Annotated in this window: 53 protein-coding genes, 1 tRNA gene and 3 pseudogenes (1 of these 57 running past the window's edge); 26 read left to right on the top strand and 31 right to left on the bottom strand. The window is 64.5% G+C overall.

The window, feature by feature from the left end:
- Positions 1 to 87 (bottom strand): annotated as a pseudogene (locus BN1233_RS48210) (IS5/IS1182 family transposase); the annotation flags it as partial.
- 138 nt (positions 88 to 225) lie between these two features.
- Positions 226 to 315 (bottom strand) — tRNA-Ser (locus tag BN1233_RS03875).
- Between the two features lie 186 nt (positions 316 to 501).
- Here BN1233_RS03875 and BN1233_RS03880 point away from each other — a divergent pair.
- Positions 502 to 825: a hypothetical protein gene (locus tag BN1233_RS03880; RefSeq protein WP_046862072.1), complete on the top strand. Its 324-nt coding sequence runs from the start codon at positions 502 to 504 to the stop codon at positions 823 to 825.
- Between the two features lie 84 nt (positions 826 to 909).
- On the top strand, positions 910 to 1569 hold the full coding sequence (msrA, locus tag BN1233_RS03885) for a peptide-methionine (S)-S-oxide reductase MsrA (protein WP_046862073.1): 660 nt from the start codon (positions 910 to 912) through the stop codon (positions 1567 to 1569).
- Between the two features lie 44 nt (positions 1570 to 1613).
- Here msrA and mepA read toward each other — a convergent pair whose 3' ends face one another.
- Together mepA and BN1233_RS03895 are read right to left on the bottom strand one after the other, a co-directional pair.
- The gene (gene mepA, locus BN1233_RS03890; protein WP_046862074.1) at positions 1614 to 2522 is read right to left on the bottom strand and encodes a penicillin-insensitive murein endopeptidase; all 909 of its coding nucleotides are present in this window, start codon (positions 2520 to 2522) and stop codon (positions 1614 to 1616) included.
- A gap of 150 nt (positions 2523 to 2672) precedes the next feature.
- Positions 2673 to 3845 (bottom strand): SDR family oxidoreductase, encoded by a 1173-nt coding sequence (locus tag BN1233_RS03895; protein WP_046862075.1) that lies wholly within the window; start codon positions 3843 to 3845, stop codon positions 2673 to 2675.
- Between the two features lie 285 nt (positions 3846 to 4130).
- Between BN1233_RS03895 and BN1233_RS03900 the strand changes: the two genes are divergently transcribed.
- Positions 4131 to 4541, top strand: a complete 411-nt coding sequence (locus BN1233_RS03900) for a PRC-barrel domain-containing protein (protein ID WP_046862076.1) — start codon at positions 4131 to 4133, stop codon at positions 4539 to 4541.
- Positions 4542 to 5019: 478 nt separating this feature from the next.
- Here BN1233_RS03900 and BN1233_RS50940 read toward each other — a convergent pair whose 3' ends face one another.
- Positions 5020 to 5814, bottom strand: coding sequence for a histone H1-like repetitive region-containing protein (locus BN1233_RS50940; protein WP_082145125.1), 795 nt, complete (start codon positions 5812 to 5814; stop codon positions 5020 to 5022).
- A gap of 294 nt (positions 5815 to 6108) precedes the next feature.
- Between BN1233_RS50940 and BN1233_RS03910 the strand changes: the two genes are divergently transcribed.
- The 4 genes from BN1233_RS03910 to BN1233_RS03925 all read left to right on the top strand — a co-directional run bounded on the left by BN1233_RS03910 (position 6109) and on the right by BN1233_RS03925 (position 9282).
- Entirely contained in the window at positions 6109 to 6342 is a 234-nt protein-coding gene (locus BN1233_RS03910; RefSeq protein ID WP_147706947.1) for a hypothetical protein, read from the top strand.
- A 178-nt stretch (positions 6343 to 6520) separates the two neighbouring features.
- A complete protein-coding gene (locus BN1233_RS03915; RefSeq protein WP_046862077.1) occupies positions 6521 to 6802 on the top strand; it encodes a hypothetical protein in 282 nt (93 codons plus the stop codon).
- Between the two features lie 407 nt (positions 6803 to 7209).
- Positions 7210 to 8082 (top strand): DMT family transporter, encoded by an 873-nt coding sequence (locus BN1233_RS03920; protein ID WP_244470824.1) that lies wholly within the window; start codon positions 7210 to 7212, stop codon positions 8080 to 8082.
- Between the two features lie 108 nt (positions 8083 to 8190).
- On the top strand, positions 8191 to 9282 hold the full coding sequence (locus BN1233_RS03925) for an ATP-dependent DNA helicase (RefSeq protein ID WP_046862078.1): 1092 nt from the start codon (positions 8191 to 8193) through the stop codon (positions 9280 to 9282).
- Between the two features lie 299 nt (positions 9283 to 9581).
- Here the strand turns inward: BN1233_RS03925 and lepA are convergent, their stop codons facing one another.
- Together lepA and hrcA are read right to left on the bottom strand one after the other, a co-directional pair.
- Complete coding sequence (lepA, locus tag BN1233_RS03930; RefSeq protein ID WP_046862079.1) at positions 9582 to 11387, bottom strand: translation elongation factor 4; 1806 nt, start codon at positions 11385 to 11387, stop codon at positions 9582 to 9584.
- A gap of 333 nt (positions 11388 to 11720) precedes the next feature.
- The gene (hrcA, locus tag BN1233_RS03935) at positions 11721 to 12809 is read right to left on the bottom strand and encodes a heat-inducible transcriptional repressor HrcA (protein ID WP_046862080.1); all 1089 of its coding nucleotides are present in this window, start codon (positions 12807 to 12809) and stop codon (positions 11721 to 11723) included.
- 241 nt (positions 12810 to 13050) lie between these two features.
- Here hrcA and rph point away from each other — a divergent pair, with 241 nt between their 5' ends.
- From rph to hemW, 3 genes are all read left to right on the top strand, one after another.
- On the top strand, positions 13051 to 13779 hold the full coding sequence (gene rph, locus BN1233_RS03940) for a ribonuclease PH (RefSeq protein ID WP_046862081.1): 729 nt from the start codon (positions 13051 to 13053) through the stop codon (positions 13777 to 13779).
- A gap of 14 nt (positions 13780 to 13793) precedes the next feature.
- Positions 13794 to 14444, top strand: coding sequence for a non-canonical purine NTP pyrophosphatase (locus tag BN1233_RS03945; protein WP_046862474.1), 651 nt, complete (start codon positions 13794 to 13796; stop codon positions 14442 to 14444).
- A 159-nt stretch (positions 14445 to 14603) separates the two neighbouring features.
- The gene (gene hemW, locus BN1233_RS03950) at positions 14604 to 15767 is read left to right on the top strand and encodes a radical SAM family heme chaperone HemW (protein WP_082145185.1); all 1164 of its coding nucleotides are present in this window, start codon (positions 14604 to 14606) and stop codon (positions 15765 to 15767) included.
- Positions 15768 to 15792: 25 nt separating this feature from the next.
- On the opposite strand, the gene BN1233_RS03955 is transcribed toward hemW, so the two are convergent.
- Positions 15793 to 17052, bottom strand: coding sequence for a penicillin-binding protein activator (locus tag BN1233_RS03955; protein WP_244470823.1), 1260 nt, complete (start codon positions 17050 to 17052; stop codon positions 15793 to 15795).
- A 192-nt stretch (positions 17053 to 17244) separates the two neighbouring features.
- Between BN1233_RS03955 and rsmI the strand changes: the two genes are divergently transcribed.
- Positions 17245 to 18198 (top strand): 16S rRNA (cytidine(1402)-2'-O)-methyltransferase, encoded by a 954-nt coding sequence (gene rsmI / locus BN1233_RS03960; RefSeq protein WP_046862083.1) that lies wholly within the window; start codon positions 17245 to 17247, stop codon positions 18196 to 18198.
- A gap of 41 nt (positions 18199 to 18239) precedes the next feature.
- Complete coding sequence (locus BN1233_RS03965; protein WP_046862084.1) at positions 18240 to 18617, top strand: YraN family protein; 378 nt, start codon at positions 18240 to 18242, stop codon at positions 18615 to 18617.
- 325 nt (positions 18618 to 18942) lie between these two features.
- Here BN1233_RS03965 and BN1233_RS03970 read toward each other — a convergent pair whose 3' ends face one another.
- Positions 18943 to 19815 carry a LysR family transcriptional regulator gene (locus BN1233_RS03970; RefSeq protein ID WP_082145187.1) on the bottom strand — a complete coding sequence of 291 codons (873 nt, stop codon included), beginning with the start codon at positions 19813 to 19815 and terminating at the stop codon, positions 18943 to 18945.
- A 211-nt stretch (positions 19816 to 20026) separates the two neighbouring features.
- Here BN1233_RS03970 and BN1233_RS03975 point away from each other — a divergent pair, with 211 nt between their 5' ends.
- Entirely contained in the window at positions 20027 to 20347 is a 321-nt protein-coding gene (locus BN1233_RS03975) for a DUF1127 domain-containing protein (protein WP_046862086.1), read from the top strand.
- A 49-nt stretch (positions 20348 to 20396) separates the two neighbouring features.
- Here the strand turns inward: BN1233_RS03975 and BN1233_RS03980 are convergent, their stop codons facing one another.
- Positions 20397 to 21287: a lipid kinase gene (locus BN1233_RS03980; RefSeq protein WP_046862087.1), complete on the bottom strand. Its 891-nt coding sequence runs from the start codon at positions 21285 to 21287 to the stop codon at positions 20397 to 20399.
- Positions 21288 to 21405: 118 nt separating this feature from the next.
- On the opposite strand from BN1233_RS03980, the gene gshB reads away from it, so the two are divergent.
- Entirely contained in the window at positions 21406 to 22350 is a 945-nt protein-coding gene (gene gshB / locus BN1233_RS03985) for a glutathione synthase (RefSeq protein WP_046862088.1), read from the top strand.
- 16 nt (positions 22351 to 22366) lie between these two features.
- Here the strand turns inward: gshB and BN1233_RS03990 are convergent, their stop codons facing one another.
- The gene (locus BN1233_RS03990) at positions 22367 to 22876 is read right to left on the bottom strand and encodes an OsmC family protein (protein ID WP_046862089.1); all 510 of its coding nucleotides are present in this window, start codon (positions 22874 to 22876) and stop codon (positions 22367 to 22369) included.
- Between the two features lie 518 nt (positions 22877 to 23394).
- On the opposite strand from BN1233_RS03990, the gene BN1233_RS03995 reads away from it, so the two are divergent.
- On the top strand, positions 23395 to 26145 hold the full coding sequence (locus BN1233_RS03995) for a [protein-PII] uridylyltransferase (protein WP_046862090.1): 2751 nt from the start codon (positions 23395 to 23397) through the stop codon (positions 26143 to 26145).
- 175 nt (positions 26146 to 26320) lie between these two features.
- Entirely contained in the window at positions 26321 to 26944 is a 624-nt protein-coding gene (gene grpE / locus BN1233_RS04000) for a nucleotide exchange factor GrpE (RefSeq protein WP_074078252.1), read from the top strand.
- Positions 26945 to 27048: 104 nt separating this feature from the next.
- Here the strand turns inward: grpE and BN1233_RS04005 are convergent, their stop codons facing one another.
- From BN1233_RS04005 to BN1233_RS04050, 10 genes are all read right to left on the bottom strand, one after another.
- Positions 27049 to 27702 (bottom strand): alpha-ketoglutarate-dependent dioxygenase AlkB, encoded by a 654-nt coding sequence (locus BN1233_RS04005; RefSeq protein WP_046862091.1) that lies wholly within the window; start codon positions 27700 to 27702, stop codon positions 27049 to 27051.
- 12 nt (positions 27703 to 27714) lie between these two features.
- Positions 27715 to 28335 carry a 2,3-bisphosphoglycerate-dependent phosphoglycerate mutase gene (locus BN1233_RS04010; RefSeq protein WP_046862092.1) on the bottom strand — a complete coding sequence of 207 codons (621 nt, stop codon included), beginning with the start codon at positions 28333 to 28335 and terminating at the stop codon, positions 27715 to 27717.
- A 24-nt stretch (positions 28336 to 28359) separates the two neighbouring features.
- Positions 28360 to 29175, bottom strand: coding sequence for a 4-hydroxy-tetrahydrodipicolinate reductase (gene dapB / locus BN1233_RS04015; RefSeq protein ID WP_046862093.1), 816 nt, complete (start codon positions 29173 to 29175; stop codon positions 28360 to 28362).
- A gap of 119 nt (positions 29176 to 29294) precedes the next feature.
- The gene (locus BN1233_RS04020) at positions 29295 to 29585 is read right to left on the bottom strand and encodes a DUF1330 domain-containing protein (protein WP_046862094.1); all 291 of its coding nucleotides are present in this window, start codon (positions 29583 to 29585) and stop codon (positions 29295 to 29297) included.
- A gap of 48 nt (positions 29586 to 29633) precedes the next feature.
- Entirely contained in the window at positions 29634 to 30359 is a 726-nt protein-coding gene (pyrF, locus tag BN1233_RS04025) for an orotidine-5'-phosphate decarboxylase (RefSeq protein ID WP_046862095.1), read from the bottom strand.
- Entirely contained in the window at positions 30356 to 30970 is a 615-nt protein-coding gene (locus BN1233_RS04030; RefSeq protein WP_046862096.1) for a class I SAM-dependent methyltransferase, read from the bottom strand. Before BN1233_RS04030 ends, pyrF begins: the two co-directional genes overlap by 4 nt.
- Positions 30971 to 31124: 154 nt before the next feature.
- The gene (dnaJ, locus tag BN1233_RS04035; protein ID WP_046862097.1) at positions 31125 to 32258 is read right to left on the bottom strand and encodes a molecular chaperone DnaJ; all 1134 of its coding nucleotides are present in this window, start codon (positions 32256 to 32258) and stop codon (positions 31125 to 31127) included.
- Between the two features lie 122 nt (positions 32259 to 32380).
- Positions 32381 to 34294, bottom strand: coding sequence for a molecular chaperone DnaK (dnaK, locus tag BN1233_RS04040; RefSeq protein ID WP_046862098.1), 1914 nt, complete (start codon positions 34292 to 34294; stop codon positions 32381 to 32383).
- Between the two features lie 238 nt (positions 34295 to 34532).
- Positions 34533 to 35405 (bottom strand): methylated-DNA--[protein]-cysteine S-methyltransferase, encoded by an 873-nt coding sequence (locus BN1233_RS04045; RefSeq protein WP_046862099.1) that lies wholly within the window; start codon positions 35403 to 35405, stop codon positions 34533 to 34535.
- Positions 35406 to 35558: 153 nt separating this feature from the next.
- Positions 35559 to 36062, bottom strand: a complete 504-nt coding sequence (locus BN1233_RS04050; protein WP_046862100.1) for a DUF2244 domain-containing protein — start codon at positions 36060 to 36062, stop codon at positions 35559 to 35561.
- 20 nt (positions 36063 to 36082) lie between these two features.
- Here BN1233_RS04050 and nth point away from each other — a divergent pair, with 20 nt between their 5' ends.
- Positions 36083 to 36823 (top strand): endonuclease III, encoded by a 741-nt coding sequence (gene nth, locus BN1233_RS04055; RefSeq protein WP_046862101.1) that lies wholly within the window; start codon positions 36083 to 36085, stop codon positions 36821 to 36823.
- A gap of 111 nt (positions 36824 to 36934) precedes the next feature.
- On the opposite strand, the gene BN1233_RS04060 is transcribed toward nth, so the two are convergent.
- Entirely contained in the window at positions 36935 to 37732 is a 798-nt protein-coding gene (locus tag BN1233_RS04060; RefSeq protein ID WP_046862102.1) for an undecaprenyl-diphosphate phosphatase, read from the bottom strand.
- 392 nt (positions 37733 to 38124) lie between these two features.
- Here BN1233_RS04060 and BN1233_RS04065 point away from each other — a divergent pair, with 392 nt between their 5' ends.
- From BN1233_RS04065 to BN1233_RS04075, 3 genes are read left to right on the top strand one after another with little or no spacing between them, the layout of a single operon-like run.
- The gene (locus BN1233_RS04065) at positions 38125 to 38802 is read left to right on the top strand and encodes a glutathione S-transferase family protein (RefSeq protein WP_046862477.1); all 678 of its coding nucleotides are present in this window, start codon (positions 38125 to 38127) and stop codon (positions 38800 to 38802) included.
- Positions 38803 to 38813: 11 nt separating this feature from the next.
- Positions 38814 to 39950: a tRNA epoxyqueuosine(34) reductase QueG gene (queG, locus tag BN1233_RS04070; protein ID WP_048708796.1), complete on the top strand. Its 1137-nt coding sequence runs from the start codon at positions 38814 to 38816 to the stop codon at positions 39948 to 39950.
- Entirely contained in the window at positions 39947 to 40813 is an 867-nt protein-coding gene (locus tag BN1233_RS04075) for an SDR family oxidoreductase (RefSeq protein ID WP_046862103.1), read from the top strand. The genes queG and BN1233_RS04075 overlap by 4 nt, the downstream gene beginning before the upstream one ends.
- A gap of 20 nt (positions 40814 to 40833) precedes the next feature.
- Here the strand turns inward: BN1233_RS04075 and olsB are convergent, their stop codons facing one another.
- Together olsB and BN1233_RS04085 are read right to left on the bottom strand one after the other, a co-directional pair.
- Complete coding sequence (gene olsB / locus BN1233_RS04080) at positions 40834 to 41739, bottom strand: l-ornithine N(alpha)-acyltransferase (RefSeq protein WP_046862479.1); 906 nt, start codon at positions 41737 to 41739, stop codon at positions 40834 to 40836.
- Between the two features lie 271 nt (positions 41740 to 42010).
- A complete protein-coding gene (locus BN1233_RS04085; RefSeq protein WP_046862104.1) occupies positions 42011 to 42226 on the bottom strand; it encodes a hypothetical protein in 216 nt (71 codons plus the stop codon).
- A gap of 374 nt (positions 42227 to 42600) precedes the next feature.
- Between BN1233_RS04085 and BN1233_RS04090 the strand changes: the two genes are divergently transcribed.
- From BN1233_RS04090 to BN1233_RS04100, 3 genes are all read left to right on the top strand, one after another.
- The gene (locus tag BN1233_RS04090; protein WP_046862480.1) at positions 42601 to 43005 is read left to right on the top strand and encodes a hypothetical protein; all 405 of its coding nucleotides are present in this window, start codon (positions 42601 to 42603) and stop codon (positions 43003 to 43005) included.
- A gap of 117 nt (positions 43006 to 43122) precedes the next feature.
- Positions 43123 to 43593 (top strand): (2Fe-2S)-binding protein, encoded by a 471-nt coding sequence (locus tag BN1233_RS04095; protein WP_046862105.1) that lies wholly within the window; start codon positions 43123 to 43125, stop codon positions 43591 to 43593.
- Positions 43590 to 45887, top strand: a complete 2298-nt coding sequence (locus BN1233_RS04100; protein WP_046862106.1) for a xanthine dehydrogenase family protein molybdopterin-binding subunit — start codon at positions 43590 to 43592, stop codon at positions 45885 to 45887. Before BN1233_RS04095 ends, BN1233_RS04100 begins: the two co-directional genes overlap by 4 nt.
- A gap of 280 nt (positions 45888 to 46167) precedes the next feature.
- Here BN1233_RS04100 and BN1233_RS04105 read toward each other — a convergent pair whose 3' ends face one another.
- Together BN1233_RS04105 and BN1233_RS04110 are read right to left on the bottom strand one after the other, a co-directional pair.
- Positions 46168 to 46797 (bottom strand): 2OG-Fe(II) oxygenase, encoded by a 630-nt coding sequence (locus BN1233_RS04105; RefSeq protein WP_046862107.1) that lies wholly within the window; start codon positions 46795 to 46797, stop codon positions 46168 to 46170.
- Between the two features lie 135 nt (positions 46798 to 46932).
- Positions 46933 to 47751, bottom strand: a pseudogene (locus BN1233_RS04110) (YifB family Mg chelatase-like AAA ATPase); the annotation flags it as partial.
- A gap of 86 nt (positions 47752 to 47837) precedes the next feature.
- Between BN1233_RS04110 and BN1233_RS04115 the strand changes: the two are divergent.
- Positions 47838 to 48272 carry a hypothetical protein gene (locus tag BN1233_RS04115; RefSeq protein WP_046862108.1) on the top strand — a complete coding sequence of 145 codons (435 nt, stop codon included), beginning with the start codon at positions 47838 to 47840 and terminating at the stop codon, positions 48270 to 48272.
- 665 nt (positions 48273 to 48937) lie between these two features.
- The gene (locus BN1233_RS04125) at positions 48938 to 49177 is read left to right on the top strand and encodes a hypothetical protein (RefSeq protein ID WP_046862110.1); all 240 of its coding nucleotides are present in this window, start codon (positions 48938 to 48940) and stop codon (positions 49175 to 49177) included.
- Between the two features lie 67 nt (positions 49178 to 49244).
- Here the strand turns inward: BN1233_RS04125 and BN1233_RS04130 are convergent, their stop codons facing one another.
- Positions 49245 to 50204 carry an IS1595 family transposase gene (locus tag BN1233_RS04130; protein ID WP_046862111.1) on the bottom strand — a complete coding sequence of 320 codons (960 nt, stop codon included), beginning with the start codon at positions 50202 to 50204 and terminating at the stop codon, positions 49245 to 49247.
- Between the two features lie 109 nt (positions 50205 to 50313).
- On the opposite strand from BN1233_RS04130, the gene BN1233_RS04135 reads away from it, so the two are divergent.
- Complete coding sequence (locus BN1233_RS04135; RefSeq protein ID WP_046862112.1) at positions 50314 to 50535, top strand: DUF6471 domain-containing protein; 222 nt, start codon at positions 50314 to 50316, stop codon at positions 50533 to 50535.
- Between the two features lie 12 nt (positions 50536 to 50547).
- Here the strand turns inward: BN1233_RS04135 and BN1233_RS04140 are convergent, their stop codons facing one another.
- The 4 genes and pseudogenes from BN1233_RS04140 to BN1233_RS04155 all read right to left on the bottom strand — a co-directional run.
- The gene (locus tag BN1233_RS04140; protein ID WP_147706951.1) at positions 50548 to 51171 is read right to left on the bottom strand and encodes a hypothetical protein; all 624 of its coding nucleotides are present in this window, start codon (positions 51169 to 51171) and stop codon (positions 50548 to 50550) included.
- A gap of 165 nt (positions 51172 to 51336) precedes the next feature.
- A pseudogene (locus BN1233_RS04145) lies at positions 51337 to 52071 on the bottom strand (magnesium chelatase domain-containing protein); the annotation flags it as partial.
- A 222-nt stretch (positions 52072 to 52293) separates the two neighbouring features.
- Entirely contained in the window at positions 52294 to 53634 is a 1341-nt protein-coding gene (locus BN1233_RS04150) for an HlyD family type I secretion periplasmic adaptor subunit (RefSeq protein WP_074078245.1), read from the bottom strand.
- Between the two features lie 16 nt (positions 53635 to 53650).
- Positions 53651 to 55444 carry the 3' portion of a type I secretion system permease/ATPase gene (locus tag BN1233_RS04155; RefSeq protein ID WP_082145131.1) on the bottom strand. The gene runs 150 nt beyond the window's last position, so 1794 of the gene's 1944 nt are visible here — the last part of the coding sequence; its start codon lies beyond the right edge, outside the window; the stop codon is at positions 53651 to 53653.

Here is a 55444-nt window from a genome sequence, read left to right on the forward strand (position 1 = left end):
CTAGCGCCCACTCGGCATCCGTGAGGTCGCTTGATACCGCAGTCCATCCCGCCGATACTGCCGACGAGTGGTCTCCGTCCAAGGCATCGTGAACTCCATCGAATCTTCGCAAATCCGACGGAATCACAGACGCTTGAGACCACTCAACCCTTTCCAGTCAGGCTCTGAGAGGGCGCGAAGAGCCGCGAGAGCTGATCGCTCCTCAGCTCGCGATATCGTGGAAGGTGGCGGAGAGAGAGGGATTCGAACCCTCGATACGGTTGCCCGTATACACGCGTTCCAGGCGTGCGCCTTCAACCACTCGGCCACCTCTCCCGCAGAGCCCCGAAGGGCCCAGCCGCCTCAGCGGGCGACGCGGTCGTGTATAGCCCTTGCTCCGGTAAGGCAAGACGATCGTGAGCCCGAGGGCGCTCGGCGACTGCACCTCATGCCGCGCCGAACCGCCACCTTGCCGACGCGGCCCTAGGCGCTTAGCTGTTCCGGACACGAGGCTTCACCTTCATGATCCGCTTCCTGGCGCGCGTGCTCGGCTTTCTCCTTCTGGCCGCCGGCTTCGTCGGCCTGATCGTCGATGCGACTCGCACCTTCGCGAACGGCGAGGTCTCCTTCGTGCCGCTAGGGGAGGTGGCCTTCACGCTCTTTCCGAGCACGTTTCCGCTCATCGAGCCTGGGGTCACCCGCCACATTCATCCGTTCCTGTGGGACCCCATCCTTCTGAACTTCTTCCTTCTCCCAGCCTCGGTCGTCGGCTTTGCCCTCGGGGCTCTGCTTCTGTGGCTGGGGCAGAAGCCTCCGGAGCCGATCGGCTATCCGGCGGAGCAGTGATCGGTCCCACCGCTGCCGGGCCTCCAAGGGCCTCGCAGCGGGCGTGCTCCCTGCTTACATATCGAAGTCGAGACAGGAGCTCCCATGTTCGCCTTCCTGAAAAAGCCCATGACGCTCCCCAGTGCCGATGAGGCTCTGCCGGGGCGCAGCCAGCCGATTCCCACAGCCGAGCGCCACTTCGTGAACGGCCGTCCCCTGAAAAGTCCCTATCCGGAGGGTAGCCGAAAGGCCCTGTTCGGTCTCGGCTGTTTCTGGGGCGCGGAGCGCAAGTTCTGGCAGCTCGAGTCGGGGATCTGGATCACGACGGCCGGATATGCCGGCGGCCTCACGCCGAACCCGACCTACGAGGAGGTCTGCTCCGGCATGACGGGGCACAACGAGGTCGTGCTCGTTGTCTATGATCCGGCTGCGATCACCTACGAGACGCTTCTGAAGACCTTCTGGGAGAACCATGATCCGACGCAGGGCATGCGCCAGGGCAACGATGTCGGCACGCAGTACCGCTCCGGCATCTACACCTTCGACGACGAGCAGGAGGCTCTCGCCCGCGCGTCAAAGGAGGCTTACGGCAAGGCCCTCGCTGCGCGGGGCCTTGGTCCGATCACGACGGAGATCCTGCCCGCTCCGCCGTTCTACTTCGCGGAAGACTACCACCAGCAATACCTCGCCAAGAATCCCGGCGGCTATTGCGGGCTCGGCGGCACGGGCGTCTCGTGTCCGATCGGAGTCGGCGTAACGGCCTGACGACTCGTCCGGAGCCGTGAGGACAGGTCCTCACAGATGGGGCTCTATTCGGCCAGGAGTACGCGTCTGCACTCCGATGGCAGCTGCGCCAACGTCAAGGGCGGGCGTGGCTTGCCGGGCTTGGGGTTCAGCATTTGTGGGGTGAACCAGTTGGCGAGCTCCGCGCCGCATCCGTCATCGCGCGGCGGCGGCGCCTGGTTCGAGCAGCTTGCGTCGCCTCGAGGGCAGGCCATCCTGATGTGGAAATGATAGTTGTGGCCCCACATCGGCCGCACCTTCGAGAGCCACGACCGGTCATCACCGGCCTCGCGGCAAAGCGCGCGCTTGATAGCCGGATTCACGAAGATCCGTGCCACCTCGCGATCACGGGCGACGGCCCGGATCAGGGCGGTGTGCTGCGGTGTCCAGACAGCAGGGTCGATATCGAGACGGTCGGATCGCACCATGTTCGTCGCGGACAATTCCTCCCGTTCCACACGCGACAGCGTTCGCGAGGGCATCGGCGTCAGCCACACATCGGCATCGAGGCCGACCTGATGTGAGGCATGGCCGGTCAGCATTGGGCCGCCGCGCGGCTGGGAAATATCGCCGACGAGAAGTCCCGGCCAGCCGTTGATCTCCGGCACGCGCTGGGCGAGACGCTGGAGATAGCTGACGAGATGCGGATGGCCCCAGTTCCGGTTACGGGACAGGCGCATCACCTGCCAGGTCTCGCCGTCGATCGGAAGCATTGCGGCCCCGGCCACGCAGCCTCGGGCATAGCTGCCGATCGATTCAGGTTCGAGCGCCGCCGGGCGAGTGCGCCGTCCGAACAGTTCCTTCGCGGGCACCGACGGATCCGTCGGATTGGCGAGGGGCGGCAGCGGCTTCGGATCGAGCGTTCCGACGGTCTGCGCTTGAGATGCGAGCGGCAGCAGGGAAAGGGTTAGGACGAGTAAGGCAGAGCGAAGCATGCCCCGAGGCTAGCCGGGGCGATGCCGATCCGGAAGGGCCCCGGCTCCCAGAAAGCGCGGCGCATTGTCCGAGGAAGCGATGCGCCTCGGGCTTGCTCTCACGCGGTCACATCCCATCCGCAGCCGCCTCACCGAGGCGCGCATGCATCGTCAATGCCGCGGTTGCGGGCGACCGTGAAAGGGTTCGTGCCGCGCCCGATAGCCGGGCCCGACGACGTATTCACTGTGCCCGTTGCCACTCGTCTTGGTGGTCACCTGCTCGGAGCGCCGGGCGGGCACTGCAGAGCGCGCGCGGGGTCTGGGCCTGTTGCGGCTTTCGCGCGGAATCAGGAACGCAGCCACCGCGGCACCAATTCCCGCAAGGACGACGGCGGTCGCGAAGGGGTGCATCTGTGCTGCGAGGAACACGCTCGTCTTGCGCGGTTCCCTGGCGAGAGAGGAATACTCATCGCCATCTTGCCGGGGGCGGTAGAGATTGTCCCGCATGGATTCGCGCTGGCGCTCGCGGGTCGATTGCGTTGCATACCCGACCAACTCCATCACGACGTCCGTCAGGCGCGGCGCAATCGCTCCGAGAGCGCCGATCATCCAACCGCCGAACCCGACGGTCAGGTCCCGCTTCTGGTGCTCTGCCGCGAACACGATTGCCTTTGCGACGAGATGCGGATCGTAGATCGGCGGCGGAAGCGCGGGATTGTCTCCCATGTAGTTGCGGGCGTGCTCGGGATAGGGAGTGTCGATCGCCGAGGGTTTGATCAGCGTTACGGAAATCGGTGCTCCCTCCCGCTCGAGCTCCATGCGCAGACCATCCGTGAAGGCCTTTACCGCGTGCTTCGTCGCGGAATACTGCGTCTGGAAGAGCATGGCGCGCTCGGACAAGACACTGCCGAGATTGATGATCGCGCCGCCTCCGCGCTCGCGCAGGTGGCGCGCGGCAATGAGCGAGCCGTTCACAACGCCCCAGTAATTGACCTCGAACTGGTGCCGCTGGTCCTCGATCGGAATCTCCTCGAGCCTGCCATACAAGGCGGCTGCGGCGTCGTTGACCCAGGTGTCGAATCCCCCAAAGGTCTCCGTGGCGGTGCGGGCGATTTGCTCGATGTCCTCGCGCTTCGCGGTATCGGCCGGCACGGCGATGGTGTGCGTTCCGCGAGCGCTCAATTCGCGGGCGATGTCATCGAGCGTTTCGGCATTCCGGGCCGCGAGCACGAGGCCGCGTGCTCCCCGTTCGGCAAACATTCGGGCGGTGGTGAGGCCGATGCCGCTCGAGGCACCCGTGATCACGACGACCTGTTCTTCGACAGGTTTCAGGCGAACGGCCATGGGAGACTCCTTGCTGTCAGGATGGAGTTCAACGTCCCGTGGAAGAGAGGGGTTCCGGGCGCAGTCAGGAACGGATCTCTCCGACATTGCTCCTGCCTGCCTGGATCCGAACCGCTGCGTCCGCCATGCGAGAGGCAATGACGAGGACCGTGCTGGCAACGGATATCCGCCGTGGCAGCGGCTGGGGTTGACCCCGCGTATCCAACTGCGTGCTCCGGAAGCCCAGGCAGGAACGTCGCTTTCCGAGCGGCGTTTTCCCTCAGGCTTCACAGGAGGTGCATTGCCATGCAGACGACGGTTCAAAGCGGAGATGTCCGCGAAACCCGTGCCCTCATCGCGAGTGACAAGGTCGAGGGCACTCCCGTGCGACGCACGGACGGCGAGAAGATCGGAACGATCGAGCGCGTCATGATCGACAAGCGAAGCGGCCACGTGGCCTATGCGGTCATGAGCTTCGGCGGGATCATGGGCCTCGGCGAGGAGTACTACACCCTTCCCTGGGGCGTTCTCAAATACAATACCCAGCTCGACGCCTACGAGCTGAACCTCACGGAGGATCAACTGCGGGGCGCTCCTCGCCGGAATGCGGAGGGGCAAGACGCATCCTACGACCGTGAGTGGGAGGAGCACGTGCATCGCTACTACAATGCGACGCCATACTGGGGAGAGTCGGACCCGATGAGCACGGGCCGCTGACGGCACGCGGCTCAGGCAAGTTGGATTGAATCGAGGCCGCCGCGGCGGTTCAACTCCGGATCCGAAGAAATCGCCCGGCCACCGGCCGGGCGATTTTCGTTAATCGGACGCTTTGGGAATGCGAGGCGCGCGACTGGCAGGATACGTCGGAGATCTGGGTTGCGGAGCTGCCTTCGCGACCGCGAGCCGTCAGCACAGTGCACGCACAGCCCTTTCCGGCGCCTCACCGCCATTGCGAGCCGCAGGCAAAGCAATCTACCCTTCGACCAATGCGCTCCTGAATGGCTTCGCTCCGTTCGCAATGACGAAGAGGGCGTGAGAAAGGGAGCAGCACTTCCGGGAACGAGGTCCGGCCGAAACGACAATCGCCCGGCCTAGACCGGGCGATTGCCTGTCGCATACGACTGGAGAGTGCCCGAGATCCGATCCGCACCATTGTGATCATGGCACAGATCGGATCTCGGGCACGCCGATACGCCTACCTGCGCTTACGCGGGGATCGCTTCGTGCCGACCCGGCCGGACCGCTTTGTCGATGAGGTGCGGCTCGTGGCGGCTGCGGCGCGCCGCGTCGTTCCCTTCTTCGCACCGGTCTTGCGAGCAGTCGTCTTGCGAGAGGCAGTCCTCGCGCTACCACGCGCCGTCGAACGGGATGCAGTCTTCCGTGTCGTGCGAGCGGCGGTCTTCTTTGCACCGGTCTTCCGGGCTGTCGTCTTCCGCGCAGCCGTCTTCCGAGCGGTGGTCTTCCGCGCAGCCGTCTTCCTGGCGGTACCGCGCTTCGTGGCACTCTTCGTGCCTCTCTTGGCGGCGGTCTTCCGGGCAGCAGTCTTCTTCGCGCCGGTCTTCCGGGCGGTCGTCTTCCGCGCGGTCGTCTTCTTGGCCGCGCCACGCTTCGTGGCACTCTTCGTGCCTCTCTTGGCGGCGGTCTTCCGGGCAGCAGTCTTCTTCGCGCCGGTCTTCCGGGCTCCGGTCTTGCGTGCGCCGGTCCTTCTCGCTCCGGTTCGTGCACCGGTGGTCGACGCTTTCCGCGTCGTACGTCTCTTGCGAGCAGGCTTCGTTTCGGTGGTGGACTCTTCTGTCGTTTCCTCGGGGATGTCTGTACTCACTTCACCAAACCAAGTGGACTTGTCGTCTGTCGGCATTTCCGCCTCCTTCAGGCGCCCTCGCGTGCAGCCGTCACGCTTGCACAAGGCAACGTCGTTATACCAACCGGGTTCCGCTGAACGGAAAGTGTTGGAAGTAGAATTTGCATGTTTTCTGTGGATACTTGCCATGGGAGGCACTTGCAGACGCGCGCATACGGCCGATCCGATGTGCTCCAACGGGTCTCAAGTGATTGGCTGTAAAGGCTTCCCGAGGTCGTTCGATCGGCTCCGCTCGCGCCGCGAGAGCTATAAAATTACCAATGAAAAACAATGACTTGGTAGTATAACGAGTGTTCTGGAAGGATGATGAAGATGCGTTCTCTGATGCTCGTTTCAGTTCTTGTGATCGCGGCGGGAGGAGCCATCGCGCACCACGGTTGGGGCAGTTAAGATGCATCGCGTACGGTCGTGATCGAAAGCGCCGTGACGCGCGTCGCCTGGCAGAATCCGCATGTTCAAATCGGAGTGACCCACGACGGAGCGGCGTGGGAGCTCGTGCTGGCGCCGCCTTTCCGGATGAATGCACGTGGTCTCGAGCCCGACATGCTGAAGGTCGGGACAATGGTTCGGGCGGAGGGTTACGTGTCGACACGAACGGATCGCGAGATGCGGGCCGAGCGCATTGCGCTCGGCGATCGTAGCTTCGAACTGCGGTGATGGGAGATGCCTAGGAGAGGGGGCTTGCGCCTCTCCAGGACTCATCGCTCGGTCATCTCGCCTGCCATTCCGCCCGGCTCTATACCGCCTCGACGTTCTGCATGTCCCCGGCGCGGCGCTCCTCGTCGGCGCCATCTCCGTCTTTGATCTGGCGCTCATTCGCAGGTGTACGGAGATCGTGTCGGTCATCGGCGCTCTCGCGATTCCGATTGCTGCCTGCAGGTTGGCCGTGCAGATTCCGACGGATCTCTTGCTTCTGACGGCAGAGGCCTTGGCGCTCGGCACCAATCCTGCCCTTCTGCTCAAGCTGGCGGCGATCGTGCTCGGACTGCTGCACATCGCCGTGTATTACCTCGCCATCCGCGACGTCTCATCCTCGGTGGCGCGCGCGACGGCAGCGATGTCGCTCTTCGCCTGGGTCATCGTGCTCGGTGCGGGACGCATGGTCGCCTACCTCTAGGCAGGAATCCTCCGACCATCTCGGGCATGGCGACACGACTCCAACCGGCCTGAATCACCAGGATGGAAGCCGCGCGGCGGTCGCGCAAAGGGCGCCGAGAGGTGCTGCTTGCGGGAATTCCCGGCTCGCTTCCTGACCTATGGGTAAGGGGCTGCTTGCGGATTGCCAGCCGGCAAACGCGTTCCCCTGCGCGGCGAAACGCGCTAGAGCGAGGTCCCAGGTTGCGGTTCGGCATCTGTCCGAGGCGCTCCGCTCCCGTCGGATTTCTCCCCTGATCTGCTTCATGAACTCCCTCCTCGCGGCGAACCAGCCCCACCGCGTCGAACCAGAAGACAGTCGGATCTTGCGCTCGATCCCTGCCATTCGGGTTCGCGCAGCCGGTTCCAGCACCTCGCACAGGTGACTTGGTGACATCCTCCCCCGTCTTCTTCATCGTCCTTTGGATGACCGGCGCGCTGACGTCGTTCTCGGCGAGCGCTGTCGCGGTCCGGTTGCTGTCCCGGACATTCTCGGCGTTCGAGATGCTCGCGTTCCGAGCCGGATTCGCGCTGGTGCTTCTTCTGGGGCTTGCTCTGGTCCAACCAAAGCTCCGGGCTCAGCTGATCCCCAAGAAGCTCTCGCTCCATGTCGTACGGAACGTCGTCCACTTTGCGGGAACCTATGGCTGGACCGTCGCCGTCACGATCCTGCCGCTCGCGATGGTGTTCGCGCTGGAATTCACGGCACCGCTCTGGACGGCCATTCTCGCAGTGCTTTTTCTCGGCGAGCGAATGACCCTCGGACGTGTCGTCGCTGTCGTCTCGGGTTTCATCGGGGTGATGATCATCCTGCGGCCGGGCTTGGAGGGCTTGAGGCTGGAAGGCCTGATCGTGCTCGCCGCTGCTCTCGCCTTCGCGATCACCGCCGTCATCACCAAGCACCTCACGGCCACCCAGACCACCTTCACGATCCTTGTCTGGATGAATCTCATTCAAGGGCCGCTCAATTTTATGGGCGCCGGAGAAGCCTTCTGGCTGAAGCTCGAACCGAACCACATCATCCCGCTCATTGCTCTGGGCGTGGGCGGCCTCGCCTCGCATTTCTGCCTGACGAACGCCTACCGCTATGGCGACGCAACGGTCGTCATGCCGCTCGATTTCCTGCGGGTACCGCTGATCGCGATCGTCGGCTGGCAGTTTTTTGGCGAGAGTCTTGACCCGTTGCTGCTGCTCGGAAGCCTCTTCATCATCGGCGGGATCCTCTTCAACCTGCGTGCGGAGTCGCGGAGGGCGGCGGCATGAGCCAGCTGGTCGCATGCGGGCGCCTCGCAGGCTGATGTCCTGCATGAGCCTGAATCGACGCGCGGCTTCCCACTCGCCGAAGCGCACCGTGTGCAGGACCACAGCGGCATGACCCGGTCGCGAGAGCAGGAGGCGGCACTTAGGGCCGTCAGGGACTGGCTACGGCGAGGCGACCAGCCGGTCTTTCGCCTCTTCGGATACGCGGGGACCGGCAAGACGACGCTCGCACGCCATATCGCGGAAGGCGTCGATGGCGAGGTGACGTTCGGGGCTTTCACGGGCAAGGCTGCGCTCGTGCTTCGCGCGAAGGGCTGCATGGATGCCTCGACGATTCATTCGATGATCTATCGGTCGCGGGAGAGCGATGAGGGCGGGCCGCAATTCGTCATCAACCGGTCGAGCGCGGCCGCGAAATCCGACCTGATCATCATTGATGAATGTTCCATGGTGGACGAGGAACTGGGGCGCGATCTTCTTTCGTTCGGCCGGCCCGTCCTCGTGCTCGGTGATCCGGCGCAGCTACCACCGGTCAGAGGCGGAGGGTTCTTTACCGAGGCACAGCCAGACGTGATGCTCACCGAGGTGCACCGGCAGGCGCAGGACAATCCGATCGTGCGCCTCTCGATGATCGTGCGCGAGGGCGGGCAACTCGAATACGGGCAATACGGCGAGAGCGCCGTGATCCGCCGCAGGGATGTGGATGCCGCGCGTGTCACTGCGGCGGATCAGATCCTGGTCGGCCGCAACCACACGCGGCGTATCTACAATACGCGCATCCGGGAACTCGCAGGCTTTCGCGATCCGATGCCAGCGGCTGGTGAGAAGCTCGTCTGCCTGCGCAACGACAAGGCCAAAGGCCTTCTGAACGGCGGAACCTGGACCGTGAAGACGCTCTATCCGCCGAAGGGAGATCTCGTGCGCATGGATCTTCTGCCCGAGGAAGACTTCCGCCGCAGGCCCGCCGAGGTCTCGGTCCACCGGGCCTTCTTCGAGAGCAAGGAGGAGGAAATCCCCTTTGCGCAGCGGCGCGACTCCGACGAATTCACCTATGGCTATGCTTTGACGGTGCACAAGGCGCAGGGTTCGCAGTGGGACGATGTCGTGCTGTTCGACGAGTCCTTCGCCTTCCGCGAACACCGCAGCCGGTGGCTCTACACAGCGCTCACACGAGCCGCCGAGCGCATCACGATCGTGCGCTGATTGGAGCGGAGATCGCCTCTTCCCTTGCGGGACAGGGGTGAAACACCGTGCTATCCTGTAGCACGTGAGGATTGCGCCGTGCTTGCAATATCGGTGCCGCTACCCTCACCCGCCCCGTGTGGGAGAGGTCGCCCCAATTTGGCAGAACGAACCCAAAAGTGATCTGCGCGCTGCGCCGTCCTCACCTCCGCCGCTTGTGGGAGAGGTCGGACGCGAACCGTCCGGGTGAGGAGGGAAACACCGCGCTCTGAAGTTGCGGCGGTATCCGCGCTTCGCTACGTCCCGCGCTCTCCCGCGTGTCAGCTGTCCATCTTCAGGGCGGCGATGAAGGCTTCCTGCGGGATCTCGACCTTGCCGAACTGGCGCATGCGCTTCTTGCCTTCCTTCTGCTTCTCGAGGAGCTTGCGCTTGCGGCTGATGTCGCCGCCGTAGCACTTCGCCGTCACGTCCTTGCGCAGGGCGCGGATCGTCTCGCGGGCGATGATCTTGCCGCCGATCGCCGCCTGGACAGGGATCTGGAAGAGGTGCTGCGGGATGAGATCCTTCAGCTTCTCGCACATCGCCCGGCCGCGGCTTTCCGCACGGGCGCGGTGGACGAGCATCGACAGCGCGTCGACGGGCTCGCCGTTCACGAGGATCGACATCTTCACGAGGTCGCCCTCGCGGTAGTCGGAGATGTGATAGTCGAAGGACGCGTAGCCCTTCGAGATCGATTTGAGCCGGTCATAGAAGTCGAACACGACCTCGTTCAGGGGCAGATCGTAGACCACCATGGCCCGGCGCCCGACATAGTTGAGATCGATCTGCACGCCGCGCCGGTCCTGGCAGAGCTTCAGCACGCCACCGAGATACTCGTCCGGCGTCAGGATCGTCGCCCGGATCCAGGGTTCCTCGATCGTTTCGATCTTCATCACGTCGGGCATGTCCGCCGGATTGTGGAGCTCGCGCTGCTCTCCGTCGGACATCGTGAGCTTGTAGACGACGCTCGGCGCCGTCGAGATCAGGTCGAGATTGAACTCGCGTTCCAGGCGCTCCTGGATGATCTCGAGATGGAGGAGTCCGAGGAACCCGCACCGGAAGCCGAAGCCGAGCGCCGCGGATGTCTCCATCTCATAAGTGAAGGAAGCGTCGTTCAGGCGCAGCTTGCCCATTGCAGCGCGTAGGCTCTCGAAATCGGCTGCATCGACGGGAAAGAGACCGCAGAACACGACGGGCTGGACAGGTTTGAATCCCGGCAGGGGCGTCGCGGTCGGCTTGCGATCATCGGTGATCGTGTCGCCGACACGGGTATCCGCAACCTCCTTGATCGAGGCCGTGAGAAAGCCGACCTCGCCTGGCCCGAGTTCCTCGACTTCCGTCATCTTCGGGCGAAATACGCCGATGCGATCGACGTCGTATGCGGCGCCCGTGCCCAGCATGCGAATGCGGTTGCCCTTGCGCAGCACGCCATCGACGATCCGCACCAGGACGACGACGCCGAGATAGGGATCGTACCAGCTGTCGACGAGAAGTGCCTTGAGCGGAGCCGATCGATCACCCTTGGGCGGCGGCAGACGTTGGACGATGGCCTCCAGCACACCCTCGATGTTGAGCCCGGTCTTCGCCGAGATCGGGACCGCATCGGACGCATCGATCCCGATCACTTCCTCGATCTGCTCCTTCACCCGATCGGGCTCGGCCGCCGGCAGGTCGATCTTGTTGAGGACCGGCACGATCTCGTGGTTGGCGTCGATGGCGTGATAGACGTTCGCAAGAGTCTGAGCCTCGACGCCCTGCGATGCGTCGACGACCAGGAGCGAACCCTCGCAGGCGGCCAATGACCGGGACACCTCGTACGCGAAGTCGACGTGGCCCGGGGTGTCCATCAGATTCAATATATATGTGCGCCCGTCCTGCGCCCTGTATTCGAGCCGCACCGTCTGCGCCTTGATGGTGATCCCGCGCTCGCGCTCGATCTCCATATTGTCGAGCACCTGCTCGACCATGTCGCGATCCGCAACCGCGCCGGTCTTCTGGATGAGCCGATCCGCGAGCGTCGACTTGCCGTGGTCGATATGCGCGACGATCGAGAAGTTGCGGATGTTGTCGATGGGTTGCGCGGTCATGGGGCTCGCGATCTCGGAAGCTGTCGGGCTCGGCATCCGGGGCATTTCCACCGTCGTGGCAAGGCTCCGGCAAGGCTGCGTCTTCGGGTGCGAAAACGCTGCGCTTCGATCTCACGTTCTCGAACGGCACCCGACCTGCCGTGCTTGAAAACGCGAAGGGGAGATAACAGCCCGCCCCCGGTTCGCCAAGTGTTCCGGGAGCAGCGGCGGTGTCGCGGCGTAGCGGTAACCCCGGGTGGAGTCTCCTTCTACGATGCCGCCTGGAGCGCGCCGCAGCGCCTGCGAGCTGCCTTCTGCCAGCGCAGGAAAGTCTACGACGGCGCAAAACCGATTCTATCGGGGCTGGTCGAGCAACCGGGAAACGACCTTCGCGGTATAATCGACCATCGGGACGATACGCGCGTAGTTGAGGCGCGTCGGCCCGATCACTCCGAGGACGCCGAGGATCTTCTGGTTGGCGTCGCGGAACGGCGCCGCCACGAGCGAGGAGCCCGAGAGCGAGAAGAGCTTGTTCTCGGATCCGATGAAGATCCGGACGCCATCCGCGTGCTCCGCCCGGGAGAGCAGATCGATGACGTCGGTCTGCGTCTCGAGGTCGGAAAAGAGAAGCCGGATCCGCTCAAGGTCCTGGGCGGCCTTGAGATCCTCGAGCAGGTTCGCTTGGCCGCGAACGATGAGTTGGCGCGACTCCGCGGGGCCCACGGTCGTTGCCAGGCCGGCCTCGACGAGTTTCGCCGTCAGCTCGTCGAGCTCCCGCTCCATCTCCGATCGCCGGACCTCGATATCGGACTTCAGATCGGCAAGCGTCTTGCCGCGTATCCTCGCGTTGAGGAAGTTGCCGGCTTCCAGGAGAGCGCCGGCAGGCAGCCCAGGCGGGAGTGGAAGGAGTCGGTTCTCTACGGATCCGTCCGCGGCAACCAGCACCACCAGGGCTCGCGACGGATCGAGGCGCACGAACTCGATATGTTTCAGTTCGGGGTTCGACTTCGTGGTGACGACGAGGCCCGCTCCCCGAGACACGCCGGACAGCAGCGCGGAAGCTTCCGCGAGCGCGGATTCGAAGGTGTGCCCGGAGGCGGCTGCCTTCATCTGGGCCTCGATGCGGGCGCGTTCCTCCGCCGAGACATCGCCGATCTCGAGCATGGCATCGACGAAAAGACGCAATCCCATCTCGGTTGGCATCCGCCCGGCGCTGGTATGCGGCGCATAGACGAGACCGGCCGCCTCGAGATCCGCCATCACGTTGCGGATCGAGGCCGGCGACAGGGTCATGGGGAGGATGCGGGACAGATTGCGCGAGCCGACCGGTTCACCCGTGGCAAGATAGCTCTCCACGATCTGTCGGAAGATCTCTCGTGAGCGATCATTGAGGTCGGTGATCGCACGATGCTCTGTTGCAGAAAGGGGTGGGCGCGCCGTCATACGCTTCCGTTGCGAAACTCATCGACTGTGTTCGACGACCATAATGTGCGGAGGCTCGCGCCACCATGCAAGGCGGGACGGCGAGAGGTACTTTCATCATGAGGTTCCACGACAATGCAGCATTCCTCATGACACGGGATCCGAGAGGCCTTCGACCTGGTGACGTTCGGACAGGAGACATCGGGTGCTTGCCGCCCCGGTGTGAGCGGTCTATCACCGCGCACCCGAACGGAGAGCCATGATGACATCCTCCCCGCGGCCTTCCATGAGGGCGCCAGACGAACTTCGCCCGGTCACGCTTGAGCGCAGCGTCGCGCGCTACGCAGAGGGCTCATGCCTCGTCTCCTTCGGGAACACGAAGGTTCTCTGCACGGCCTCGCTCGAGGAAAGGGGGCCCCCCTGGCTCCGGGGCAGCGGCAAAGGTTGGATCACGGCCGAATATGCGATGCTGCCGCGCGCCACGCACGAGCGCACGCGGCGTGAGGTGACTGCCGGCCGTCCGTCCGGGCGGACCCAGGAGATCCAGCGCCTGATCGGACGGGCGCTGCGCGCCGTCGTCAATCTCCCAGCCATCGGCGAGCGCCAGATCGTCATCGATTGCGACGTGCTGCAGGCCGACGGCGGCACGCGAACGGCCTCCATCACGGGCGCCTGGGTGGCCCTCCACGAGTGCTTCACCTGGATGCAGAGCCGCTCGATCATCTCGCTCAATCCCCTGCGCGAGCCGGTCGCGGCGGTCTCGTGCGGGATTTTTCAGGGCAGGCCCGTTCTCGACCTCGATTATGCCGAGGACTCGGCCGCGGAGACGGATGCGAATTTCGTGATCACGGGCTCCGGCGGGCTGGTGGAAGTGCAGGGGACCGCGGAAGGAAAACCCTTCTCCGAGGAGGAGTTCATCGAGCTCCTGCGGCTCGCCAAGACCGGTGTGTCGCAGCTCGTGGCGCTGCAGAAGCAGGCCGTCGCCGGATGACGCTGGCCGGGACCATGCACCGAAGGCTCACGGGCCGGATCGTCGTCGCCACCCACAATGCCGGCAAGCTGCGCGAAATGCGCGAGCTTCTCGCCCCCTTCGCGATCGAAGCGGTCTCGGCGGGTGAACTCGGGCTTCCCGTGCCAGACGAGACCGGGCACATGTTTGCGGAGAATGCTGCCCTGAAGGCGCGGGCTGCCGCGGTTGCGACCGGGTTGCCGGCCTTTTCGGATGATTCAGGTCTGTGCGTCACTGCGCTTGACGGCGCGCCCGGGCTCTTCACCGCGGATTGGGCGGGTCCCGAGCGTGATTTCGGGAAAGCGATGGCGCGGGTGGAGCACGAACTTCAGAAACGCCATGTTCCCGATGATGCGCGGGGCGCATATTTCGTCTCGGCCCTCGTCATCGCCTGGCCCGATGGGCACGAGGAACTCTTCGAAGGCCGTGTCTTCGGCCGGGTGGTCTGGCCGCCGCGCGGCGACAAGGGGTTCGGCTACGATCCGATGTTCCAGCCCGACGGCCTCGACCGGACATTCGGGGAAATCAGCGCCGAGGAGAAGCACGGCATCGATTGGAGCACGCGCCCCCCAAAGGCCCTCTCGCACCGGGCGCGCGCCTTCGTGGCTCTGGCTGAAGGCTGCTTGGGTTCCGATCGGAACGGCTGAACGGGCTCTGACCGCTCACGTGCGGCGACGGACCGGTTGCCAGGTGCATGTTGCCCTTCGCGGTGCCACGCAGGCCGGTGGGGCCTCCGCATCCTGTCAGGCTCCCGGTCGGTCGTTTTGTCTCTTGGTAACCCCCGTCGAAACCTTCATATGCGCATGATGGTTCGTCATCCGACCCGCGATGCCGGTTTCGGCGTCTATGTGCACTGGCCCTTCTGCCTCTCGAAGTGCCCATATTGCGACTTCAACAGCCATGTCCGGCACCAGCCTGTCGACCAGGCGAGGTTCGTCGCGGCGTTCCGGCGGGAGATCGACAGCTTCGCGGCACGACTGCCGGGGCGCACGGTCACGAGCATCTTCCTCGGAGGGGGAACCCCGTCCCTGATGAAACCCGAGACGGTCGAGGGCATCCTCGAGGCGGTCTCCGGCACCTGGGCGGTTGCTCCTGACGTGGAGGTGACGCTCGAGGCCAATCCGACGAGCGTCGAGGCTGAGCGTTTCGCCGGATATCGGGCAGCCGGTGTGAACCGGGTCTCCCTCGGGATCCAGGCGCTCGATGATGCAGATTTGCGCCGCCTTGGCCGCCTCCACAGTGCCGCGGAGGCGCTCGACGCGCTGCGCATCGCGGTGTCGCAATTCGATCGGGTGTCCTTCGATCTCATCTATGCCCGTCCCGGCCAGGATCTGGACGCGTGGCGTCACGAGCTGCGGGCGGCGCTCGGACAGGGTATCGAGCACCTTTCGCTCTACCAGCTCACGATCGAGCCGGACACGTGGTTCGAGCGCCTCTACAAGGCGGGACAACTGGTCCTTCCGGGACCCGACGAGGCCCGCGCCTTCTACGACGTGACGCAGGAGATCTGCGAGGCGCATGGCATGCCGGCCTACGAGATCTCCAATCATGCCAGGCCGGGCGCCGAGGCCCGCCACAATCTCCTCTACTGGCGCTACGGCGAATATGTCGGCGTCGGGCCCGGCGCCCACGGCCGTATCGTGACGGGGAATGCCCGGATCGCCACCAGCACCGAGCGCCACCCGGAAACATGGCTTGCCCTCGTCGAGCGGGACGGACACGGGATCCTCGACGAGGAGGCCCTTTCCAGCGAGGCGGAGGGTGACGAATTCCTGCTCATGGGGCTGCGCCTCACCGAGGGCATCGACCGTGGCCGCTTCACCGCGCTGACCGGCCGCGCCCTCGACGAGGGCCGCATCGAGGATCTCGCCCGCGAAGGACTGGTTGCGCTACGGCCGGACGGACGGCTCGCCGTCACGGCAGCCGGTTTCCCGGTGCTCGATGCCGTCGTCGCCGACTTGGCAGCTTGATGACTTGGCGGCCTGAGGAACTCGATCAGAAACCGGGTGCCGGCAGCGTCCGCGGCGCGGCACTGACGGTCGCGAGAGTCCCGTCCCGGATTTCGTGCACCGCGAGGGCCCGGTCGCTCGTACCATCAGAGCGGAACCGGAAGACGCCATCCGCGCCCGCAAAGCCGGCCGGATTCGTCAGCACGCCCTCCGTGAAGCGCTGTGTGCCCTGCGTTCGCACCAGGGCCGCAGCCAGGGATACGGCATCGAACGACAGTGTTGCGAGGCGCACCGGGTCGCTGTTGTAGCGGGCGCGATAACGCGCCGCGAAAGCGTCGAACCCCCGGCTGTCCGGGCTCGCGAACCAGCCGCCCTGCAGGCTCCGCAGCGAGAAGGCCCGTGGCTCGTTCCAGACACCGGTTCCGAGCGGCTTCACCCGCCGCGGGTCGAACCCTGCGGACTGCAGAGCCTGATCGACGGCCGGCAGCCCCTCGGCGCTTTCCGGGATGAGAATCGCATCCGCCTGGGGAGATGCTCCTCCGATTACCATCCGGAGCCGTCCGACGGCAGCCTGCGGCTGTCCGCCCGGATAGCGCTCGAGGGCGGCAATGCGCAGGCCCCGCGCCGCGACCGCCTCGCTGAACCGGGCCTCGACCACACTGCCATAGGACGTCTCGGGAATGAGCATCGCCACCGAGCGCTTGCCCCGCGAGGCCGCGTAGTCGACGATCCTGTCGACCTCCTCCTGCGGAAGAAAGCTCAAGAGATAAACGCCGCGGCTCGCCACGCCGGCATCCGTGGAGAACGCGACGACCGGCACGCCCGATTGCCGGGCCACGCTGGCAGCCGCCTGCACCGAGCCCGCAAACAAGGGCCCGATGATGAACTCGGCGCCCTCTGCGATGGCTTGGCTCGCCGCATCGCGCGCTCCCTCCGGCGTGCCCCGGTCATCCTTCACGATGAGCGTGATGTCCGGATCCTGAAATTCGCCGAGCGCAAGCTCCGCCGCGTTCCGCATGCTTTGTGCGGCGACGGCACCATGTCCCGGGCCGGAGAGCGGCAGGATCAGGGCGACACGAACCGACCCCGTTCCGACCACCGAACCGCTCATGGGAGCCATCGGGCTCTCAGGGGGAGGCGTCTCACCGCCGACCAGACCCGGCGGAAGCAGGGTGCCGGAGCCGACGCAGCCAGCCAACCCGAGGGGAGCCAGAGCGGCGAAGGCACGCCGGCTGATTCTCCGATCAAAGAAGCTCGTCATGGTCTGCCCTTGCAGCAATACGGCCAGCCCTTCGGATCGCGTCATCCCTCGATCGCGTGGAATGACGCATCCTTCCGAGGCCACGCCTTTCATCGATTGCGTGGAACGATGGCAAGGAAAAGTAAACGGTTATCCTATCGCTGCGCATCGGATGCGACGCGAGAGGAAATCGAACGTTCGGCGCAGGCTCGGTTCGCCCTTCCTCATCGAAGGCCGGGCATGCGAGAATGTATCGCCATGGTCCAAAAAATCGATAACCGCATGCGCCGCGGCGAGCAGGCTCGGGCGCCCGGGACACGCGGCGGAGTCTTCACGGCCTTTGGACTTGCCGCCGAGGCGGAGCCTCTCGCACCGGGCCTTTATGTCGTCGCGACCCCGATAGGCAACCTCAAGGACATCTCGTTTCGAGCGCTCAATGTCTTGGCGGCCGCCGATGTGGTGCTCGCGGAAGACACGCGGGTGACGAAAACGCTGCTCGCCCATTACGGCATCACGACGCCGCTCGTAGCGTATCACGAACATTCGAACGACGCGGTTCGCGAGCGCATGATCCAACGTCTCCGTGAAGGAAAAGCGCTCGCGCTCGTATCCGATGCGGGTACGCCGCTCGTATCCGACCCGGGCTACCGGCTCGTGCAAACTGCCATTGCGGAAGGCCTTCCGGTCACGCCGATCCCCGGGCCCTCGGCAATTCTGACGGCGCTCGTCGTTTCCGGACTTCCGACCGACCGCTTCTTCTTCGAAGGGTTTCTTCCGGCGAAGAGCGGTCCCCGGCGAACCCGCCTGGAGGCGCTCGCTTCGATTCCGGGAACATTGATGCTGTTCGAGGCTCCGCACCGATTGCCCGAGATGCTCTCGGATGCAGCTTCTGTGCTGGGGCCGCGACTGGCCGTCGTCGCACGGGAGCTCACCAAGCTCTTCGAGACAGTGCGCCGCGGAACGCTTGCGGAACTCGCGGAGACCTTCGAGGCCGAGGGTCCCCCGAAGGGAGAGATCGTCGTCCTGATCGGGGCCGCGCCCGAAGGGCCTCCTTCTGCGGCCGAGGACGAGGCGCTCGACACGAGGCTCGTCGCCGCGATGGCTCATCACTCCATCAAGGATGCCGCGGCGATCGTGGCCTCCGAGCTTGCGAGGCCGAAGCGGGAGGTCTATGCGCGCGCGCTCGCTCTCGCGAAAGCCAAGGAGAGGTGAATGCATTCGCGGTTCATGGCGGGTGATGGAGTGGCTGCAAGATGAGGACGCGTTCCGAACGGCGGCGCACGACATTCCTTCGTGGTCACCGTGCGGAACTCGCAGCGCTGGTGTTCCTCATCGCGAAGGGCTACCGGCCCCTGGCCCGGCGTTTTGCTGTGGCGGGAGGTGAAGTGGACCTCGTCGTCGCGCGCGGCAAAGACATCGTTTTCGTCGAGGTGAAGGCGCGCAGCCATCTCGACGAGGCCCGGAATGCGATCACGGCGACGAAGCGACGCCGTTTTTCCCGTGCTGTGCGAGCCTGGATCGCGCGACATCCCAAAGCCGCAGGGAAGACCTGGCGCGCCGATGCAATTTTCATCGCGCCTTGGTCATGGCCTCATCACGTCGTAGCTGCCTTCGAGATCGAGGCACTTTGAGGGTTTTTTGCGCTCTCGTACGCTCAGCATCACTGCAAGTTGAGCGAAGCCATCCAGGAGCGCATTGGTCGACGGGTAGATTGCTTCGCCTTCGGCTCGCAAAGACGGTGAGGCGGCGGAAAGGGCTGTGCGCATCGCACGCGGCTCGCAATGACGGGTGTTGTTCAGGCGTCACTCCGCTTCCGGCCGTGCTCATCCCGTAATCACGTCCTCTTCGTCATTGCGAATGAAGTGAAGCAATCTAGTTGCACGACGCCAAAATCTGGATGGCCTCGCGTTCTCGCAACGACGGATCGGATCCGTGCCCGATCGACAACTGCCTTTCCTACGCAGCCAGCCTGCGCCCTCCATGGAAGGACATGCGGATATGGCGGGCGAGCTCTTCGGCGACGGCGCTGATGCGTCCGCGCGGGAGATACAGATTGATCGAGAAAGCTGGGAGACTGGGAAGCCCGCTGGACGGAGGCAGAATTGCGAGCGTTCCGGGAACGGTGGGCGCTAGCAGGGCCAGCACGGCGAGATCGGCTTGCGCCGTCGCGCATTGCGCTTCCAGATTCGTGATGTCCGAAACGGGACGCCACGGTATCTCGGCGGCGCGCAACGCCTCGAGAACCGGTGGCCGGAAGGCGCAGACCTTGCAGCCGACGGAGAGCGGAAGCGGCCGGCGCGCATAGGCCTCACCGCCTGGCGCTCCAGCCCAGACGAGACGCTCCGTTGCAAGACTCTCGCCGTCAGGGCCGCAGCCCAACTCCGTGGTGAGTGTCAGGTCGATGATGCCCTCCTTCAGCCGCTCCAGGAGTTCGGGGCTCGTCGCGCAATCGAGCGTCACCTCGACATTCGGATAGCTGTGCGCGAAGTCCTTCAGAACCTGCGGGAGATAGACGCTCACGAGATCGTGCGGAATGCCGAGCCGGACTTGGCCATCGAAGAGCGGCGTCGTCATGTCGGCCCAGATCTCGTCGTTCAGCGCAAGGAGCCGCTTCGCACGGCCATACAGGCGCTCGCCAGCCGGCGTCAGGCGCAGACCTTTCCGTTCGCGGGTGAACAGGTCACACCCGAAACTCTCCTCGAGCCGCTTGATCTGCTGGCTCACGGCCGCCTGCGTAAGATTCAGCACCGCTGCCGCTGCGGTCATGCCGGCCGTATCCGCAACCGCCACGAAGGCTCGCAGGAGTGCGGTGTCGAGGTTCCGTGACATGATCGATCTCATAATGGGTAATTATCGATAACATAATCAACATTCGTTTCTCTAATGCAAGCCTTTGGGCTAACCTTCTGACATGGCCGAACCCGGGGAACACCGGGCAACGGCGAAATCCGGAGATTCTTCCCTTCGAACCAGCGGCCGCCGGACTCCGGTCCGGCGAGAGGGGGCGCTCGTTTCGGAGGGTTTTGCAAAGGAGATGCGCATGTCCTCGATCTCAGACCGCTTGTCCGCGCCGAAGGCTCTTCGGGTTCCTGTTGGGCGTCCGGTGAAGGTGGGCAGCTGGCTCGATCGCCTCGTCTCGAAAGTCGTTGCGACTTCCACCGTTCTGGTGCGCGAGTGGCAGACTGCACGCGACCTGCGCAGACTCTCCGGGATGAGTGACGCGATGCTCCACGACATCGGCGTGTCCCGAGGGGCGATCGAGGCCGCGGTGCGGCATGGCCGTGATGCCGCCGCGGCGCCAAGCGCCCCGTCCTGCGTGGCCTCCCGATTGCCGGCATCGGCGGTAACGGAGTGGCGGTGAATTCCTCCCTGGAGCATGCTGGATCACCAGCATGCTCCATGCGCCGGCGCTATTTCTCCGTATTCGGTTCCGGCGTGAACACCGTGACCGCGTCAGGCTTGATGCGGAAATGCGCCGGCGTCGACGTGACGATCTCACCGTCCGCATTGACGGAGCGCGGCTTGCGCGTGGTCACGTGGAACTCCTGCGCGCGTATCGCGCGCACTTCGTTCCAGGCTCCGTGCTCGCCGGTGCGAAACGAGCGTGCCATCAGGGCGAGCTTCCAGGCGCGCGCGACCTCGAGGCTGTAGAGATCGAGGTGCTGGTCGTCGATGGCAGCCGTCTTCTCGATGGCATTCCCGCCGCCATAGTACCGACCGTTGCCCACAGCGATCTGAAGGGTCTTGACCTGTACCGATCCAGTTTCGGCCATGATAGTGGCCCGAAACGGCTTGGCTTGCGCGAGCACCTTCAGCGCCACGAAAGCATAGCCCAGACGTCCGAAGCGCCGTTTGATGTCTCGTGTGAGCCGTTGAGCGAGCTCTGCCGAGAGCCCGATGCTCGCGACGTTGAAGAAGGGCTGATCATTCACGAGACCAAGGTCGATGCGGCGGGTATGGCCGCCCGCGATGATCCCGACCGCTGCTTCGAGGTGGTCGGGAATATCGAGGGTCCGCGCCAGGTCGTTGGCGGTTCCCATCGGGAGGATTCCGAGTGGGAGCTTGCGCTCGATCACTCCGGCTGCAGCGGCATTCATCGTCCCGTCGCCGCCTCCGACCGCGACGAGATCGACATCCCGCCCCGCTTCCACGATGAGGGGCGAGAGAGCCTCGCGCTGGTTGCATTCCCGAAGGACGGGCTCGATTCCATGCGCGTGGAGCCGCTCGGCAGCCTCCTCCCCAAGAGTGGCACCGTTGCGGCTGCTGGCGTTTACGATGAGAAGAGCCTTGCGGCGTCGCATGGGAATCCTGCCGATTCCGCCAATGTAAGGCAGCAACGGATTCCGGCCAGAAGCCGGGGGTTGTGTTGCCTTCACGTTGCCGTCGCCCGATAAGGCCGCCCGTTACGGAGATCTTTCCATGGCTCTCACTGTCGCAGTCCAGATGGACTCGATCCAGCACATCCGCATCGCGGGAGACTCGACCTTCGCGCTTCTCCTCGAGGCGCAGCGACGCGGCCATTCCCTCCTGCACTACACTCCGGACAAGCTCTCCCTGAGTGGCGGTGCGGTGGTCGCGGCCGCCGAGCCGATCACGGTGCGGGACGAGGAGGGGAACCACGTCACGATGGGAGAGCCTTCGCGGGTCGATCTCGCCGGCACCGACGTGGTGCTGATGCGGCAGGATCCGCCGTTCGATCTCGCCTACATCACGGCGACGCATCTCCTCGAGCGCATCCATCCCCGGACGCTCGTCGTGAATGATCCCGCGAATGTCCGCAATGCCCCGGAAAAGATCTTCGTCACGCGCTTCCCGGAACTCATGCCGCAGACCCTGATCACGCGCGACCGCGCCGAGATCGAGGCCTTCCGGCATGAGCATGGCGAAGTCGTGATGAAGCCTCTCTATGGCGGCGGCGGCGCCGCGGTGTTCAAGGTTTCGAAGGAGGATCCGAACTTCGGGTCCCTTTTCGATCTCTTTTCCGTCACGTTCCGGGAGCCCTGGGTCGTGCAGCAATACCTCCCGAAGGTGACGGAAGGCGACAAGCGCATCATCCTGGTCGATGGTGAGGCCCGCGGGGCCGTCAATCGCGTTCCCGCGCCGAACGATATCCGATCGAACATGGTTCGCGGTGGTGCCGCCACACAGACGGACTTGTCTCCGCGTGAGCTGGAGATCTGCGAAACGATCGGCCCGCATCTGAAGGAGATGGGCCTGATTTTCGTCGGGATCGACGTGATCGACGGCCGCCTGACCGAGATCAACGTGACCTCGCCCACGGGCATCCGGGCCATCAAGAAATTCGGTGGACCGGATCTGGCTGTGGAAATCTGGGACGTGATCGAGGCAAAGGTCGGCCGCTGAAACCCGGCGGCCGCCGTCACGCCTTCCGGAGTTCGGCCGCGAGCTCGGGCCTCCGGTTGAGCGTCTGGAACACCACGCAATAACGCTCGGTCAGCTTCAGGAGCTGGTCGAGCTTCTCTTGGTCGGCATCGGTGTCGACCTCGAAGGTGAGCCGGATCGACTGGAAGCCTACGAGCGCCGCCTTGTCGACGCCGAGTGTGCCGCGGAAGTCGAGGTCTCCCTCGGCCCGCACCACGCCGCGGCGGAGCTCGATCTGGAGCGCGGTCGCGACGGCTTTCAGAGTCACGCCCGCGCAGGCGACCAGCGCCTCAAGGAGCATGTCGCCGGAACACAGTTCGGCTCCCGAGCCTCCCGTCGCCGGGTGAAGGCCCGCGACGGCGAGCGCGCGCCCAGTCTCGACCTTGCAGGCGACGGCCTGATCATCGAGCGTGCCCGAGGCGCGGAGCGTGATGAGCGCAGCCTCCGGATTCTCACGATACCGATCCTTCAGGGGCGCCTGCAGGGCGCGAAGCGTTGCTGAATCCATGTCACCGATCCCTTTCTGAGACGTCAGTATACGATTCCGGGAGAAATTCACCGACCGAGACGGGAGCGAGGCGCATTACGCTTGATCACCACCAGAGTGCTGCCGCCTCCTGTCCATGCTCACGCCGCCTGGACTCTCGCTCGTCCAGCGAACGGTCCAGGGCCTGCAGGACACGCTGAATTGCGGTTTCGAAAGATGGCGCAATCCGATGGCGAGGATGGGCGAGATCGAGACGTAGTTCGTCGTCGAGCCGGCCGGGTTTCGGACGTATCACGATCACGCGATCGGCAAGACTCTTATTCTTTTTATAGAATTCTTTTTATAGAACGTGTAATTCTGTAAATAAAACATTGGTTGCTTGTCGGGCTGGTCCGTGTTGCTGCTCACCACCGGGCATGCGACATGGCAGAGTGAGGACGTGCCGACGTCGGATCCTTGCGTGATGCTGTTCACCTCGCTCCCGGAGGGCCGTTGATGCCCGCTCGAATGGCGCCCGACGACCGCTTCGCGACACGCCCATGACACGCGATTCCGTTCACCCCCTCCTGGAGCGTCTCGGGTCGGAACGGATCCGGGATGCGGCGGCCTTTCGAGCGGCTCTGGTGCCGGAACTCCGCCACTTTCTCGAGCAAGGGAGAGCGACCGCCGAGGATCGTCTTCTGGCGGAGAAGGACGGACTCGCGTGTGCCCGTCGACTGTCCGGTCTGACGGACGAGGTCGTGTCGCTGATCTACGACGCCGTCCTTCATCATCTTTACCCGGCCGACAATCCTTCGACCGGGGAGCGTATCGCGGTCGTCGCGACCGGCGGCTATGGACGCGGCACGATGGCTCCCGGTTCGGATGTCGATCTGCTGTTTCTTCTTCCCTACAAACCGACAGCCTGGAGCGAGAGCGTCGTCGAGGCAATGCTCTATGTCCTCTGGGACCTCAGGCTGAAGGTCGGCCACGCAGCGCGTTCGGTGGAGGAGTGCATTCGCGAGGCGCAGGCTGACATGACGGTCCGCACGTCATTGCTCGAGGCGCGATTCCTGTTCGGCAACGAGGCGCTCTTCGACACGCTGGTGGCGCGTTTCGACAAGGAGATCGTGGCGACGACCGCGCCCGAATTCGTCGAAGCGAAACTGAAGGAACGCGATGCGCGGGTCGCGAAAGCCGGCGCATCACGCTATCTCGTCGAGCCGAACGTCAAGGACGGAAAGGGCGGCTTGCGTGATCTGAACACGCTGTTCTGGATCGCCAAATACGCCTACCGGATCCGGGAGCCGGAGGAACTCGTTGCGGAGGGGCTCTTCACGATCGAGGAGTTCAGGCTGTTTGCAAAGTGCGAGGAATTCCTCTGGCGGGTGCGCTGCCACATGCACTTCGCGACGGGACGCGCGGAGGAGCGGCTGACCTTCGATCTGCAGCGCGTCCTGGCGGAACGAATCGGCATCTCCGGACGCAAGGGGCTTTCGACGGTCGAGCGCTTCATGAAAGCGTATTTCCTCGTCGCAAAGGAGGTCGGCGATCTGACTGCAATTGTCTGTTCGGGGCTCGAAGCTCGCCAGGCCAAGCGGCGGCCGATGCTCGATCGTGTCTTCGGACGCTTTCGGCGCCGCCGTCGCGGTACGCTCGAGAGCAGCGACTTCGTCGTCGACAATGATCGCGTCACAATTCGCAGCGACGATGCATTCGAGCGCAATCCCGTGAACCTGATCCGCCTGTTCTGGCTGGCCGATCGTCACAATCTTCCGATCCACCCCGATGCGTTGCGCGTTGCGAGTCGTTCGCTCGGGTTGATCGGTCCGTCACTGCGAAAGAATCGTGAGGCCAACCGGCTCTTTCTCGAAATCCTGACGTCGCGGGATGCGCCAGAGGTGGTTCTGCGACGCATGAACGAGGCGGGTGTGCTGGGGCGGTTCATCCCGGATTTCGGCCGCATCGTCGCGATGATGCAGTTCAACATGTATCACCACTATACGGTCGACGAGCACCTGATCCACGCGATCGGTGTTCTAACCGAGATCGAGGCTGGGCGCCTCGGCGACGAGCACCCGCTCGCCAATCGGATCGTCGGCTCTCTGCGGAATCGGCGCGCGCTTTACGTGGCGCTGTTCCTGCACGATATCGCGAAGGGCCGCCCGGAGGATCACTCGGAAGCCGGTGCTGCCATCGCCCGCCGTCTGGGGCCGCGTTTCGGACTGGACGAAGCGGAAACCGACACGGCGGCCTGGCTCGTGCGGCACCATCTTCTCATGTCGACGACCGCGCAGAGCCGCGATCTCTCGGATCCGACGACCATTCGAACCTTTGCAGACGTCGTCCAGACCATGGAACGGCTGCGGCTTCTGCTCGTGCTCACGATCGCGGACATCAAGGCGGTCGGGCCCGGTGTCTGGACGGGCTGGAAGGGCGAACTGCTCCGCACGCTCTACTACGAGACGGAGATGGTGCTGGGCGGGGGCGCCGCCGATATTACCCGATCCGATCGGATCAATCGGGCCCAGGAACGGCTGCGCGCGGCGCTCCCGGACTGGTCGGCCGAAGAGTTCGAAGCCTATGCGGCGCGTCATTATCCGGCCTACTGGCTCAAGGTGGAGCATCCGCGCCAAGTCATGCAGGCCCGCTTCGTCCGAGAGGCGGAACGCGCCAACAGGACGGTTGCCGCGTCGACCGAGACCGATCAGTTCCGCGGCGTGACGGAACTCACGGTGCTTTCACCCGACCACCCGAGATTGCTCGCGATCATCACCGGCGCCTGTGCGGCCGCCGGTGGCAATATCGTCGATGCACAGATCTTCACGACGGCGGACGGCATGGCGCTCGATACAATTGTCGTCTCGCGGGCCTTCGAACTCGACGAGGACGAACTGCGCCGCGGCGAGCGGATCGCCCTTGCAATCGAGCGTGCCCTACGCGGAGAGGTTAAGATCGCCGATCTTGTGGACAGCAAACGGCCCGGTAAGGAGCGGACACGGCCCTTTCACGTGCCGCCGGACGTCACGATCGACAACTCGCTCTCGACTCGCCAGACGGTCATCGAGGTCTCGGGTCTCGATCGTCCGGGACTGCTCTATGATCTCACTACGGCGCTCGGCCGGCTGAACCTCAACATCGCCTCGGCACATATCGCGACGTTCGGTGAAAAGGCCGTCGACGTCTTCTATGTCACGGACCTAACGGGGACGAAGGTGAACCACCCGGGCCGCCAGGCCGCAGTTCGAAGGACTCTGCTCGAGGTGTTCGAGCGTGAGGGCCACGAGCATCTACAGCGGCGCTCGGCATGATTTTGGAGCCTTCGTTGAAGGCAGGCACGGCTCTGCTGCCGGACTGGCCGGCGGAGGTGCCTCTATGGCCGGAGCATCCGAGCGCCCATTCTCCGAGATGCGTTGGGCCCATGCTTGATTTGCCTCTGCTCAGACCTGATATCAGTGCTGAACCTCCCCAGCAGACCGGATGATGATGAAGCCGAACGATACGGACGCGACACCCATGAACCTCGAGAACCCGGAGGAGACGACCTCCGGTGAGGCGCCAGGGAACGGCGCCGCTGCACCGGAAGTCGATCCGGTCGCTTCGCTCGAGGCCGAACGCAACGACCTCAAGGACAGGCTCCTGCGCACGCTCGCGGATATCGAGAACATGCGCCGGCGGACCGAGCGCGAAGTGGCGGATGCCCGCGCGTACGGGATCACGAACTTTGCCCGGGACATGCTAACCGTCGCAGACAACATCCAGCGGGCGCTCGAAGCCGTTCCTGCCGAGGCACGCGAGAGTGCCGACGGGCTACTGAAGGGCCTCGTCGAGGGAATCGAGCTCACCGAGCGCGAGCTGCTGAGGACCCTCGAGCGCCATGGCGTCCGCAAGCTCGACCCGGAGGGGCAGAAGTTCGATCCGAACCTCCACCAAGCGATGTTCGAGGTCCCGAATCCGGACGTGCCGACCGGAACCGTCGTGCAAGTCGTCCAGCCGGGCTACGTGATCGGGGAGCGGGTGCTTCGTCCGGCGATGGTCGGCGTTTCGAAAGGCGGCCCGAAGAACGGAAACGGGTCGCCTCAATCCGCGCCATCCGAACAGGCCTCCTGAGGTCCGGATCCACTGTTCAAGCCGGCTCCGTGATCACGGAGCCGGCTTTCTTGTTGAGGCCACCGCCTGTCCGACGGCGAGCTGGACCTGCCTCCCCGGAATGATCACGCTCGGCTTTGGGTTACGCGGCGAAGCGTCAGATTGATGCGGCCTCCGGCCGGCAGCAGCGCTCGCGTGGTGGCTTGGTCGAGAAGGAGCCGGGAGCTGTCGGGGATGATCCGGTCGACGCCGTGAAAGATCAGGCGGGACGCGCCGCCGAACACGATGGCATCTCCCGAGTTCAGCCTGATCGATCGGGTCGGTGAGTTCCGCTCGAGGCCTCCGATCCGAAAAAGGGCCGTGTTGCCGAGCGACAGGGACACGACCGGCGCATCGAGATCTTCCTCGTCGCGATCCTGGTGAAGTCCCATCCGGGCGCGATCGTCATACAGATTGACGAGGCAAGCCTCCGGGGGAGGCGGGTATGCCGCGAGTTCGGCCCAGGCCTTCAGGAGAATGTCCGGTATTGGGGGCCAGCGCTCGCCCGTGACCGGATGCATGGGCTGGTAGCGATAGCCGCTTTCGTCGGACACCCAGCCGAGCTCTCCACAATTCGTCATCCGAACCGAGAACGGCTTGGCCGTCCGCGGCATGCGCGGCGTGAAGGGCGCCGCCGCCCGGAAGACCCCCTCGAGCTGCGCGAGGAGGCCGGCCTGCGCGGTCCGGTTTAGGTAATCCGGGTAATAGACGAGGCCGACGGCCAGAGTCAGGGCAGCCATCGGGCCTGGCCGTCAGGTGTCGAGAATCCGCTTGTCCTTCACGGTCGTGTCGGCGTTCAGGCGGTAGACGAGCGGTATTCCGGTCGCAAGCTCGAGCGAGGGAATGGTTTGCGGCGTCAGTCCGTCCAGAACCATGACGAGGGCGCGAAGGCTGTTGCCATGGGCTGAAACGAGAACCCGCTGCCCGCGCATCACGCGCGGAAGAATCTCGCGCATGTAATAGGGCAATACCCGCGCGACCGTATCCTTCAGGCTTTCGCCGCCGGGAGGCGCCACGTCATAGGAGCGACGCCAGATATGGACCTGCTCGGCGCCCCAACGGGCGCGGGCGTCATCCTTGTTCAGGCCCGACAGGTCGCCGTAGTCGCGCTCGTTCAGGGCCTCATCGGTGAAGGTCGTCAGGCCTGTCTGACCAAGCTCCTCCAGGATGAGTTCCAGAGTCGTCTGGGCGCGTGACAGCGCCGAAGTGAAGGCGACGTCGAAATTATAGCCGAGCGCCTTCAGCCGCCTGCCGGCAGTGCGGGCCTCCTCGACGCCGAGCGGCGTCAGTCCGGGGTCCTTCCAGCCGGTAAAGAGGTTCTTGAGGTTCCAGTCGCTCTGGCCGTGGCGAGCGAGGACGAGAAGCCGTTCCATGGGGGGTCCTTGGCGCAAAGAGATTCAGGAGGATGCCCGATCCGCGAGGCCGAGCACATCGGCCATCGTGTAATAGCCAGGCTTCTGCGGGAATGCCCATTGGGCGGCCTTGATGGCGCCCCGCGCGAACAGCGAGCGGTCCTCGGCGCGGTGGGTGAGTTCGAGTCTCTCCCCGCCGCCCGCGAAGATCACCGTGTGGTCTCCCACGACCGAACCGCCGCGTAGGCTCGCGAAACCGATGTGGCCGGTCGGCCGGGGCCCCGTATGGCCGTCACGGGTGCGAATCGAGTGATCCCGCAGCGAGAGGCGTCGCCCCTCTGCGGCCGCCTCGCCGAGGAGAAGGGCGGTTCCGGACGGCGCATCGACCTTCATGCGGTGATGCATCTCGACGATCTCGATATCGAAATCATCGCCTAGGGTCGCCGCGGCTTGGCGCACCAATCCTGCCAGAAGATTGACGCCGAGCGACATGTTCCCGGATTGCACGATGCGCGCATGACGGGCGGCCGCTTCGAGCTTGGCGAAATGCTCGTCCGAGAGCCCGGTCGTGCCGATGACGTGAACGATCCTGGCCTGGGCCGCGAGCGCCGCGAAGGCAACGGTCGCGTCGGGGGCCGTGAAGTCGAGGACACCGTCGGCTTTCGCGAAGACTTCCAACGGATCGGCCGTGACGGTCACACCGACCGGAGAGCCGCCGCCGATCACGCCGGCGTCCTGGCCGAGAGCAGGGGATCCATCCCGCTCGACCGCCCCGACGAGGGCGCAGGACGACGTTTCGCGAACCGCCCGGATCAGCATCTGCCCCATGCGTCCTGCAGCTCCCACGACGACCAGACGCATCGCTGTCACTCCCTCATGCTGCACGCCTGGCGCGCGTATAAGATCCCGAGGAGGCCGGATTCAAGGTGCCCCGTGGCGACTCCGCGCCGCTCAGAACGCCGGAATCCTGGCCAGCCTCTTCACTCGACCCCTTCGACGGCCACGATCTCCGCGATCCCGGCGTTTTCACGCTTGGCCTTGGCGGCCTGATATTCGGGCGAATGATAATAGCGCTTCGCCTGCTCCAGGGACTCGAATTCGAGGATGACGTTCCGCGCCCGGGCTTCGCCCTCTAGCGCCTCATAGGCTCCGCCACGGGCGAGCGGGCGTCCGCCGAACTTGCGGATCGCCTCGGTCGCGCCCTTCACGTATTCCGCATAAGCCTCCGGGTCGGTCACGGTGATACGGGCAATCACGTAGGCCTTGGGCATCGACGAATCTTTCTCGTGCTTGGGTGGGACGAGAGTAGCGGAGCCTGTTCAGGCTTCGCTGCGGCCGGGCCGGGACGCCGCGGCAATCTCCTCGACGACCATCGTCGCCGCGGCTCGCGGGTCCGGACTCGTCGTGATGGGACGTCCGACAACTAGAAAATCCGCGCCCTCGGCGATCGCGGCGCCGGGCGTGTAGACGCGCTTCTGGTCACCCGTCGCGGCGCCTCGCGGGCGGATGCCGGGCGTGACGATGAGCGATTCCGCGCCCGCAGCCCTGCGCACCGCAGCTGCTTCTGAAGCCGCGCATACGATGCCGTCGATGCCGATCTCCCGGGCCTGCGCGGCGCGCCTCTCGACGAGTTCTTGCGCGGTCGTTTGGTAGCCGGCTTCGGCGAGATCCCGATCGTCGTAGGAGGTCAGCACCGTCACGGCGAGGATCTTGAGATCCGAGCCGGCGCGGCCCGCGACCGCCGCCCTCATGGTCTGCGGATAGGCATGGATCGTCAGCATCGTCACGCCGAGGCCGGCGGCGGAGCGCACGCCCTCTTCGACCGTGTTGCCGATGTCGTGAAGCTTGAAGTCGAGAAAGACCTTGTAGCCCTCGGCGAGCAGCTCGCGCGAGAGGTCCAGGCCGCCCGCGAAGCCGAGCTGATAGCCGATCTTATAGAAGCTCGCCGCATCTCCGATCCGGCGGACGATCTCACGCGCCTGCGCGACATCCGGCAGGTCGAGAGCAACGATCAGGCGATCCCGTGGGGCGAGGACTGGTTTCATGCGTGCCGGCGATAGACCCAGACCCGGGCCGGGGGCAAGTTCAACCAGACCCGGTTCGACGGGCTCGCCGTGTAGTGTTTGGACTTGGCCGGAATGGGCGGAACGACCGCATAAGTGAACTGAACGAACGGGGCGTTGAGGTGCATCGCCTCCTGCGCGGCTTTCAGCAGTTGGAGGCGGACGTCCATGGGCTTGGTGAACAGCGGCAGGCTCGACACCGTGGCTGCCGCTTTTTCGGCCACGCTCTCCCGCAGGGTTTCGCCCAGGTCGTAGGCGTCACCCTGGATGATCGTCGCCTTCGGGAACCGCCGCTTCAGGAGCTTGCAGAATTCGGGGTTGTATTCGACGAGAACGAGCCGGTCCTGAGCGATGCCGCGCCGCACTAGGGCATCGGTGACCGGTCCCGTTCCGGGACCGAGCTCAATGACGGGGCCGGGCACGCGCGGGTCGACATAGGAGGCCATCGTGCGCGCGAGCATCCGTCCGGATGGCGTCACAGCGCCCGTCACGAGCGGCCGCTCGAGCCACGATTTCAGAAACCGCGCCTCGTCCTCGAAGGGGTCCTTGCCGTTCAGTTTGCGAGGGGAGGGCCGCTGGGATGACTGAAGCACGAAAACACCCGTGTCGGCGGAACTAAGCGAAGTTGCACAACCGGCCCCGCGGGTGCTTCCATGTCCATCCGAGGACGCGCAAGCACACCGTCCATAGGGTGGCCAAATGAACTCTGCTCAGGGTTGTGTGAACTCGTTGGGTTCAGTGGTCAAGTCAGTTCGTTCCGCTGAGCCCATCGAAGAACTCACGGACCCGGGAAAAAAATCCGGAACTCTCCGGATGCGTTTCCTTCGAACATTCCTGATCGAACTCCATCAGAAGCTCACGCTGCCGTTTCGTAAGTTTCTGCGGCGTCTCCACGACGACCTGGATATAGAGGTCGCCCATATCGCGTGAACGAAGCACCGGCATTCCCTTCCCCTTGAGGCGGAACTGCTTCCCGGACTGGGTCCCTTCCGGGACCTTCACCTTGGCATCCGAGCCGTCGAGGGTGGGTACGGTGAACTCGCCCCCGAGGGCTGCCGTCACCATGGAAATCGGCACACGGGTAAAAAGATCCGCGCCATCCCGTTGGAAGAACGGGTGGGGCTTGAGCGACAGGAAGATGTAGAGATCGCCCGAAGGACCGCCGCGAAGGCCCGACTCGCCTTCGCCGGTCAGGCGGATGCGGGTTCCCTCCTCGACGCCCGGCGGGATATTGACCGACAGAGTCCGCTCGCGCGTCACCCGGCCAGCGCCGCCGCACTGTCCGCAAGGATCGTCGATGGTTTCGCCGCGCCCATGGCAATTTGGGCAGGTGCGCTCGATCGAAAAGAAGCCTTGGGTCGCACGCACGCGCCCGTGCCCGCCGCAGGTTGGACACGTCCGTGGCTTGGAGCCCGGCTTGGCTCCGGTTCCTGTGCAGGCCTCGCAGGTGACGGCCGTCGGGATGCGGATCGTGGCATTCTTGCCCGAATAGGCTTCCTCGAGCGCGATCTCGAGATTGTAGCGCAGGTCCGCGCCGCGCTCCCGCCCGCCGCTCGCGCGACCTCCGCGGGCTCGTCCGTCGCCGAAGAAATTGTCGAAGATATCCGACATGAAGTCGGAGAAATCGTTGCCGAAACCAGGCCCGCCGCCGCCATTCGCGAAAGCCGCATGGCCGAACCGGTCATAGGCCGCCCGCTTCTGCCCGTCGGACAGCGTCTGGTAGGCCTCATTGATTTCCTTGAACTTGAGTTCGGCGTCGGTATCCCCCGGATTCCGATCCGGGTGATACTGCATCGCGAGCTTGCGGAAGGCGCTCTTCAACTCGCCTTCGCTGGCCGTCTTTCCGACGCCGAGAACTTCGTAATAGTCGCGCTTGGACATTGCGCCCCGGTGTAGTCCTCTGCACGTTCCTCAAAGGCTCGGCCGTCGGAACGGACGGATGCACGGAGCCTGTACGGATACGAGATGGCCGGGACATGCCCGGCCATCCGATTTCAGCGGCATCAGGCCCGCTTCTTCTTGTCGCCTTCGTCCACTTCCTGGAAGTCGGCGTCGATGACGTCGTCCTTCGGGGCTTCCTGGGCGCTCTCGCCCCCCGCCTGCGCTTCGCCCTGCGAAGCCTGGTACATGGCCTCGCCGAGCTTCATGGAAGCCTGCATGAGGTCGGTCGTCCGGGAGCGAATAACCTCGACGTCCTCGCCGTTGGCCGCCTGGCGAAGGGCATCGATGGCCGACTCGATCCCCGAGCGGTCGGCCTGCGAGACCTTCTCTCCATACTCCTTGAGGGACTTCTCGGTCGTATGGATGAGGCTTTCCGCCTGGTTTCGGGCCTCGACGAGCTCGCGGCGCTTCTTGTCCTCCGCGGCGTGCGCCTCGGCATCCTTGACCATGCGGTCGATGTCGCTGTCCGTCAGGCCGCCGGAGGCCTGGATCCGGATCTGTTGCTCCTTGCCCGTGGCCTTGTCCTTCGCGGTGACGTTCACGATGCCGTTCGCGTCGATGTCGAAGGTCACCTCGATCTGCGGGACGCCACGCGGCGCCGGCGGAATGCCCATGAGATCGAACTGGCCGAGCAGCTTGTTGTCGGCCGCCATTTCGCGTTCGCCCTGGAAGACCCGAATCGTGACCGCGTTCTGGTTGTCCTCAGCGGTCGAGAAGACCTGGCTCTTCTTGGTTGGGATCGTCGTGTTGCGGTCGATCAGGCGGGTGAACACGCCACCGAGCGTCTCGATGCCGAGCGACAGCGGGGTCACGTCGAGAAGGAGGACGTCCTTCACGTCGCCCTGCAGGACGCCGGCCTGGATCGCCGCGCCGATAGCCACGACCTCGTCCGGGTTGACGCCCTTGTGGGGTTCCTTCCCGAAGAAGTTCTTCACGACCTCCTGGATCTTCGGCATGCGGGTCATGCCACCGACCAGCACCACCTCATCGATTTCGCCGGCCGAAAGCCCGGCATCCTTGAGGGCCTTGCGGCAGGGCTCGATCGTGCGCTGCACGAAATCATCGACGAGCGATTCGAACTTCGCCCGCGAGAGCTTCATCGCGAGGTGCTTCGGACCGGACGCATCCGCCGTGATGTACGGCAGGTTGATCTCGGTCTGCTGGGCGGAGGACAGCTCGATCTTCGCCTTCTCGGCGGCCTCCTTCAGCCGCTGGAGCGCGAGCTTGTCCTTCTTGAGGTCGACGCCTTGCTCCTTCTTGAACTCGGTCGCGAGATACTCGACGAGGCGCATGTCGAAGTCTTCACCGCCGAGGAACGTGTCGCCGTTCGTCGACTTCACTTCGAAGACGCCGTCGCCGATCTCGAGAATCGAGATGTCGAAGGTACCGCCGCCGAGGTCATAGACCGCGATCGTGCCGGACTGCTTCTTGTCGAGTCCGTAGGCAAGGGCGGCCGCAGTCGGCTCGTTGATGATGCGCAGAACCTCGAGACCTGCGATCTTGCCGGCATCCTTGGTGGCCTGACGCTGGGCGTCGTTGAAGTAGGCCGGAACCGTGATCACCGCCTGGGTGACCGTCTGGCCGAGATAGGATTCCGCCGTCTCCTTCATCTTCTGAAGGATGAAGGCCGAAATCTGCGAGGGTGAATATTGCTTGCCGTCCGCCTCGACCCAGCCGTCGCCGTTGGGCCCTCTGATGATCTTGTAGGGGACGAGCTCGCGATCCTTCTGGGTCATCGGATCGTCGAAGGTCCGTCCGATCAGACGCTTGATCGCGAAGAAGGTGCGCTCCGGATTTGTGACCGCCTGGCGCTTGGCGGGTTGGCCAACGAGGCGTTCGCCCTCGTCCGTGAAGGCGACGATCGACGGTGTCGTCCGCGCGCCTTCCGCGTTCTCGATGACCTTGGGCTGCGTGCCGTCCATCACGGCCACGCAGGAATTCGTTGTCCCAAGGTCGATACCAATGACTTTACCCATGGCGGGATCCCTCACACGTTAAGCAGACCGCTGAGCCCCGAAGCAGCTCGGCCCATGGCTTATCTGACTGGAAATGATCTGCAGGGAGCACCCGATTTCCGGCCGATCCCTGCCACTGGCGGTGATATAAGAAGGGGCTCGAAACGCCGCAAGGCGAGAAGCTCGACCTCGCGAAAACAGTCGTTCGGGTCTGGCGTCCGGCCCGCACCTCGACCGATGCGCCGATGCCGCAGGGCGACTATGGGGTTGCGCGGCCAGCCTCCCAGCCGAGCATCGCCCGTTTGCGGATCGTGCCCCAGTGATAGCCCGTGAGGGCGCCGGAGCGGCCGAGCACCCGATGGCAGGGGACCACGAACGAAATCGGATTGCGCCCCACCGCCGCGCCGACCGCCCTGCAGGCCTTCGGGTTCCCAAGGCTCAGGGCAAGGTCCGAATAGGTCACCGCGCGCCGGCAAGGGATGCGCAGAAGCGCCTCCCAGACGCGTCGCTCGAAATCGGTCCCGATCAGCAGAATTCGGAGCGGGGCCCCGTCCTGCGGGCCAGTGGAATCGAAAATTCGGGCGCCCAGCAGCCCGGTGGCCGCCGGATCCTCGCGAAATGTGGCCCAAGGCCAGCGTCGTCTCATATCGGCGAGGGCGGCGTCCCGGTCTCCGTCATCCGCGAAGCCGAGCCCTGTGAGGGCTCCATCGGCCGCGACGATGATCGTTTCGCCGAAAGGCGAGGGATGAAAGCCGAAGGCCATGGCCGTCTCGGCTCTCTCGGGCCCGGAGCCGCGGCTCCTCGGCGTGTGAGACACGGAGAGATTCTCCACCCGGGGTGCTTCGAGCGCGTTGGCCGAGGCCGCGAGAAGAGACTTGGCGTGGTCGAGCGTGATCGCCTGAAGGAAGGCATCCGGGTCGAGGCCGGCCCAGCGGTGGAGGAGATCGTGGAGGTCCGCTATCGACAGCCCGGCACGGCGCGCGATGGCTTCGATCGATGGCCGTTGCCGTCCTTGCATTGGAACGAAGGCGATGATCCTGCACACCTCGTCGTAATCGGCGACACGTCGCAATTCGGCAGTTCGATCGGGTCTGGCGCTTGTGCGGTCAGGATCGTGCAGTATGTCGAGCATGGCGGCGGCCCCGGTTCGTCCGCGCCATCCTATCTATCGCCAAGCCGAATGGCATCCGTCCTGCATTGAACTCGGGAAGGCGGTCCAGCGCGGAATTATGAGGCTTTCAAGCTCCTCTCGACTGGAGGCGATGGGCAGCCGCTATCAGAGCGCTCAGTAGCCCTGCTTCACCCGGGAAAGCGCCCGTGAAAGCTCCTCCGCGAAGCTCTCCCGCTCGGGAGGAGACAACTCCCTGGCGATGACGAGGCTTTCTCCGCGGGAGACCAGCGCGAGGCGCTGCAGCCCGTACTCGTCGTCGTTTTCCCGGGTCAGGCGGGTCCAGAGCGGGTTAAAACGCCATTCCCGCTCTTCTCCGCGCGGCGTGACATGCCGGACCAGGAGCTCCAGCGGCGTCAGCTCGACCTCCTCGAACCCCTCGGCGTCACGGAAATTCGAACGGAAGGCCAAGTAGAGAATCGTCAGGTCGAGCACGAGAAAGCCGACGATCGGCCAGAAGCCGAGCATCAGAAAGGGAATGCCTGCAGCCGCGGTCACGAGGCAGGAGAGCCACATGAGCGTCTGGAAGCTCCCCCGACTGAGCGAGCGGTGCGGCCGGATCACGGCGGCGAAGACGGGTCTCGCGGCGGGGATATGGGGTGTCACCTTGATGGCGGCCATGCTGTCGTTATAACGCGTCCATGTCCGATCTGAAGTCGCCGAAGTTGCGGCCTCGCCGCTCTGGCGGGCCAAGTCCTGGAAAAGGGAAGGCTCTCGGCGCCGCATCCGGCAAACGGGCTCCCAAGCCCGTGGATGCCGCGACCGTCACCGAGATCTTCACGCGCTTCGAGGCGGCCAATCCCGAGCCGAAAGGCGAGCTGGAGCACACCAACCCTTTCACCCTTTTGGTCGCGGTCGTTCTTTCGGCGCAAGCCACGGATGCCGGCGTCAACAAGGCGACGCGGAACCTCTTCGCTCTCGCGGATACGCCCGAACGGATGCTGGCCCTCGGAGAGGAGGGCGTTCGCGAGCAGATCAAGACGATCAATTTCTTCAACACCAAGGCGAAGAACGTGATCGGTCTGTCGCAGCGCCTTGTCGACGAGTTCGACGGGAAGGTGCCGGCCTCGGTCGAGATCCTCGAGACCCTGCCGGGTGTCGGCCGAAAGACGGCGAGCGTGGTCGCGAACATGGCCTTCGGCGAGGCGAGGATCGCCGTCGACACGCATATCTTCCGGGTTTCGCATCGTATCCCGCTGGCCTCGGCGCCGACGCCGCTGCTCATGCAGGAGAAGCTGGAGGCGATCGTGCCCGACAGGTTCAGGCGGCACGCGCACCACTGGCTGATTCTGCACGGCCGCTATGTCTGCAAGGCGCGCCGCCCCGAATGTGGCCGGTGCATCATCCGGGATCTGTGCCGCTATCCGGACAAGACGGACTAATTTCCGGTTAGATATCGGCCGGGAGCGCGTGCGCGAGCCCCGGTCGCGCCTCTCGCTCCGGTGAGGGCAGGCCTCGCTGGCCTGACCCGGGTCAGGCCGCGAAGGCTACGATCAGCCGAAGATGGCCAAGCCAGCGAGGCCTGCCGCGCCGACCACGATTCGCCACCACGCAAAGGGCGTGAAACCGTGGTGCGAGACATAATCCAGAAGCCTGCGAACGACGAACAGGGCCGAGACGAAGGCGGCCAGAAAGCCGGCGACGATGAGCGAGAGATCGTCCGCCGAGAGGATCGCGTAATTCTTCAGGAGGTCGTAGGCGAAGGCGCCCGCCATGGTCGGCATGGCGAGGAAGAACGAGAATTCCGCCGCCGACCGCTTGTCGGCTCCGAGCAGCATCGCTCCCACGATCGTCGCGCCGGAGCGCGAGACGCCCGGGATCATCGCCAGGCATTGGAAGAGGCCGATCCCGAAATACGTCTTGAGCGAAAAGCGGGTCGCCTCGTGATAGCGATGCTCGAGCGGCAGGCGGTCGACGACGAGCAGCACGATTCCGCCCACGATCAGCGAAACGCAGACGAGCCATGGGTTGAAGAGCACGCCCTTGATGAAGCCGTGCAGCGCAGCGCCGATCACGGCCGCGGGCAGGAACGCCAAGAGGACGCCGAGCACGAAGCGGCGCGCCTTCGGATCGTAGGGAAGAGCCTTCGCGATCCACAGGAGGCGGCCGAAATACACGCTGAGGATGGCCAGAATGGCGCCGAGCTGGATCAGGACTTCGAAAGCCTTGCCGGTCGATTCGAAACCCAGGAAGTGCCCGACCAGGAGCAGGTGGCCCGTCGACGAAACGGGGAGAAATTCGGTCAGTCCCTCGATGAACCCGAGGAGGACCGCTTCGAGCATTTGAGGCATCGGTGTCTTCGCTTCGCCCGCAATTCGGGCCCATGCAGGCCCGAGATGATTCCTATGAGCAGCAGGTAACCCGCCGATGGCGCGGGTTGGACGGCCGGTCGGCCTTCGGGGGCGCCGCGTCGCGCTGTCGACCCGTCACCCCGTTGCCGGCGACTCGATTGCTGGTGTCCTCACGAAGGGTTTAGAGGCCCTGCGGTTCAGGTGGAATGGACTTTTTTGGTCCGCATCGCCGCATTCGCCCCGGACGTCTCGGCCGGGAGGAGCGATGCGCTTCATCGCAGGCCCGGGGGTGCGAGATTCGGCCTCACGTGAGCGTTCCTACCGTCTGCGATTACGGCGCATTAACCGAAAGCGGCCTTATTCTCGCCCCCACTTCCCGCGATCGAAGTTCCATGTTCCTGCACCACGCGCCGTTCTGCCCGCACTCGCGTTTCGTGCGTCTCGTGATGGGCGAGATGGGGCTCGAGGCCGAGCTGTGCGAGGAGCGGCCCTGGGAGCGGCGGCAGGGACTTCTGGAGCTCAATCCGGCTGGAACGACCCCGGTTCTGATCGACGGAGACCACGTCGTTCCCGGCGCCTGGGTGATCGCGGAATATCTCGATGAGCAACGGGCGGGACGCCGGCGCCTTCTCCCGATGGCTCCTGCCCAAAGAATCGAGGTCCGGCGCCTGATGGACTGGTTCCTCGGGAAATTCCACGGCGAAGTCACGGACTACTTGGTCACCGAAAAGATCCATAAACGGTTCATGCCGCCGGACACGGGCGGAGGACCGCCGGACATGAGCGCGATCCGCGCCGCGCGATCCAACATCCGGTACCATTTGAAGTATATCGGCTGGCTCGCGGCCACGCGGAACTGGCTTGCGGGCAGCGAGCTGACATTTGCGGATCTCGCCGCCGCCGCCCATCTGTCGGCGGCGGATTATCTCGGCGACGTGCCATGGAACGAGGACGAGGCAGCGAAGCAGTGGTATGCGAGGGTGAAGTCCCGGCCGGCCTTCCGGACCCTGCTGGCCGACCGGGTGCCCGGCATGGCGCCGGGCGAGCACTACGCGGATCTCGACTTCTGAATGGCGAGAACCTGAAGGCCGCGCTCCGGGAGCGGGGTGCCGCACTCGGTTTCGATCTGGTCCGGGTCGCAGCTCCGGACGCGATCCCGGAAGCGCCGGAGCGGCTCCGGGCCTGGCTCGAGGCAGGCCGGCACGGTTCCATGGGCTGGATGGCGGACCCGGACGGACGCCGCGCCGCGCCGCGCAATCTCTGGCCGGAGGTGCGCAGCATCGTAATGGTGGGCGTCAATTACGGCCCCGAGAGCGATCCTCTGGCGCCGCTCGCGCAGCCCGATCGCGGAACGATTTCAGTCTATGCGCAGGGGCGGGACTACCACGACGTCATCAAGGGCAGGCTGAAGGAGTTCGCGGGTTTTCTCGCCTCGCGCGCGGAAGCGGACGTGAAGGTTTTCGTCGACACGGCGCCCGTCATGGAAAAGCCGCTCGCCCAGGCTGCCGGCCTCGGCTGGCAGGGCAAGCATACCGTCCTGGTCTCTCGGGAATTCGGCAACTGGCTTTTCCTCGGCGCCATCTTTACGACGGCAGCGCTGCCCGTCGACCCGCCCGAGCGCGACCGTTGCGGCTCGTGCAGGCGCTGCCTGGATGCCTGTCCGACCAGGGCTTTTCCGGCACCTTATCAGCTCGATGCCAGGCGCTGCATTTCCTACCTCACGATCGAATCCAAGGACCATGTCCCTGCCGATCTTCGCGAAGGCATCGGAAACCGGATCTTCGGCTGCGACGATTGCCTCGCAGTATGTCCCTGGAACAAGTTCGCGGTGACGGGACGCGAGGCACGCCTCGCCGCGCGCGAGGACCTGATCGCGCCGCCGCTCGCGGAACTCGTGCGCCTCGACGATGCCGCGTTTCGCAAACGTTTTGCCGGGACACCGATCAAACGGACGGGGCGTGACCGCTTCGTCCGCAACGTTCTGATCGCGATCGGAAACTCGCGGGATCGCCGGTTGGCCAAGGAGGCGATTCCCTTGCTTGAGGACCCGTCACCCCTGGTGCGGGCCATGGCCGTCTGGGCGTTGAGCCGCCTCTTGGATGGCAGGTCTTTCTCCGGTCTCGCCGCACGGCACGCTGCCCAGGAGACGGACACGAACGTTCTCGGCGAGTGGCAGGAAGGTGCAGCCCGCCTCGCCGAAACCGAGCACGCCGCATGAGGCTTTTCGTCTTCGGATTCGGCTATACGGCGGCCCACCTCACGGAACGGATGCGCGAGCGGTTCGCCACCGTTAGCGGCGTCGTGCAGACCGAGGAAAGCGCATCCGTCCTCAGGGCCCGGGGCCTCGAAATCTTCGTGGCCGGCCGGGACGACGCCGCGATCCGCTCTGCGCTCCTCGCATCCGCGGCCCTCGTCGTCTCGGCACCGCCCGATTCCAGAGGCGATCCGGGCGCGAGGCTCCTCGGCGAGGCCATTGCTGAATCGGGCATCCGGTGGATCGGCTATCTCTCGACGACCGGCGTATACGGCGATTGCGGGGGGCGCTGGATCGACGAGACTGCGCCCGAGCGACCGCAGACGGAAGCCTCGAGGTCACGTCTCGCCGCGGAGAGGGAGTGGCTGCGCCTCGGCGAAGAGACCGGTCGGTCGACACAGGTCTTTCGTCTCTCCGGCATTTATGGACCTCAGCGAAACGCGCTCGCGAATCTGAGGAGGGGGACCGCCCGTCGGATCGTCAAGCCCGGGCAGGTCTTCAACCGGATCCATGTCGACGACATCGTTTCGACGCTGCTCGCCTCGATGAACCGACCGCGAGCGGGCGCCGTGTATAATCTCGCCGATGACGAGCCGGCTCCGCCTCAGGATGTCATCGCCTATGCGGCGTCGCTGCTCGGCCGCGAGCCGCCACCCGAGATCCCTTTCGAAGAGGCCGCTCTCGGGCCCGTGGCGGCGCGGTTCTATGGCGAGAACAAACGCATCGCCAATCGTCTCATCAAGGACGATCTCGGTGTGAAACTCGCCTATCCTAACTATCGCGAGGGCCTGAACGCCTTGTATGCGGCAGGCGAAGGCCGCGCGTGAGACGCGCACAGGTCGTCCTGTCAGGCGGCGTGGCGGTCCGCCGTCGCCCCGAAATGGCCGATATAGCGCTGGTTGATCGCCGAGACGGGGAGGATCACCAGCACGTCGGTGGTGCCGAACTGGCGATCAATCACCGCTCCCTCGCCGAAGCTCGCGCCCAGTCGGAGATAGCCCTTGATCAGGGGAGGCAACGCGTGGAGCGCCGCTTTTGGATTGATGGCTTCCTTGGCGAGGAGATCCATTGACGTTGCCCGCTCGGGGAGCGCTTTCGCGCGCCACTCTTCAGGAGCGCGGGCATGATGATGAAGGAAACTCAGAGGAAGTGCGAGCTGGCTGGGATCGGTGCCCTCGAGGCTCGCGCAGCCGATCATCACGTCGATCCGGTGATGGAGCACATAGCTCCAGATCCCGTGCCAGAGCAGTTCCACGGTGCGCTTGTTGCGATAGGGCTTGAGCACGCAGGAGCGTCCGAGCTCCAGGAAGCGCAGATCCGGATGGGCGTCCAGAAGCGGCTGAAGGTCGTATTCGCTGCTCGTGTAGAAACCCCAGTGCCGATCCGCAACTTCCTGCCGAAGGAGACGGTAGGTTCCCACGACGCGCGGCTTCACAGGCCTGAACGGCTTTCGTTCGACATCGTGGTCCAGGACGAGGAGGTGGTCGCAGACGAAGTCGTAGTCATCGATGTCGCGCCGGGAAATCATCGAGGCGGCGTTCGGCGCCGCCGACATCTCCTCGTAGAAGACCTTGAAGCGAAGACGCTGGGCCTGTCGGATTTCCCTCGTCGTGGTCGCGAGGCGGACCTCCAGAGATCCGAGCCGGCCGAGGACCGGGTTCAGCGTTCCATGATTGCGGACCGGACGGTTCAGCCCCGGCAGCAGCCTGGTGCCGCCCGGTCCCTTTGGTGCGCGCCCGGAAGCGGGCGGCAGGCCCCGAGCATGCGGGCGGAAAGTCTCTGAGGACGTTTCGGAGATGAAGGACAAGTCTGACAACCCCACGGGCGGGCCGCTCCGGCTCTTGCCGCGTATCCCAGCCAACCTTTGCCGGACACCATCATAGTCGTCCAACGGTTTTGTGACAGCTCGTATCGTGCCCGCGAGGCGGCCCGCAACGCCGGAAACCTCCGTGGCGCGACCGATCTCTTACGGGCGCCCTGCCCGAGCGGCATGTCTTGCGAGCCGGCAAAGGTCTGGCTCGTGGTCAGGCCACGTTGGAAGCGCCGCCGTCGAGTTCCTGGTCCGATGATCGGATCGATCTCAGCTGCGCCTCCAGCTCGATAGCCTTCTCCTGAAGCCTGCGGCATGTCCCCTCGAGACGAAGACAGTCCCGCAGGAGCATTACCGATGCCCCGAGCGCCAAGGTCGTGATGGCCGCCAATGGCGCGACGAGCGCCTCCAGCGGAAGAAATTCCCCCATTGCAGTCCCGGTGTCAGCCTTCCCACGGAGAGCAATGGCAGCGAGATCTGAAGAACGACTTGAGAAAGGCGGTTTGCGGGGCGTAACCGGATTCGTCGACGTGGCGGCAAAGGGCGTCACCCCCGGTTAAGCAACGCTGGCCCCTAACGCCCCGCGAGGGCAGGGGGATGGCGAACGGAGCGACATGACTTCGTTCGACGCTCACTCGCGGGTGTTTACGAGCGGGCAACCACTGCAGCGACTAAGCTCCTGCCGGCCGTGAAATCGGGTGACGCGCCAAGCAGCCGCATCTGATGTCCAATGCCGGATTCCTCAGGAACTTGCTCTCGCGCGGAAGTGTTGACCGACCATTCCGACCGAACCTGGAGATGCTCATGCGGTCAGCCGTGTTCCTGTTCGCTGGGGCTTTCTGCAGTCTTTCGGCAGTCCCCGTCGCCGCATCGCCTTGCAGTGACGGAATTCGTGCTCTCGAGGTGCGAGTCGATAACGCGGCGACGGAATCGATTTCCGTATCGACATCAGGAAAGGCAGTCGCTGCATCCCGCGAAGGTAAAGGCGAGCACATGGAGGGACGCCCGGCGGAAGCGGCCACGCCGGAACCGGCTTCGCCTGGACTGGATGCCAAGACAGGTCAGGCTGCTGAACTCGGCGGTGGAGACAATGTCATGCAGGCAAGAGCGATATTGAATCGGGCCAAGGCGCTCGATCAGGAGGGCAACGCTGCAGCCTGCCAGGAAGCTCTCGCCGAAGCGCAGCGGCAACTCGACCTGAAACAATGATCGGACGGTAAATCCCGGACTATGGGTCTGAGCTGGAGCCGATCTGAGCATCCCGATGATCCGTGAGGCCCAGTCCCTTCGCCGAGACCACAGAGAATGACCTGACAGGACATTGTCATGACGACACTCATCGTGAACGGTATCACGCACTCCTATGATGGCGATCCGGAGATGCCGCTTCTCTGGTACCTGCGCGACGAGCTCGGGCTCACCGGCACCAAGTTCGGATGCGGGATCGCACAATGCGGAGCCTGCACCGTGCATCTCGGCGGTAGCGCGGCACGCGCCTGTGTCACGCCGATGGCGGCCGTCGAGGGCATGGAGATTACAACCATCGAAGGTCTGTCTCCGGACGGCAACCACCCTGTGCAGGTCGCTTGGCGCGATCTCAATGTTGCGCAATGCGGTTACTGCCAGGCAGGACAGATCATGCAGGCGGTGTCGCTTCTGAAGAACACGCCGAATCCGTCCGACGACGACATCGACACCGCGATGGGCGGGAATATCTGCCGATGCGGCACGTATCCGCGCATTCGCGCCGCGATCAAGAGAGCGGCCAGCAAAGATACGAAAGGAGCCCGGCTATGACGCATCACTCGGATTCCGCGACACGGATCGTGAATGTCAGCCGGCGCGGCTTTCTCGCCGGAATGGCTGCCGGAGCATTCATCCTCGCCGTAACGGGCGCGCAGAGAGTGCGCGCACAGGAGAAGAAGTTCGGGGCCGATGCGATGCCGCATGGCTGGCGCGATGACCCGAAGATCTTCATCGCCATCGATCCGGACGGCACCGTCACCGTGACCTGCCATCGTCAGGAGATGGGCCAGGGCGTGCGTACGTCGATTGCCATGGTGATTGCCGACGAGCTCGAAGCCGATTGGTCCAAGGTGCGCGTCGTGCAGGCCTATGCCGACGAAGCCCATTTCGGCAATCAGGACACGGACGGCTCCCGCTCGCTGCGCCACCAATTCATGCCAATGAGGCGCGCGGGTGCGGCTGCACGAACCATGCTCGAGCAGGCCGCGGCCAAGCAATGGGGTGTACCGATTGCGCAGGTGAAGGCCGGCCATCACGCGGTCGTGCATGAGGCCACGCAGCGAACGCTGGGTTATGGCGAACTCGCAGCCGCAGCGGCGGATCTGCCGGTCCCCTCACGCGAGAGCCTAAAGCTCAAGGACCCATCCGCTTTCCGCTACATCGGCCGAGACACGATCAGCCTCGTCGACAACCGCGATATCACGACCGGCAAGGCGATCTACGGGATCGACGCGCGTGCGGAAGGCATGCTGCACGCCGTTATCGCTCGCCCGCCGGTCTATGGCGGTGCAGTAGCCTCCTACGATGCTACGGAAACCATGAAGGTGCCGGGCGTCGTCAAGGTCGTGAAGATCGACCGTCCCGCCGTCCCCTCCGAGTTCCAGCCGATCGGTGGAGTCGCCGTCATCGCAAGGAACACGTGGGCCGCGATCCGTGGGCGCGAGAAGCTGAAGATCACGTGGGACGACGGCCCGAATGCCGGCTATTCGTCCGATAGCTACAAGGCCGAACTTGAGGCGGCGGCCCGCAAGCCCGGCAAGGTCATTCGGAACGAAGGCGACGTCGACGAGGCGATGGCCAAGGCGGCGAAGCGCGTCACGGCCGAGTATTACATCCCGCATCTCGCACAGGCCCCGATGGAGCCTCCGGCCGCGCTCGTTCAGATCAAGGATGGGCGCTGCGAAGCCTGGGCCTGCGTTCAGGCGCCCCAGGTCACGCGCACGCGCCTCGCCGAGAAGCTCGGACTGCCCGAGGACAAGGTCAAGGTGAACGTGACGCTGCTCGGCGGAGGCTTTGGGCGAAAGTCCAAGCCTGACTTCGTGCTCGAGGCAGGCCTCCTGAGTCAGGCGATGGACGGCGCGCCGGTGCAGGTGACCTGGACGCGGGAGGACGACCTGCATCACAGCTTTTATCACACGGTGTCCATCGAGCATCTCGAAGCCGGTCTCGACGAGCGCGGCCTGCCGGCGGCTTGGCTCCACCGCACGGTTGCGCCGACGATCGGATCGATCTTCGCACCGGATCCGAAGCACGAACTCCCGATGGAACTCGGCATGGGAGTGACGAACATGCCGTTCGCCATTCCTAACATTCGCAGCGAGAATCCCGAAGCTCAGGCCCATGTCCGCATCGGCTGGTATAGGTCGGTGTCCAACATTCCGCACGCCTTCGCGATCCAATGCTTCGTGTCCGAGCTCGCGCATGCCGCTGGCCGGGATCCGAAGGATTATCTCCTCGACGTGATCGGGCCGGCCCGCCTCATCGATCCGACGGAGCAGGGGGATGTCTGGAACTACGGCGAGGATCCGAGGCTGTATCCGATCGATACCGGTCGGCTGCGCCGCGTCGTCGAGACGGCCGCCAAGGGAATCGGATGGGGCCGTCAGCTCCCGAAAGGCCGGGGACTCGGGATCGCGGGGCATTACAGCTTCGTGACCTATGCGGCCGTGGCCGCGGAAGTCGATGTCGGCGGTGACGGCAAGCTTGCGATCCCGCGCGTCGACATCGCCGTCGATTGCGGTCCGCAGGTCAACCCGGATCGCATTCGTGCGCAGATGCAGGGCGCGGTGGTCATGGGCGTCGGAATGGCGAATGCGTCCGAAATCTCGTTCCGAAACGGGCGCGCCGAGCAGGACAATTTCGACAGCTACATGGTGCCGCGCATTTTCGACGCACCGAAGGAGATCAATGTCCACCTCATACCCGGCGAGAGTTACGCGCAACCTCTGGGCGGTGTCGGTGAACCCGGACTGCCGCCGGTGATGCCCGCCATTCTCAATGCCGTGTTCGCCGCGACGGGAAAGAGAATTCGACAGGTTCCGATCGGAGACCAGTTGCGCGCGTGAGCGGGTGCGCGCCGAGCAGATTCCTGTGTAGAGCCTATGTGATTTAGCTCCGTGGCTCACCCCTCACCCGCCCCTTGGGGCGACCCACAAGGGGCGGGGTGAAGGTAGATTTGGGTTCGTTCTGCCAAATTGGGGCGAGCTCTCCCACAGGAGGCGAGGTGATATTCGAGCTGCCGCCGCTTCACCTCTCCCTCGATGGGCGAGGCGTCCGGGGGAGGGTGGCGGCGCCAACTCTGGCGGTGATGCCATCGTGCAGAAAGCCACCCTCTCCGGATCAGTCCTACCGCCCGAAGATGCCCTTGAACATCTGCTGCCACTTGTTGCGGTTCTTCTTGCGGTCGAGTTCCTCCGCGCTCGTGACCCAGGCCACCTGGACGACCTTGCGTTCGCCGGTGAAGGGCTGGTGTCCGTGCCAGGAATTGTCCGACCGGAGAAAGGCGAACACCGTGCCCATGGTAGGCGGAACCTCGGCCGCGTAGGGCTCGAAGTTCTTCTCGTCATAGAGAACGCGCAGCCGCCCCGAGCCGCCAGTGTCCCATTCGTCGTTCATGTAGACGAGCAAGGTCATGACCTTCGAGGGGCCGTCGGTATGGATACGCCCGTCCTTGGCCTGTGACAGCTTCCGGATCGTCGTCAGGCGCGGGTAGGGATGGAGGTCCTTGCCGAACTTCTTCGACAGCTCCTCGGTGAACTCCTCGCTCTCCAGCTCATCCACGAGAGCCTTGAAGCGCCCCTTGAGGTCGACCTCGTTGACGGTCAGATAACCCGGCTTGGTGATGTCCGGGAAATCCCGCTTCAGGTCCGGGATAGCGTCCTCTTTGAGGACACCGGAACCGAGGAAGAAGGAGTAGGGCTCGCGTGAGAGGGGTGCCTGGCGCACCGCCTCGGGATTCAGGACAGAGAAAGCCATCGATCATTCGCCTGCGAAAGAATCGCCGGAGGCTAGGGGCAAGGGCGGAGAGAATCAACCGGGGCGGTTTCCGGTGCGTCAAAGGCAGCATGGCTGGATCGAGCAGCCTTGGCATTTTTTGGCTTTCGCCGCCCCTCACGCCGCCGCCGGCCGGCGATCGCTCTGGGCACGATAGGAGAGCGCCTCCGCGATGTGGATGCGCCGGACGCGGTCCTCACCGTCGAGATCGGCCAGCGTCCGCGCGACCTTCAGAACCCGATGGAAGCCGCGGGCTGAGAGCCGCATGGCGTCGGCGGCATCGCGGATCAGCGATACGCCTTCCGGATCGGGCCGAGCGATCTCCTCGACGAGGGGCGGCGGACAATGCGCATTGGAGCGGATGTCCTCGCGGCCGAGCGCGGCGAAACGCCGGATCTGCCGCTCGCGGGCCGCAGCGACCCGGCCCGCGACTTCCGCCGAGCCTTCCGTCGGCGGCGGCAGGATAAGATCCGCCGCCGTCACGGCCGGCACGTCGATGGAGAGATCCATGCGATCGAGGAGCGGCCCGGAGATGCGCGCCTGGTATTGCGCCATGCAGCGGTCGTTCGGCTGCCGCCGGCAGGCGAAGCCTGGCTCAGTGGCTTGGCCGCAGCGGCACGGATTCATGGCGGCGACGAGCTGGAACCGGGCCGGGTAGGTGACGCGCGCTTGCGCCCGCGCGATCATCACCTCGCCGGTTTCGAGGGGCTGGCGCAAGGAATCGAGCACCTGCGGCTGGAACTCGGGAAGCTCGTCGAGGAAGAGCACGCCGTGATGCGCGAGCGACACTTCACCCGGCCGCGCGCCGGTGCCGCCGCCGACGAGCGCCGCCATCGAGGCCGAGTGATGCGGCGCCCGGAACGGCCGGCGGTTCGAGAGCGCACCGTCCGGGAGCTGCCCCGCGACGGACTGAATCATCGAGACTTCGAGGAGCTCCGGCCTTATGTAGCAAATGCACCAACTCCGAGACAGCCTTAAGCCTCTCAGATTGCTAGGTTATCCTCCGTTTTCAGGAGGGCAACATGAACGAGTTCGTCATCAGCGGCTTGGTGAAGCGCCGCGCCGAGATGGCCGGCGAGATCGAACGCACCCAGGACCGGCTTGCGGAGTTGGTGAACGACCTTGAAGCCCTCGACAAGGTCATCCTCCAGTTCGACCCGAAATACGAGCTGGCGACCATCAAGGCGAAGGCGTTCCGGCCACCGGAGGATTGGTCGAAACGCGGCGAGATGAACCGCGTCGTCATGGGCATCCTCAGACAGGCCAAGGAGCCGCTTTCGACGCGGGATGTGGCCGCTGCCCTCATGAGGCGCCGGGCCTTGAATATGGGCGATGAGAAGCTGTTCCGGCTGATGACCCGCCGCGTCGGCGCGTCCCTCAGGGACCGCCGCAACATGGGCGTCGTGCGGTCACTCAGCGGGCCGGGGATGTATAACCTCTGGGAGATCGCGCGGTGAGCAGTGTGCCTCCGGGGCACCGTTGCCCCGCGCTCGTGGGGTTGCTTTTCCAGCGACCTCCCTCAATCATAGGGGTCTTGCTGGGGGGCAGGCCATTCTCGCGATTTCGCCAAAGCACGCGTATTACTACTCGCTCAGAGTCCAGTCGCGCGTTGCAGTAGCAGACAGCTTTCGTCAGAAAATTGAGAAGTCGAGAAGGCCGAGCCCATGGCATGGGATGGTCATAGGCTCTATAACCAAAGAAGCAATAGATTATTCTCGGCTGGAATGGCCTAAATTTTACTCCCAAGAAACGCATCTTGGCTTTTCAGAAAGTTGGGAAACTCTGTTTTACAAGTTTGCTCCGACCCCCTCGTTCTTTGATGTTGCTATCTGGCAACAAATCGGCGGTTCGGACGTTCTACAGGCGATGGCACTCGGCAAGCCCTCGGACGGCAAGACCCACTTAACCATAAATTGGGTTGAAAGGTCGTTTGCCCCGACCTACCTTCGGGGAGGCGCCCTCCTCCCTATCTTGGCGTGTGCGGAGGAGTATGCGAAGCTACTTGGATGCCAGCGCGTCCTCATAAAGAACCCGATTGACCCAACCAAGTACGCCCGGTACCGGTATGTTCCGTACCGGATACGCCGCGTAGCGGCGACCTATCTGTGCAAGGAACTTTGAGATGGTTATGAGGCTCCCCACTGGGCAAGCGCCTGAGTCTGTTGAGGCGCCCGACGAGTTTCTGGATTTCTTCCGGGAGGGTCGTGCCCACGCCGCAAAGTTCTACGCGTCCGGGCGGAACACTTTGGTTGACCAGCTCTCACAGGACGAGTGGGAACAGTGGGATGGTGCCGATGAGAAGGCGCTGGTGAGCGATCCTGACGGCATTGATCTTCAGGACGATGTCGAGCTGGCGGCTTAATACCGCCCAGCCTGTGATCGGAAGCCCGCCAGCTGGCGGGCTTTTTTGTTGCCCGCGGTGCACGGCGTTATGAGGCCCGCTGCCAGTAGCCCTTGAACGTGCGGCTGATCGGGCTAGCGAGGGCCAGAACCAGCGTCCGAGTGAAGGCCGATCCGTTGGGCAAACGGCGGTGATCTTCCTTCCAAGCGGCCTCGTTGGCGTACTGATAGAGGTAGCGCGGGGAGACGTGGTGGTGCTGGCCGCTCACCATCCGGCGCAGACGGGAGAAGTAGCTCTCGACCCAGTTCGTGTGGTCGTTGCCCTCGACGTAGGACAGCGAGTGATTGATCCGGCCCATCGGGAAGAAGGCGTGCAGCTCGTCCCAGTGTGAGGCTTCGTCGGCAAACATCGCGGCGTCGGCGGCAACGTGCTTGCGGGCGATCTCGACGCCGTCGGCTTCTTGCAGAGTCACGAAGGGCAGCGTGCGGCCACCGCGTTCGCGAAGGGCCACCACGACCCGGCGCTTGCCGGTCTGGTTCTCGCGGAGGCGGCGGTCCTTGCGATCCTCCTTGCGGTTCTCGGGGCGGACATGGCCGCCGAAATAGGCACCGTCGATCTCGACCTCGCCGTCCATGACGAGGCCCTTCATCTCGGCCGAGAGGGCTTCGCGGAGCTTATGAGCCAGCACGAAGGCCGTCTTGTATTGGACGTTCAGGTCGCGCGAGAGCTGGAGGGCCGAGAGGCCCTTTACGGCGTTGACGAAGATCGCAATGGCGCCGAGCAGATCCGTGAAGGCCATCTTGCGCGATGCGAAGATCGTCCCCGAGGTGACCGAGAACTGATGGCCGCACGCTTTGCACTTGAAGCGGCGACGGGTGGCGATGTCATAGGCTTCGGCACAGGAGCAGCGAGGGCAGACCGGAGCGCCGTTTGTGGCGGGCCAGCGCAGTCGGCGGAAAGTCTCGTAAGCCTTCTCCTCGCCACCCTTGTAGATCTCCTTGAGGGAGAGGGTGCGGGCCTGAGCCGAGAGGAGGAAGTGTTGTGCCATTGGTCGCCAAATCCGATACCTTGGTATCGAATATGATGACATATGGTCACGTTGTCAATGCCATTCGTATCGAATATGATGACCTTGGGCATCAGATACGGAGACGGGCATGCCGGACCAGGACTGGCAGGAGCGGACCAAGAACCTCCTGAAGGCAGAATTGAAGCGCCGGGGCGTGAGCTACCGGGATCTGGCCGAACGGCTGGAGGCTCTCGGGGTTCGCGAAACGGAGGCGAACATCAAGAACAAGATAAGCCGGGGCGGCTTTACGGCCGTATTCCTGTTGCAGGTTCTGACAGCAATTGGAGCGAAGGAGATCCGCCTGGACTGAGCACGACAATCATCAGCCCAAACGAATGTCTGGAATGTCCCCGAAGTCCTGTATTAGTTCTTTTTCAACCAACAAATCCAAAAACTTCCTGAGAGCGACCTCATCGACCTCTCGTTTCCCATCAACCACTCGAACTGCATCAGAATTGTTCTCGCAAAACTTGTCGAGCGTTCTGGAGATGTAAGCGTTGAACTTGACCAGCTTCTTTTCGCCCTCGGAAAGCCCGCTAATGATCTCCCTTTTCCCGACGAGATTGTCGAGAAACGAATAGCCAATGGTGATTGTGGGCTCTTTCAGCTGGCCCCAAGGGCTGTCCCGCATAACGCGCTTTGCATCCTCGTCAGATATCCAAACCTGCTCTACCAACGCGCGTCTCCACCGATACCGAAGGTTGTGGCGCAATCGCCAGAACCACCTTAACGGCCAAATCATCACGACGAGGCCGCCTAAGACAAGAGTGACCCTGAACCAATCCTGATTCACGAAATCGGCGACAGTCACCGCATGCCGCGCGAGGGCCAGAGCGAGCGGGTCGTTTACCACCGCGTCGATCCAGCCCAACAGAACGTCGAACCAGCGATACCAAGTTTCCAAGTCGTCTGGGACGCCAGCAAAGCCCAAGATGGTGGTGACCACCCCAATAGTCCCCCACCCCCGGCGCCCCATCCGCCGAACTGCCTTCCAAATCCTACGCCGCCCCATGAGGGGCAGCTAACACCACATGCGACATCCTGTGTAGTCATTCCCGCGCCACCCCGGCACGGAGCACTGCCAAGCTTTGGCTTGGTGCATTTGCTACATAAGGCCGAGGAGCTCGCGTGGCGAGAGCGGCGGCAGGATCGAGGCGAGGCGCTGCGCGAGCATCGACTTGCCGGCACCTGGAGGACCGCTCATCAAGAGATTATGCGATCCGGCAGCCGCGATCTCGAGGCTGCGCTTCGCGCTCTCCTGCCCCTTGATGTCCCTGAGATCGGGAAGCCCCTCCGGCACCGGAGCAATGGCGGGCTCGGGTCGTCGCAGGATCTGCGTGCCCTTCACATGGTTGGCGAGCTGGATCAGGGAGCGTGGCGCAATGATCTCGATCTCCGGACCCGCCCAGGCGGCTTCCGGTCCGGATGCCTCGGGGCAGATCAGGCCATGTCCCCGCGCATGCGCGGCGAGCGCCGCCGGAAGCACGCCGGCGACCGAGGCGATCGATCCGTCGAGCGCCAGTTCACCGAGCACGGTGAAGCCCTGCAGGGCATCGGAGGGAATGGCGCCGATCGCCGCCATGAGCCCGAGCGCGATCGGCAAATCATAGTGGCTCCCTTCCTTCGGGAGGTCTGCCGGCGCGAGATTGATCGTGACGCGTTTCGAAGGGAGTGCGAGACCGGATGCCGTCAACGCGGCCCGGACCCGTTCGCGGGATTCCGCCACGGCCTTGTCGGGCAGGCCGACCAGAATGAAGGCGACGCTTCCGCCTGCGATGTGGACCTGAACATCGACCTGGCGCGCCTCGATTCCTTCGAACGCCACCGTCGAGACGCGTGTCACCATGCTCGAACTCACTGCTGTCCGGAGCATCGCGCGAGAGCGTTCGCCTCGCGCGATGCGCAGGCCGACGGCCAACCTCATCGAGCGTAGCTGTAGCGGAAGACGGAGAACAAGGCCGGTGGTCGCCCGATCCGGCGATTCACACTCGGCCAGATGGAGAGGGCAGGATCGGTCAAACGGCCAGAGACAGTCGGCGCTGCGGTCGCGCCGACTGCCCGCCGCTCCTCACGACTCCCGGAAGGCCCGGGACATGCTGTCCCTGAGCGGCTGCATCAGATATTCCAGGAACGTCCGCTGCGCCGTCATGATGTAGACCTCTGCCGGCATGCCCGGCGTCGGCTCGAAGTTCTTGATCGAAGAGGACTCGGCCTCATCCAGGGCCACGCGCACCACATAGACATCGCTGCGTACTCCCGGATTGCTCTTGTCGTCCGGCAATGCGTCGGCCGAGACGTAGACGACTTTTCCGGTGATCATCGGGGTCACGCGCTGGCTGAGCGCCGAGAGGCGGACAGTTGCAGATTGTCCGGAATGCACGTCGTCGATGTCCTGAGGCCTGACGCGCGCTTCGACCACGAGGTGATCGCGCACCGGCACGATGTCCAGGATGCCCCTGCCGGGCTCGATCACGCCGCCGGGCGTATGATAGCGCAGCTTCACGACCACGCCTTTCACGGGCGCCGTGATCGCGACCCGCTCGACGACGCGAGTAGCAGCGCGGATCCGCTCGCGGACATCGTTGAGTTCGGCCTGCGCCTCCTGCAGCTGTTCGGTGGCCGTCTTCTTGGCCGCGTTGTGCAGGCCGAGGATCTGCTCGTGGATTCGCGCGATACGCTCCTTCGCATCGCCGATCTCGCCGATGAGGCGGCCCGTCTCGCCCTGGAGATTGGCCTTGGCCCGCTTCAGGGCGAGCACTTCGGACTTGCGGATCATGCCGCCTTTCAGGAGGCCGGACTTGGTATCGAGCTCTTCCTGGATCAGGGCGAGCTGCTGGTCGACGGCCTCCAGCTGGGTGTTCCCACCTTTGATGCGCTCCTCTAGTGCGTCGATGCCGGCCTCGAGGGTTGCGGCCTCACTGTGCAGATTGTTGCGTCGCGCCTCGAAGGCGTTGCGCTGGGCGAGGATGATCCCCGCAATATCCGGGTCCTTCTGGGCTGCGCTGACGAGATCGGGCGGGAAGGCAACCTGCTCCTCGTCGCGGGATTCCGCCTGAAGGCGGGCTTCCATGGCGGAAAGGCGCACTTGGCGGAGCGTCAGTCGGCGTAGCTCCGCCCGGGGCGCCGTATCGTCGAGAAGGACCAGGGGTTGGCCGGCCTCGACCGAGTCGCCTTCCCGGACCAGGATCTCCTTGATGACCCCGCCCTCCAGGTGCTGGATCGTCTTATTCTGGCCATCCGTCACGAACACGCCGTTGGCGACCACCGCCCCGGCGATCGGAGCGGTGCCGCTCCAGAACCCGAACCCGCCGAGCGCGAACACGATGGCGGCGAATCCATAGAGCGTGGGGCCCTTCGTACTCCGGGGCACATCGGCGTACCATTCCTTCTGGGCTGTCGGCTGCGTCATGACTGTCCCCGTCTGCTCACTCGGCCAGCCCGCTGCCCGGGCGCTTGCCGGCCAGGATGGGCAGGATCTCGTCCCGTGCTCCGAAGGCCTGCACGGAGCCGTCCTTCATGATCAGGATCTTGTCGACGCTCTTCAGAAGCGCCGGGCGCTGGGTGATGGCGACGACCGTAATCCTGCGCTCCTTCGCCCGGATCAGGGCACGCGCGAGCGCCACTTCGCCGGGATTGTCCAGGTTCGAGTTCGGCTCATCGAGGACGACGAGTCTCGGGTCACCGAAGAAGGCCCGTGCCAAGCCGATCCGCTGCTTCTGCCCGCCGGACAGCGGGCTGCCGTCCATGGCGACGATGGTCTCGTAGCCTTGCGCGAATTGCGAGATCATCTCGTGCACGTCTGCCATTTCCGCCGCCTCGAACACCTCCGCGTCGGTAGCATCGCCGCGCATGCGGGCGATGTTCGCCTTGATCGTGCCGGGGAAGAGTTGCACGTCCTGAGGCAGGTAGCCCACGCTCTCCCCGAACTGGCGCGGGTCCCAATTGCGCAGATCCATGGAGTCGAGCCGGACGGCGCCCGCCGTGGGCGTGATCGAGCCCACCAGCATTCGCCCGAGCGTGGACTTGCCCGTCCCGGAGGCGCCGACGACGGCGAGGGACTCGCCCGGCTCAAGGGTGAAATTGATGCCGTTGAGGATGACTTTCTTGTTCGGCGGCGGCACATAGAGGACGCGCTCGACATTGAGCCGTCCCTCGGGCCGCGGCAGACGCAGGCGCTCCAGGTTCAGGGGCGAGTTGAGAAGCAGGCTCCGGATCCGTCCATAGGCGCTGCGGGCCGCCACGAAGCTGCGCCATCCCTCGATCGTCCCTTCCACGGGAGCAAGCGCCCGCCCCGCCACGATGGAGGCTGCAATGACCATGCCGCCGGTCAGGCTGTGGTTGAGGGACAGCCAGGCACCCCATCCCAAAATGCAGACCTGCGTGCCCAGGCGCACCAGCTTGGATAGCGCCGACATCAGGATGTTGCGATCCTGGGCGTTGACCTGGGCCTTCAGGGATTCCGCCGTCTCGCGGCCCCAGATCATCACGCTCTCCGGGATCATGCCCATGGCATTGATCACCTGCGCGTTGCGCGCCATCGCGTCTGCCTGCAGGTTCGCCCGGGACGAATATGCGCTCGCCGTCGAGAAAGGGGCGGCCGTGAGCCGCTGGTTGAAATAGGCGACCACGAGCAGGATGACGCCGGTGGCGCTGACGATCATGCCGAGATCGGGATGGATCAGGAACACCACCAGCAGATAGACCGGCGCCACCGGGGCATCGAGCATCATCAGGAGGACGGGGCCGGTCAGGAAGCTGCGGAGCTGCTGTAGATCGGCCAGGGTCTGGAATTCCTTGCTGGAACCAGCCTGGGACGCTTTCGCCGCTGCGGCGAGGACCGGAGCCCCAAGCTTGCTTTCCGCCTCGACCGCGATGCGCATCAGAATGAAGCGGCGCATCATGTCCATGAACACGTGCATCACCACGGCGCCGACCACCACCACGGTCAGCATGACGAGCGTGTCGATGCTGCGGCTCGTCAGGACGCGGTCCGAGAGCTGGAACAGGTAAATCGGCATCGCCAGGATGAGAAGGTTCACCGCGAGCGAGAAGACCGCCACCGTGACGAGATTGCGCCGGCACCGATTCAGCCCTTTCCCGAGAACCTCCCGGAAGTCGCCGTCGCCGGAGCGCCTCTGCAGGGGAACGCTGCCGCCGCGGCGTCCGCCACCACCTCCCTGGCTGCTGCCCGAACCGCTACCCTGCCCGCCGCGTGACGG

It is taken from the genome of Microvirga massiliensis (assembly GCF_001006805.1).
Taxonomy (GTDB): Bacteria; Pseudomonadota; Alphaproteobacteria; order Rhizobiales; family Beijerinckiaceae; genus Microvirga; species Microvirga massiliensis.

Excerpts from the sequence above, each read along its gene's own strand:
- BN1233_RS03880 (WP_046862072.1), top strand. The coding sequence starts at position 502 with ATGATCCGCTTCCTGGCGCGCGTGCTCGGCTTTCTCCTTCTGGCCGCC.
- msrA (WP_046862073.1), top strand. The coding sequence starts at position 910 with ATGTTCGCCTTCCTGAAAAAGCCCATGACGCTCCCCAGTGCCGATGAG.
- mepA (WP_046862074.1), bottom strand. The coding sequence starts at position 2,522 with ATGCTTCGCTCTGCCTTACTCGTCCTAACCCTTTCCCTGCTGCCGCTC.
- BN1233_RS03895 (WP_046862075.1), bottom strand. The coding sequence starts at position 3,845 with ATGGCCGTTCGCCTGAAACCTGTCGAAGAACAGGTCGTCGTGATCACG.
- BN1233_RS03900 (WP_046862076.1), top strand. The coding sequence starts at position 4,131 with ATGCAGACGACGGTTCAAAGCGGAGATGTCCGCGAAACCCGTGCCCTC.
- BN1233_RS50940 (WP_082145125.1), bottom strand. The coding sequence starts at position 5,814 with ATGGCAAGTATCCACAGAAAACATGCAAATTCTACTTCCAACACTTTC.
- BN1233_RS03925 (WP_046862078.1), top strand. The coding sequence starts at position 8,191 with ATGACCCGGTCGCGAGAGCAGGAGGCGGCACTTAGGGCCGTCAGGGAC.
- lepA (WP_046862079.1), bottom strand. The coding sequence starts at position 11,387 with ATGACCGCGCAACCCATCGACAACATCCGCAACTTCTCGATCGTCGCG.
- hrcA (WP_046862080.1), bottom strand. The coding sequence starts at position 12,809 with ATGACGGCGCGCCCACCCCTTTCTGCAACAGAGCATCGTGCGATCACC.
- rph (WP_046862081.1), top strand. The coding sequence starts at position 13,051 with ATGACATCCTCCCCGCGGCCTTCCATGAGGGCGCCAGACGAACTTCGC.
- BN1233_RS03945 (WP_046862474.1), top strand. The coding sequence starts at position 13,794 with ATGCACCGAAGGCTCACGGGCCGGATCGTCGTCGCCACCCACAATGCC.
- hemW (WP_082145185.1), top strand. The coding sequence starts at position 14,604 with ATGGTTCGTCATCCGACCCGCGATGCCGGTTTCGGCGTCTATGTGCAC.
- BN1233_RS03955 (WP_244470823.1), bottom strand. The coding sequence starts at position 17,052 with ATGACGCGATCCGAAGGGCTGGCCGTATTGCTGCAAGGGCAGACCATG.
- rsmI (WP_046862083.1), top strand. The coding sequence starts at position 17,245 with ATGGTCCAAAAAATCGATAACCGCATGCGCCGCGGCGAGCAGGCTCGG.
- BN1233_RS03965 (WP_046862084.1), top strand. The coding sequence starts at position 18,240 with ATGAGGACGCGTTCCGAACGGCGGCGCACGACATTCCTTCGTGGTCAC.
- BN1233_RS03970 (WP_082145187.1), bottom strand. The coding sequence starts at position 19,815 with ATGTCACGGAACCTCGACACCGCACTCCTGCGAGCCTTCGTGGCGGTT.
- BN1233_RS03975 (WP_046862086.1), top strand. The coding sequence starts at position 20,027 with ATGTCCTCGATCTCAGACCGCTTGTCCGCGCCGAAGGCTCTTCGGGTT.
- BN1233_RS03980 (WP_046862087.1), bottom strand. The coding sequence starts at position 21,287 with ATGCGACGCCGCAAGGCTCTTCTCATCGTAAACGCCAGCAGCCGCAAC.
- gshB (WP_046862088.1), top strand. The coding sequence starts at position 21,406 with ATGGCTCTCACTGTCGCAGTCCAGATGGACTCGATCCAGCACATCCGC.
- BN1233_RS03990 (WP_046862089.1), bottom strand. The coding sequence starts at position 22,876 with ATGGATTCAGCAACGCTTCGCGCCCTGCAGGCGCCCCTGAAGGATCGG.
- BN1233_RS03995 (WP_046862090.1), top strand. The coding sequence starts at position 23,395 with ATGACACGCGATTCCGTTCACCCCCTCCTGGAGCGTCTCGGGTCGGAA.
- grpE (WP_074078252.1), top strand. The coding sequence starts at position 26,321 with ATGAAGCCGAACGATACGGACGCGACACCCATGAACCTCGAGAACCCG.
- BN1233_RS04005 (WP_046862091.1), bottom strand. The coding sequence starts at position 27,702 with ATGGCTGCCCTGACTCTGGCCGTCGGCCTCGTCTATTACCCGGATTAC.
- BN1233_RS04010 (WP_046862092.1), bottom strand. The coding sequence starts at position 28,335 with ATGGAACGGCTTCTCGTCCTCGCTCGCCACGGCCAGAGCGACTGGAAC.
- dapB (WP_046862093.1), bottom strand. The coding sequence starts at position 29,175 with ATGCGTCTGGTCGTCGTGGGAGCTGCAGGACGCATGGGGCAGATGCTG.
- BN1233_RS04020 (WP_046862094.1), bottom strand. The coding sequence starts at position 29,585 with ATGCCCAAGGCCTACGTGATTGCCCGTATCACCGTGACCGACCCGGAG.
- pyrF (WP_046862095.1), bottom strand. The coding sequence starts at position 30,359 with ATGAAACCAGTCCTCGCCCCACGGGATCGCCTGATCGTTGCTCTCGAC.
- dnaJ (WP_046862097.1), bottom strand. The coding sequence starts at position 32,258 with ATGTCCAAGCGCGACTATTACGAAGTTCTCGGCGTCGGAAAGACGGCC.
- dnaK (WP_046862098.1), bottom strand. The coding sequence starts at position 34,294 with ATGGGTAAAGTCATTGGTATCGACCTTGGGACAACGAATTCCTGCGTG.
- BN1233_RS04045 (WP_046862099.1), bottom strand. The coding sequence starts at position 35,405 with ATGCTCGACATACTGCACGATCCTGACCGCACAAGCGCCAGACCCGAT.
- BN1233_RS04050 (WP_046862100.1), bottom strand. The coding sequence starts at position 36,062 with ATGGCCGCCATCAAGGTGACACCCCATATCCCCGCCGCGAGACCCGTC.
- nth (WP_046862101.1), top strand. The coding sequence starts at position 36,083 with ATGTCCGATCTGAAGTCGCCGAAGTTGCGGCCTCGCCGCTCTGGCGGG.
- BN1233_RS04060 (WP_046862102.1), bottom strand. The coding sequence starts at position 37,732 with ATGCCTCAAATGCTCGAAGCGGTCCTCCTCGGGTTCATCGAGGGACTG.
- BN1233_RS04065 (WP_046862477.1), top strand. The coding sequence starts at position 38,125 with ATGTTCCTGCACCACGCGCCGTTCTGCCCGCACTCGCGTTTCGTGCGT.
- BN1233_RS04075 (WP_046862103.1), top strand. The coding sequence starts at position 39,947 with ATGAGGCTTTTCGTCTTCGGATTCGGCTATACGGCGGCCCACCTCACG.
- BN1233_RS04085 (WP_046862104.1), bottom strand. The coding sequence starts at position 42,226 with ATGGGGGAATTTCTTCCGCTGGAGGCGCTCGTCGCGCCATTGGCGGCC.
- BN1233_RS04090 (WP_046862480.1), top strand. The coding sequence starts at position 42,601 with ATGCGGTCAGCCGTGTTCCTGTTCGCTGGGGCTTTCTGCAGTCTTTCG.
- BN1233_RS04095 (WP_046862105.1), top strand. The coding sequence starts at position 43,123 with ATGACGACACTCATCGTGAACGGTATCACGCACTCCTATGATGGCGAT.
- BN1233_RS04100 (WP_046862106.1), top strand. The coding sequence starts at position 43,590 with ATGACGCATCACTCGGATTCCGCGACACGGATCGTGAATGTCAGCCGG.
- BN1233_RS04105 (WP_046862107.1), bottom strand. The coding sequence starts at position 46,797 with ATGGCTTTCTCTGTCCTGAATCCCGAGGCGGTGCGCCAGGCACCCCTC.
- BN1233_RS04115 (WP_046862108.1), top strand. The coding sequence starts at position 47,838 with ATGAACGAGTTCGTCATCAGCGGCTTGGTGAAGCGCCGCGCCGAGATG.
- BN1233_RS04125 (WP_046862110.1), top strand. The coding sequence starts at position 48,938 with ATGGTTATGAGGCTCCCCACTGGGCAAGCGCCTGAGTCTGTTGAGGCG.
- BN1233_RS04130 (WP_046862111.1), bottom strand. The coding sequence starts at position 50,204 with ATGGCACAACACTTCCTCCTCTCGGCTCAGGCCCGCACCCTCTCCCTC.
- BN1233_RS04135 (WP_046862112.1), top strand. The coding sequence starts at position 50,314 with ATGCCGGACCAGGACTGGCAGGAGCGGACCAAGAACCTCCTGAAGGCA.
- BN1233_RS04150 (WP_074078245.1), bottom strand. The coding sequence starts at position 53,634 with ATGACGCAGCCGACAGCCCAGAAGGAATGGTACGCCGATGTGCCCCGG.